Origin of the sequence: Bradyrhizobium sp. AZCC 2230, assembly GCF_036924495.1 — a bacterium.
Classification (GTDB): Bacteria; Pseudomonadota; Alphaproteobacteria; order Rhizobiales; family Xanthobacteraceae; genus Bradyrhizobium; species Bradyrhizobium rifense.
Genome location: NZ_JAZHRS010000001.1, coordinates 5,292,229 through 5,348,570, shown reverse-complemented (window position 1 = coordinate 5,348,570; position 56,342 = coordinate 5,292,229). Strand labels below are relative to the sequence as shown.

Below are 56,342 nucleotides of genomic sequence, written 5' to 3'. Positions count from 1 at the left end.
TGAGATAGACGAGGAACATCACGATCGGCGGCAACGAGCCAATGATGCCGGCCGAGGCCTTGGCCTCCATCGACATCGCCTGGATCTTTTCCTTCATCTTCTTGCGGTCGCGCAGCACCTTGGAGAGGTTGCCCAGCGCTTCGGAGAGGTTACCGCCCGACTTCTGCTGGATCGACACCACGATGCCGAAGAAATTGGCCTCCGGCAGCGGCATACGATCGTAGAGACGGGTACAGGCCTCGCCGAGCGGCATGCCGATCGCCTGCGTCTCGATGATAGCCAGGAACTCGCTGCGCAGCGGCTCCGGTGCATCTTGGGCCACGACCTTGATCGATTCGAACAGCGGCAGGCCGGCCTTGATGCCGCGGACGATGACGTCGACGGCGTCGGGCAGCGCCGCCAGGAACTTGTTTTCGCGGCGCTTCTTCAGGAAGCCGAGTGTCCAGCGCGGCAGGCCGAAGCCGCCGGCAAAGGCAAGACCGACCGCGCCGATCAGGCCGCCGCCACCGAACAGCGCGCCGAAGAAAAATACGCCTGCCACGACGGCGGATGCGATCCAGAATTTCTGCGGCGTCCAGTCGAGCCCCGCTTGTGAAATGCGGACATGGAGCGGAACGCTCTTTTCCCGCGCCCGCCTCGCTTCGAGATCCTTGAGCGAGGTCTCGACCTGCTCGCGGCGCGAGCGCTGGCTCTTTTCAGCCTGTTTGGCCGCGGGCGCATCGGAGCGCCCGATCGAAGCCCGGCGGTTCTCGGCCTTCCGTTCGCCTGACAGCAGCGGATAGAGGAAGACCCAGGCGATGCCGCCGACGGCGGCGGTGGCGAGGAAGGCGAGGGCGAGGACCTGCATATTCATGGCTGTACCGACCTGCTCACGTGTTCGGTGCCACTTCCGCGGCGTCGAGCGCAGCGCCAAGGCGTTTCTCTTCGCCGTAGTAGCGGGCGCGCTCCCAGAATTTCGGGCGGCCGATACCGGTCGAGCGGTGCTTGCCGATGATCTTGCCGTTGGCGTCCTCGCCGACCAGGTCGTAGAGGAAGATGTCCTGGGTGATGATGGTATCGCCTTCCATGCCCATCACCTCGGTGATGTGGGTGATGCGGCGCGAACCGTCGCGCAGGCGCGCAGCCTGGACGATGACGTCGATCGAAGCGCAGATCATTTCGCGAATTGTTCGCGAAGGAAGGGAAAAGCCGCCCATCGTGATCATGGATTCGCAGCGTGACAGCGCTTCGCGAGGATTATTGGCGTGCAGCGTTCCCATCGAGCCGTCATGGCCGGTGTTCATGGCCTGGAGGAGGTCGAAGGCCTCCGGGCCGCGGACTTCGCCGACGATGATGCGTTCAGGACGCATACGCAGACAGTTGCGCACCAGTTCGCGCATGGTGACCTGGCCTTCGCCCTCGATGTTGGGCGGCCGGGTTTCGAGCCGCACCACGTGGGGCTGCTGGAGCTGGAGTTCGGCGGCGTCTTCGCAGGTGATGACGCGCTCGTCGTGCTCGATGTAGTTGGTCAGACAGTTGAGCAGCGTGGTCTTGCCCGAGCCGGTACCGCCGGAGATCAGCACGTTGCAGCGGACGCGTCCGATGATCTGGAGGATTTCCGCGCCTTCCGGCGAGATCGCGCCGAACTTGACCAGCTGATCCAGCGTCAGCTTGTCTTTTTTGAACTTACGAATGGTGAGCGCGGGCCCGTCGATCGCCAGCGGCGGCACGATGGCGTTGACGCGGGAGCCGTCGGCGAGGCGCGCGTCGCAGATCGGCGAGGATTCGTCGACGCGCCGGCCGACCTGGCTGACGATGCGTTGGCAGATATTGAGGAGTTGCTGGTTGTCGCGGAAGCGGATGCCGGTTTTCTGGATCTTGCCGTTGACTTCGATGAAGACGGTGCCGGCGCCGTTCACCATGATGTCGGCGATGTCGTCGCGGGCCAGCAGCGGCTCGAGCGGACCGTAGCCGAGCACGTCGTTGCAGATGTCGTCGAGCAGCTCTTCCTGCTCGGCGATCGACATCACGATGTTCTTGATCGCGATGATCTCGTTGACGATGTCGCGGATTTCCTCGCGCGCGGACTCGGAATCGAGCTTGGCGAGCTGGGCGAGGTCGATGGCCTCGATCAGCGCGCCGAAGATGGTCGCCTTGACCTCGTAATAATTGTCCGAGCGGCGGCTTTCCATGGCCGGCGCGGGCCGGGCAGGGGCGAGCGGCGGCGAGGCGACGGCCGGCGGGGACGGCGCGCGCGACACCGTCGGCGCCGGAGCCGGGGCAGGCTCTGGCGACACGGCGCCGGGCTTGGGTGCCCGAAGGTCGGTGTCTGTTCCGCTACGCTTACCGAACACTTAACGACTCCATGCGGCGGCCTATTTTCCCCGCAACTTCTCAATCAGCGGTGAAAGCAGGGACGACTTTTGTTTCTTCGTCTCGCTGCGGCCGGTCAGGCGCTGGGCGATCTGGAGGAACATCTCGATCGACTTGTGGTTGGCGGAGATCTCCGCGATCATCTGGCCGTTGTTGGCGGCCGCCCCAAAGATCTGAGGCTCGAACGGGATCGAGACGACCGGCTGGCTCTCGATCGCCTTGGCGAATTCGGCCGCCGCGATCTCGGGCCGCTTGGGAACGCCGACCTGGTTCAGGCAGTACAGCGGCGGGCGGTCGTTGGGACGCGCGGCCTTCAGGAGATCGAACAGGTTCTTGGCGTTGCGGAGGTTGGCGAGGTCCGGCGCCGCCACGATCAGGATGTCGTCGGCGCCGATCAAGGCGCGCTTGGTCCAGCCCGACCATTGATGCGGGATGTCGAGCACGATGCAGGGCATGGTCGAGCGCAGCGTGTCGAACACCGAGTCGAAGGCGTCGCTGCCGAAATCATAGACCCGGTCGAGCGTTGCCGGCGCCGCCAGCAGGCTGAGGTGATCCGTGCATTTCGACAGCAGGCGGTCGATGAAAGCGGTATCGACGCGATCGGGCGAGAACACGGCATCCGCGATGCCCTGCGGCGGGTCCTGGTTGTAGTCGAGCCCGGCGGTACCGAAGGCGAGGTCAAGATCGGCGACCACTGCGTCCATCGCGAGGTCCCGCGCGATCGCCCAGGCGACGTTGTGGGAGATGGTGGAGGCGCCGACGCCGCCTTTGGCGCCGACCACGGCAATGATGCGGCCGACCGCCTTGGCTTCCGGTGCCGAGAACAGGTTGCAGATCGAGCGCACGACGTCGATCGCGCCAACCGGCGCGAGCACGTAGTCGCTGACGCCGCGGCGCACCAGCTCGCGATAGAGCATGACGTCGTTGATGCGGCCGATCACGACCACGCGGGTGCCGGCGTCGCAGACCGTGGCAAGCTGGTCGAGCCCGGCCAGCAAATCGTTGCGGGCGTCGCTCTCGAGCACGATCACGTTGGGAGTGGGAGCAGACCGATAAGCTTCGATCGCAGCCGCCATGCCGCCCATCTGGATCTTCAGATGGGCCTTGCCGAGACGGCGATCCTCGCCGGCCGATTGCACGGCGGCCGCAGTCTCCACGGTTTCGCAGAAGGCCTGAACCGAGACGCGCGGCGCGGGCGCAATATGCTCGTCGACCGGCGCAGGGGCTTCCGGCTGCTCTTCTTGAGTCTGGCGCGCGTAGTTGATCATTTGCCGGTGTCGCTGAGTTTGGCCTTGTCGGCCTCGGGATAGGCAACTGCCGTCGGAGTTCCCTTGCGATACTTCTCGAAGGCGGCCGTGCGGCGCGCCGTGTAGGCCGGAGTTTCAGACCGCGGCTGCTCGAGGTCCGACGGATTGTCGACCATGGCCGCCATATTGCGCTGATAGGCGCAGCCGAAATTGTAGTAGTCCTTGTTCTCGAACCAGCTCTTGTTCTTCATCGAGGGGCCGAGATCCTCCGGCCACAGGCCGCAGGGGCCCGCGACCGCGGCGATCTTGGAATAGGTCAGCCGGATCGGCGGCAGGAAGCGTTTGTCTTCCGGCTGGTAGGGACGGGCGATGATGCCGCGCGGGGGAACGCCCGCCGCCGCCAGCATAGCCTGAATCTCGTGCATCGATTCCGCCACCGGACGCGCATTCGGCGTTCCTGACGGCACGTCGATGTGGATGGCGCCGGTGCCCTCGTGCATCCAGGCCGAGGCCACGCCCATCACGTCGGCGCGCTGGGCTGCGGTCAGGCCGCCGCGGGCGTGACCGACGAACACGACGATCGAACGGTTCTGTTCCTCGATCGCGATCGGATGCCGCTGCTTGTAATCGTCGGGAATGGAAGCGGTGGCCACCTCGTCGTGCTGGCAGCCGCCGAGCGCGAGAGCGATACCGACGAGCGCGCCACCGAGGCCGGCGGCGCGGTAGCGGGTCTGGGGTCGTGCTGTGATCATACTATGTCCCCGTTCCGCCATCAGTCCGTGATGAAGCCGTAGGTGCCGCGGTAATTCTTTGCCGGCTCGGTCCGGCCCGGCACGCCATAGATGCGATTGATGTTGCCGATCAGTTCGGCCTGCGGATCCGCGGGCGCCGCGAAGCCGTCATCCGGCCGCGACAGGTCCTTCGGTGCCGCTGCGCGAACGACATAGGGCGTCACGATCACGACCAGCTCGGTCGTGTTGTTGACGAAGTCGCGGCTGCGGAACAGCGTGCCGAGGATCGGGAGCTGCATGAGCCCCGGCAATCCGCTGATCGCCTGCTTGGTCTGCTGCTGGATCAGGCCGGCCATCGCCATCGCGCCGCCGGAGGGAATTTCCAGCGAGGTCTCGGCGCGGCGGGTCTTGATCGACGGCACCGTCAGCGAGTTGACCGAGGTCGAGGTCACGGCCTGCGACAGCGTGATCGCATTTTCGTTCGACAGTTCCGAGACCTCGGTCATCACGTGCAGGCTGATCTTGCCCTCGGTCAGCACCACGGGGGTGAAGTTGAGCGAGATGCCGAACTTCTTGAAGCTGATCTGGGTGGTACAGACATGCGTGGTGGGATCGCAGGCATAGCCTGCCGGCACCGGGAATTCGCCGCCGGCGATGAAGGTCGCGGACTCGCCGGAGATCGCGGTCAGGTTCGGTTCGGCCAGCGTCCGGATCACACCTGCGGTTTCCATCGCGCGCAGGGTGGCCTGCACCGACGGCGTTGCGCCGAACTTGGTGGTCAGAGCGTTGTTGTCTACGAGATTTTTACCAAGCGCCGTGAACGGGTTGGAGTTGGAAAAGCTCACCACCGAGGTGCCGTAGTTCAGGTTCGCGGTGAGGTCGATGCCGAGCTGCTTGATGACGGTGCGCGCGACTTCGGCGACCGTCACCTTCAGCATCACCTGGTCGCGGCCGCGAACCACGATCGAATTCACTACCTTTTCGGGGCCGCCGGCGAGGCGTGCGGCGAGGTCGTTGGCCTGCTGCGCTTCGAGCGGGTTGGCCGCAGTCCCGGTCAGGACGACGCCGTCGCCGAGACCGTCGATCTGGATGTCGGCATTGGGCAGGATTTGCTTCAGCGCCGCACGCGCGCCGTTGAGGTCGCGCTTGACCGCGATGTCATAGGCGGCGATCTGCTGGCCGGCGGAATCGAAGAACACGATGTTGGTCTGGCCGACCGTGGCGCCGATGATGTAGGCGCGCTGCGACGAGCGGACCACCGCGTTGGCGATCTTGGGATCGGCAACCAGCACATCCTTGATGTCGCGCGGCAGGTCGATCACGATCGACTTGCCGACGCCGAGCGAGAGGAAACGCGCATTCATCTGGCCGTCGGCTGCAACCGGCGCCGCGGGACGGTAATCTGCCGCGATCACGGGCGTCAGCGCGGGGTTGAGCGTCAGCGCGAGAGCGGCCGAGAACGACAGGGCGCGAACCATCGAGGTCCGCATCGTCGCCAGATCTGCCCTGCATTTCATATCGACTGTCCTCATCGTGCCTTTGCCGCCTGGGTCGGAATGCCGTAGCGAATGATCGAAACGCCATCGCGCTTCTGCGCGGATTCATCGAGCGTGATCTCGCTCATCTTGACGTCGGCAATGCTGCGCAGCGCGAGCGACAGCGTTCCAGCCTGGCGGGACGAGGAAAGCAGCTGGGTTTGTGCGGAATTGAGTTCCAGCGTCACGGTCTTGCCGACCACCGCGTTCTGGCCGTCCTTCTCCTTCGGCGCCTGGTCGATGGCGAGCACGCGGACATTGACCAGAATGACCTCGGACGTGACGATATCCTGGGCGCCGGCGGTCTGGTCCGGGTTCTTGAGGCGGCGCGTCAGCAGCACATCGACGCGATCGTTCGGCAGGATGAAGCCGCCCGCGCCGGTCTCCGGCGAGATTTCGGTGGAGATGGCGCGCATGCCGCTCGGCAGGATCGCAGCCATGAAGCCGGACCCGTCAGCCTTGACCAGCTTCTGGTCGCGGATCGGCTCACCCTGGATGAAGGGGGCGCGCGCAATCGAGCCGGTGACCTGGGTCGCGCCGTCGGGGCGCTCGTTGCGGCGGATGAAGGCGGCGCTGGCGGTCGCGGTCGGCCAGGTCTGCCACTGCACGTCTTCCGGCTTTACGGTCTGCCCGAGGCCGATGTCGTTCTTGGCGACCAGCACGTCGGTGGTGGGAAGCTGCGCGACCGGAGCCGCTGGAGGCGGCGCAGAGTCCGAGCCGCTCGCCAGATACGCGGCGATGCCGCCGGCGCAGATGGCGACCGTCAGGACGACTATGCGTGCCCTATTCATACGCTTCACTTTCCACAGAACGCCGCGACGCTTCCGCCGCCGTAATCGGCAGTTGACCAGCTATTCGTCAAAGCATGGTTAATGAGGCGTATCTAAATCGGCTTAACGCCGGGTTTATCCGGAACGTTCAGCGCAGCGCGAGGTGCGCGAGGTCGATCGCTTTCACCCATTCGGTCTCGGGGTAGACCATCAACGCGCCAAGCGCGAGCGCGATGCCGTAGGGAATACCGGTCTGCTTGTCGTGGAGCCGCGCGAGCCAGGCCTGGCCGGCAAGCCCGTAAGGCAACGGCCATTGCCGGAACTGGAGCAGGAGCAGCGTCAGCGCGCCGCCGAACAGCGAAGCGTAGAGCAGGAAGTCCATCAATGGACCGAAGCCGAACCAGAGCGCCACGGAAGCTGCGACCTTGGCGTCGCCGCCGCCCATCCAGCCCATCGCAAAGCACGTGAAGGCCACGACGAGGAGCAGCGCGCCGGCGCCGACATGGCTCAGCATCTCGTAAGGTGCCATGCCACCGGCAAAGGCGAGCACGAAGAAACCTGCCACCAGCGCCAGCGAGACGCGGTTCGAGATCGTCATGGTGAAGAGATCGCTGGCGGCTGCGAACGCCATCAAGGCCGGGAAGAGCAGAAGGCGCGCGAGGTCGAGGATCATGGGCTGCGTCTTGAGGCCTGGGTCTGTCGCCCGGATCGGGGCGTCGGCGCATGCTAGGGGGCAGTGCTAAACAAACCGACAACAGCCGCAGTCTCGGAGTCGGTCATCCGGCGCCAGAAGGCTCACCACATGCTGGCGATGCGCATCGCGAGCGTGATCACGGCGAGCAGCAGCGCAAGGCAGACCCAATAGGCCGACGCCTCGCCTCGCGCCGTGTCCGCCTCGTTCGCCGCAACCGCGGCATCGGTTCTGTGCTTACGCAACGCCACTGGAACTCGCACTGTCCAAAAAAAACAAAGGCCCCGGAGGTCCGGGGCTTTTGCCATCGTCTGCCGGTCGGCTTACTTCAGCGAGGAGCTGATCGAGCCGAACTTGGCGTTCAGCGTGGTGCCGAGGCTGTTGACGACGGTGATGATGGCCAGCGCGATGCCGGCGGCGATCAGACCGTATTCGATGGCGGTGGCGCCGGATTCATCCTTCGCGAAACGCGCAATCAGGTTCATCATGAACTAAACTCCATCTGGGTGAGGTCGCCTCGATCGGCGCTGTCTTGACACGACGACCATGTGATCCGAGCTCTTTCGGTAGAGTTAATTCGATCGGTCAAACCCGCGCCTCGCGCGATGCTTTTGGCCAGAGTGAATTTCGCCTTAAGGCCGCTGTCTCGATTCATTCCAGTTGCGAACGCGCCGTCAACTTCATCCTCCCTTAAATTTCGCGGAGTAGGCGTAAGAGAGATCAGCAGAGTGGAACAGAAGCGATGATGTCGAGCCTACCCATGCAAGTCGCCCTGATGCTCGGCGACACCATTCAGAAGGTGATCCCCGTCACGCTCATGCTCGCGGTGGTTTTCACCGTGCTCGAACACTTCTGGGCCTGCAATGCCGGTCTGGCGTGGTGGCGCAAGCGCGAGATCGTGACCGACATCTGCTACTGGTTCTTCGTTCCGGTGTTCGCCCGCACCATGCGGATCGGACTCCTGATCGTCACCGCCGGCGTCGTCTTCAACATCCACGACGCCGACGAGCTGATCGCCTTCTACGACAATGGCCACGGCCCGCTGTCGCAGCTGCCGCTCTGGGTGCAGGGCGTGCTGTTCCTGGTCCTGGCCGACTTCATGCTGTACTGGCTGCACCGGCTGTTTCACGGCGGCGGGTTCTGGAAATATCATGCGATCCATCACTCCTCCGAGGAGATCAGCTGGATCTCGGCGGCCCGCTTCCATCCGGTCAATCTGATGCTCGGCACCATCGGCGTCGACGTCGTGCTGCTGATGGCCGGCATTTCGCCGAACGTGATGATCTGGGTCGGCCCGTTCACGACTTTCCATTCGGCCTTCGTGCACGCCAATTTGAACTGGACCTTCGGGCCATTCAGATATGTGCTGGCGACGCCGGTGTTCCACCGCTGGCACCACACCTCGCTCGAGGAGGGCGGCGACACCAATTTTGCCGGCACCTTCCCGATCTGGGACGTGCTGTTCGGGACCTTCCGCATGCCGAAAGGCGAGCTGCCGCAGGATTACGGCAAGGACGAAGCGACGATGCCGAAGGAGATCGGCGGCCAGCTTGCTTATCCGTTCCGCCAATAGGACTCGTCCGGCGCCGGGGCGACAAAACGCCACTCCGTTCAAACAATACCTGCCGAGTTTGCGGAACGTTCACGAATTACAGGCAGGTTAACCGGGTCGGGCGCCGGCTCCGCTTCCTGATCGATTCTGCCGGTTTGTGACGTCCCGGGGTAAGAGTATGCGTAAAGAGTTCCTGCGCCGTCATGCGCGCATCTGTCTTCTGGCTGCAGCTGCCGTGCTGGCTTCGCCGGCCATCGGCCTTGCCGAGCCCACCGCCGATACCATCGCGGTCAATGTCGACCAGGCCAAGCTCGTGCGGCTGCCCGGCAAGGTGGCAACGATCGTGGTCGGGAATCCCCTGATCGCCGACGTGACGCTGCAGCCCGGCGGAATGATCGTCGTGACCGGCAAGGGTTACGGCGCCACCAACTTCATCGCGCTCGACCGCGGCGGCGAGATCCTGGTCGATCGGCAGATCCAGGTCGAAGGCCCGAGCGACCGCCTCGTCACAGTCTATCGCGGGGTCGAGCGAGAGTCCTATAGCTGCCTGCCGATCTGCCAGCGCCGCGTCACGCTCGGCGACAGCGACGGTTACTTCAGCGCCACGATGAGTCAGGCCGGGACGCTGAGCGGCAACGCCAGCGGCAGCGGTGCTGCGGCTGCCAAGACGAACTAGCGAGATCAGCCGAAATGTCGACGGGCGGGACCATGCGGTCCCGCGCGACGCTGTCGCGTGCGCCGGGTTTTCTGTTCTCCGCGCGTCCGCGGGCCGGCGTGGTTAACCCGATCTTAACGACTCGGTCCGGCCGGTGCGGATTGTCTGAAACACTTAAACAATCAGTTTCCGGTACTGATCGGGGCAGAGATCGCTGCCGCTGGGGAATTTCACGCGATGCCATCGCCCGCACCTTCGAGGTTCACGCTCCGGACAGCGTTGCGCCGGTTTCGCGGCAATCGCCGCGGGTCCGCAGCGGTCGAGTTCGCGCTGGTTGCGCCGATCTTCTTCGGGCTGTTGTTCGCGATCATCGAGGTCGCGCTGATGTTCTTCGCGAGCCAGGTGCTCGAGACCATCACGCAGAGCTCTGCTCGCGTCGTCCTGACCGGGCAGGCGCAGTCCGGTTCAGTGACGAACTGTGCGGTGAACTCCGTGGCCACGCCGTGCACCCAGGCGACGTTCAAGACCTATGTCTGTGCGCAGATTCCGGCGCTGTTCGACTGCAACAGTCTCAGCGTCGACGTCCAGAGCTATTCGGACTTCTCGTCGGTCACGCTCGGCAACTACACCGCCTGCAACTTCGATCCCACCACGACGGGGTACAATCCCGGCAGCTCCGGGCAAGTCGTCGTGGTGCGGCTCTATTACAAATGGCCGCTGTTCGTGACCGGGCTTGGCTTCAATTTGGCCTGTAGCACCACCAACAATACACGGCTTCTCGTTGCGACGGCCGCATTCCAGAACGAGCCCTACTAGGACCATCGGATTTGAGCAGAACCATGCAGGCGATCGTGAAAATCTTGCAAGCTGGCCGAATCTCTGCAGGCAAATTCCGCGCAGACAACAACGCCCTCGCGGCGACCGAGTTCGCGGTGATCGTGCCGGTGATGCTCGTGATGTTCTTCGGCACCGTCGAGCTCTCATCCGCGGTGGCTGTCGACCGCAAGGTGACGTTGATTGCGCGAACTCTGTCCGATCTGACGTCGCAGTCTTCCGGGACGGTGACCGACACCAACCTCCAGAACACGTTCACGGCGAGCATGTCGATCATCACGCCGTACGACAATACGCTCGTGAACGGCACGATCGCCCAGATCTATATCGATGCAAACAGCATCGCCAAGATTCAATGGAGCAAGTCCGCCGTCATTGCGAGCGGAGCGACGCAGGCCAGTCTGACGGCTCCGCCGCCGACACTGACGGCCAACACCACGGTCACGTCGATGATTCCGTCGACGCTCCTGATTCCGTCGACCTATCTCATCTTCAGCCAGGTGAGCTACATTTACACGGCTCCCGTCAAATACGTCCTGAAGACGGGCGTCACGCTGAGCGATGTCTCTTATACGCGGCCGCGACAAGTCACTTGCGTTGCCTATGGTGGCGTTCCGGCGTCCTGCTGAAGCTGGATCCCGGGCGAGCTCGTCAATACCGCATAAAAAAGGCCGTGCATCCCGCACGGCCTTTTTCGTCGTTCGGTGCGCGCGCGCTGATCAGGGCGCGGCTCGAGAGCGCGCGCGCTAGAGATCAGCCTGCGTCGCGGAGGTTGTCGGCAGCCGACTTGCCGGACCGGCGATCGGCGACGATCTCGTAGGAGATCTTCTGGCCTTCGCGCAGCGAGCCGAGGCCGGCGCGCTCGACGGCGCTGATGTGAACGAATACGTCCTTGCCGCCATCGTCGGGCTGGATGAAGCCAAAGCCCTTGGTTGCGTTAAACCACTTCACGGTTCCCATGCTCACGGGGGTAGTTCCTTCTCAGATACACAATGTAAGAGCCCGCTTGCGCAGGCAGGTTAGATCGAATTTCTGGAAGGGTCGTCAGCGTGTCTGAACCGGCTGTACCGGTGGATGCTAATGTCGTCCGGCCGAAAATCGATTAGCGGATTTTATTGGAAATAAGGCACCAAAACAATCCTGACGCGCACGATTTTTTGATCCGCCGCGATTTGCGCGGCGGATCAGCATACAGGCCAGCATTTTAGTTCCGCGCTTGCGCGCGAAACTGATTAGCGGCGGCGGAACTGACCGCCGCGCTGTCCGGGACGGGGAGGTCCACCCACGCCACTGGGGCGTTCGTCCTTGTGGCGGAAAATCAGCCGGCCCTTTTCGAGGTCGTAGGGCGACATCTCCACCGTCACACGGTCTCCCGCCAGCGTCTTGATGCGGTTCTTCTTCATCTTGCCGGCGGTGTAGGCGACGATCTCGTGCCCGGCGTCGAGCTGCACGCGGTAGCGCGCGTCGGGGAGGATTTCGGTGACCAGTCCTTCGAACTGGATCAGCTCTTCCTTAGCCATGAATTTCTCCAGGTCGTGGACGGCTAGTGCGAATAGGGTTTGCGGGTCGGTTGGCCCATCGGCCGACTCTCGCGGCGCAAAAAGGCAACGCCTTGTATCCCATCAGGCTTGCCCGCGCTATGCGCGGAACGCTGCTCCGGTCGGTCGTTTGACGAAGAGTGCGACTTGCCACCAGACCTTTGGGGGCGAGATCCCTTGGAGACCTTCTGGCTATTGCCAGGCCGTCCGTCAACATGCCGACCTTCGCCGGGCCTTCCGTCGCCCTGCTTGCCGGCGCTATGCCGTCCGTCGCTGCGCCTTTCGTCACCACGTCGGCCGTCGCCGTGGCGTCCCTCACCAGGCCTTGCGCCTTGCGGGCGCTGGCCTGGGCGGCCGGGGCGACCCTGCCGTTGCTGCTGCTGCGGGGGAGCGCCCGCATCGCGGCGGCCGGCATCGGTGCGCAGATCCTCGCGCGGCAGTGCCACCTTGATCAGCCGCTCGATGTCGCGGAGATAGCTGAGCTCCTCGCCGCCGGCGACCAGCGAAATCGCGGTGCCTTCGGCGCCGGCCCGCGCGGTGCGGCCGATGCGGTGCACATAGGTCTCGGGCACGTTGGGCAGGTCGAAATTGATGACGTGGGTGATACCGTCGACATCGATACCGCGGGCAGCGATGTCGGTGGCGACCAGCGTGCGGATCTCGCCTGTGCGGAACTGGGCTAACGTCCGTTCGCGATGGTTCTGCGACTTGTTGCCGTGGATGGCGCTGGCGGCGATACCGGCCTTCTCAAGCGTCTTTACGACCTTGTCGGCGCCGTGCTTGGTGCGGGTAAAGACCAACGCGCGGTTGACCTGCTCCTGCTTCAGTAGCTTGGCGAGAAACGCCGGCTTGGCCGAGAAGTCGACCTGGATGATGCGCTGCTGGATGCGCTCCACGGTCGAAGAGACCGGGGTCACCGCGACGCGGGCGGGATCACGCAGCATGGAGTCGGCGAGCTCGGCGATGTCCTTCGGCATGGTGGCCGAGAAGAACAGCGTCTGCCGCTTGATCGGCAACTTGGCGACGATTTTGCGGATGTCGTTGATAAAGCCCATGTCGAGCATGCGGTCGGCCTCGTCGAGCACGAGGAATTCGACGCTGCCAAGCTTCAGCCCGTTGCTCTGCACGAGGTCGAGCAGGCGACCGGGGGTGGCGACCAGCACCTCGACGCCCTGCATCAATGAGCGGACCTGACGGCCCATCGGCACGCCGCCGATGGCGAGCGTCGAGGACAGGCGGATGTGGCGGCCATAGGCGTTGAAGCTGTCGAGGATCTGCCCCGAAAGCTCGCGGGTGGGCGACAGCACCAGCACACGACAGGTCTTGGGCTGCAGCTTGATGCGGTTCTCCAGCAGGCGATGCAGGATCGGCAGCGCAAAGGACGCGGTCTTGCCGGTGCCGGTCTGGGCGATGCCGACGACGTCGCGGCCGGTCAGCGCCGTGGGAATCGTCTGGGCCTGGATGGGGGTGGGGGTGACGTAATTCTCTTCTGCGAGCGCACGTGCGATGGGTTCGGCGAGGCCGAAGTCCTGAAAGGAAGTCAAAAGAGGGGCTCTTTTCATGTCAAAAGCGGGCGCCCGGCGTAATCAGCGGGGCACGCGCAAAGGGGTGTCGAGAAGACACCTGCGTGTTTGGGGTGTCGGATGGCTTGGGAGATATGGGGCAAGCCAGACGCCCGTAGAGGGCTTAAGAACACGCGGCTCGCAACGACCGCTCGATTCGCAAGCGATCTCCTGCGTCATATGGAACATTGACGCGGCGGTTTCAAGGCAGGCGTTCACCTGGCGTCGATTGCAGTGCAAAAATAGTTATGCCGGAATTTTAGCCAGTAGCGGCATTTTGCTCAAAAAATAAACTGGCTGCCGCATAAGCATACATTTTATTCGCCCAAGTTTTGAGCAATCAGACTGCGGCTAAAGTTTGATTGCGGCGAAATTGTCTAGACTGACCAATCACTTGGCAGGTGCTCAGCCCATGGCATGGTTCTTGCGATTCCGTTAATCGCAGGCGGCCGTGGGGCCGTTTCGCAGCGTTTTTCACGTCTGCGTCAGGGAGATGATACATCCATGCCTACCAAATCCATTCACGATATAGCGGCGTCATTTAGCCGCCGCGGCGTTCTCGCCGCGACCACCGGACTGATGCTCGGTCTGGCGTCCATTTCCGGTGCCAAAGCCGCGGACGACACCATCAAGGTCGGCGTCCTGCACTCCCTCTCCGGTACCATGGCCATCAGCGAAACCACGCTGAAGGACACCATCCTTTTCCTGATCGACGAGCAGAACAAGAAGGGCGGCGTGCTCGGCAAGAAGCTCGAGGCCGTCGTCGTCGACCCCGCCTCGAACTGGCCGCTGTTCGCCGAAAAGGCGCGCGAGCTGATCACCAAGGACAAGGTCTCGGTCGTGTTCGGCTGCTGGACCTCGGTGTCGCGCAAGTCCGTGCTGCCGGTGTTCAAGGAGCTCAACAACATCCTGTTCTACCCCGTTCAGTACGAGGGCGAGGAGTCCGAGCGTAACGTGTTCTACACCGGTGCGGCGCCGAACCAGCAGGCGATCCCGGCCGTCGACTATCTGATGAAGGACGAGAAGGTGAAGCGCTGGGTGCTCGCGGGCACCGACTACGTCTATCCGCGCACCACCAACAAGATCCTGGAAGCCTACCTGAAGTCCAAGGGTGTCGCCCAGGAAGACATCATGATCAACTACACGCCGTTCGGTCACTCCGACTGGCAGACGATCGTGGCCGACATCAAGAAGTTCGGCTCGGCCGGCAAGAAGACGGCGGTGGTCTCGACCATCAACGGCGATGCCAACGTCCCCTTCTACAAGGAGCTCGGCAACCAGGGCATCAAGGCGAAGGACATCCCGGTGGTCGCGTTCTCGGTGGGTGAGGAAGAACTCGCCGGCATCGACACCAAGCCGCTGGTCGGCCATCTCGCCGCCTGGAACTACTTCGAGTCGATCAAGACCCCCGCGAACGAGAAGTTCATCAAGGACTGGCAGGCCTACACCAAGAACCCGAAGCGCACGACCAACGATCCGATGGAAGCCCACGTGATCGGCTTCAACATGTGGATCAAGGCCGTCGAGAAGGTGAAGTCGACCGATCCGGACAAGGTGATCGATGCGCTTCCCGGCATCGAGGCTGCGAACCTGACCGGTGGCACCTCGAAGATGCTGCCGAACCACCACATCACCAAGCCGGTGTTCATCGGCGAGATCAAGGGCAACGGCCAGTTCGACGTGGTCTGGAAGACCCCGGGTCTCGTCGCGGGCGACGCCTGGTCGAAGGAGCTCGACGGCTCCAAGGACCTGATCGGCGATTGGGTCGGCAAGAAGTGCGGCAACTTCAACACCAAGACCAACAAGTGCCTCGGCTCCGGCTCCTGATCCGGATCTGACATTCGACTGCACAATGGGAGAAGACGGCTATTCCGCCGCCTTCTCCCCACTTCTGCCGGGATGATCCACAGTGCCAACCAATTTATCCGCTCGTCTCTGCAGCTTTGTCCTCTCGCTATTCCTGATCGCGTTCGCACTGCCGGCCTTTGCCGGTCCGTTCGAAGATGCGGTCGCCAAATTTGCCAACGACGATTACTCCGATACGGACGAAGCGATCGGCGTGGTCGCCAGCAGCGGCAACAAGCTTGCCTTTCCCATCATCAGCGCGCTCCAGGACGGCCGTCTCATGGCCGATCCGGACAGCAAGAAGGTTTACGTCACCGGCACCGACGGCAAGTCGATTGATGCCGCGACCGGCGAGCCCGTGGCCAGCGTGCCCGACAGCGCCAGCGCCGTCCGCCTCAACAACCGCCTGCGCCGCAGCGTCGATGCTGCGCTCGGCAGCCTGACGCTGCAGTCGCCCGATCTCGGCGCGCGACTCCAGGCCGCGCAGTCCGTCTTCAAGTCGCATGAGGAGACCGCGCTCGAGCCGGTTGAAGGCGCGCTCGCCAAGGAAACCAACAAATCGGTCAAGACCGCGCTCGGTGAAGCGCGCGCGGCCATTTTGCTGTTCAAGTCCGACGCCACCGAAGTGCAGAAGCTCGAGGCCGTCGCCACCATCAAGGCGCGCGGCGATCAGGAAGCGCTGGCGCTGCTGTCCGACATCGGCACCGACCAACCGCCCTCCGTCGCGAAGGCTGCTGCGAGCGCCATCAGCTCGATTCAGAGTTCGCTCGCGGTCTGGTCCTCGGTGCAGAATGCCTGGTACGGGCTGTCGCTCGGTTCGGTGCTGCTGCTCGCCGCGATCGGGCTCGCCATCACCTTCGGCGTGATGGGCGTCATCAACATGGCCCATGGCGAGATGGTGATGATCGGTGCCTACACCACCTTCGTGGTGCAGGAGGTGATCCGCACCCGCTATCCCGCTCTGTTCGACTATTCGCTGCTGATCGCCGTGCCGCTCGCCTTCCTCGTCGCCGGTGCCATCGGCGTGCTGATCGAGCGCAGCATCATCCGCTTCCTCTATGGCCGGCCGCTGGAGACGCTGCTTGCGACCTGGGGTCTGTCGCTGGTTCTGCAGCAGGCGGTGCGCACCATGTTCGGCCCGACCAACCGTGAGGTCGGCAACCCCTCCTGGATGAGCGGCGCGTTTGATCTCGGCCAGATCACCATCACCTATAACCGGCTCTGGATCCTCGTCTTCACGCTCGCGGTGTTCATGATCCTGCTCGCGATGCTGCGCTACACTGCGCTTGGGCTCGAGATGCGCGCGGTGACGCAGAACCGTCGCATGGCGGCCTCGATGGGCATCGCCACCTCGCGCGTCGACGCGCTGACCTTCGGGCTCGGCTCGGGCATCGCCGGCATCGCCGGCGTGGCGCTGTCGCAGATCGACAATGTCAGCCCCAATCTCGGCCAGAGCTACATCATCGACAGTTTCATGGTCGTGGTGTTCGGCGGGGTCGGCAATCTCTGGGGCACGCTGGTCGGCGCCTTCACGCTCGGCATCGCCAACAAATTCCTGGAGCCGGTCGCCGGCGCCGTGCTCGGCAAGATCGCGATCCTGGTTCTGATCATCCTGTTCATTCAAAAGCGGCCGCGCGGCCTGTTCGCGCTCAAGGGCCGTGCGGTGGAAGCATGACCCCTCACATGCTCACGCGATCGCTGGACCGCGGCGCAACGATATTCCTGTCGGTTGTTGCCGCGCTGGGCGTGCTGATCCCGCTGTCCAACCTGTTGCTGCCCGCCGGCTCGTTCTTTCAGGTGCCGACCTACCTCGTCGCGCTCTGGGGCAAGTATGTCTGCTACGCCATCCTCGCGCTGTCGATCGACCTGATCTGGGGCTATTGCGGCATCCTCTCGCTTGGCCACGGTGCCTTCTTCGCGCTCGGCGGCTACGCCATGGGGATGTATTTGATGCGGCAGATCGGCACCCGCGGCGTCTACGGCAATCCAATCTTGCCCGATTTCATGGTGTTCCTGAACTACTCGAAATTGCCGTGGTACTGGCACGGCTTCGACATGTTCTGGTTCGCGGCGCTGATGGTGCTGTTCGTGCCCGGCCTGCTCGCCTTCTGCTTCGGCTGGCTCGCTTTCCGCTCCCGTGTCACCGGCGTGTATCTGTCGATCATCACGCAGGCGATGACCTATGCGCTGCTGCTCGCCTTCTTCCGCAACGATTTCGGCTTCGGCGGCAACAACGGCATGACCGACTTCAAGGATATCCTTGGCTTCAACGTGCAGGCCGAAGGTACGCGCGGCGCCCTGTTCATGCTGAGCTGTCTCGGCCTGATCGTCAGCTTTCTGATCTGCCGCGCGGTCGTGTCCTCCAAGCTTGGCAAGGTGCTGATCGCGATCCGGGATGCGGAATCGCGCAGCCGCTTCCTCGGCTACCGCGTCGAATCCTACAAGCTGTTCGTGTTCACGCTGTCGGCCTGCATGGCCGGCGTCGCCGGCGCGCTCTACGTGCCGCAGGTCGGCATCATCAACCCGAGCGAATTCGCACCGGGCAATTCGATCGAGGCGGTGATCTGGGTCGCGGTCGGCGGCCGCGGCACGCTGGTCGGCGCGGCGCTCGGCGCCATCGTCGTCAACTATGCCAAGACCTTCTTCACCTCCGGCGTGCTGGCGCCGTACTGGCTGTTCATGCTGGGTGCGCTGTTCATCCTGGTGACGCTGCTGCTGCCCAAGGGCATCGTCGGCACCTTCAATGCCTGGCGGGAAGCGTCGAGAGAGAAACGCCCAGTCGCGGCGAGCGCGGCGGCCGAAGACGGCGTCACCGAACCGAAGATGGCGGAGTAGCGGTCATGAACGTCATGGATACCCGCGCGACCTCCGCGATGCTCTATCTCGACGGCGTGCACGTCTCGTTCGACGGCTTCCACGCCATCAACAATCTGTCGTTGACGCTCGCGCCCGGCGAGATGCGCGCCATCATCGGCCCGAACGGCGCCGGCAAGACCACGATGATGGACATCATCACGGGCAAGACCAAGCCGGACGAGGGCACCGTCCTGTTCGACGGCGTCACCGACCTGACGCGGCTGGACGAGACCCGCATCGCCGAGCTTGGCATCGGCCGCAAATTCCAGAAGCCGACGGTGTTCGAAAGCCAGACCGTGCACGACAACCTCCTGCTCGCGCTCAATGTCGATCACAGCGTCAAGGGCACGCTCTTCTGGCGCGGCAGCAGGGCGGAGTCGGAGCGTATCGACAAGGTGCTGGAGACGATCCGCCTCACTGACGCCCGCAACCGCCTCGCCGGCAGCCTCAGCCACGGCCAGAAGCAATGGCTCGAGATCGGCATGCTGCTGGCGCAGGATCCAAAACTGCTTCTTGTCGACGAACCCGTCGCAGGGATGACTGACGTCGAGACGCATCTCACCGCCGAGCTGCTCAAGGAGATCAACAAGACCCATACGGTCATGGTGGTCGAGCACGACATGACGTTCGTGCGCGAGCTCGGGGTCAAGGTCACCTGCCTGCACGAAGGCACGGTGCTCGCCGAAGGAACCATCGACCAGGTCTCGTCGAACGAGCGGGTCATCGAAGTGTATTTGGGACGATAGCAGGGAACCGCGAGTGGCGAATAGGGAGTAGCGAATAGGGAGAGGTCGGCCGGCCATCGCTATTCGCCACTCGCTACTCGCCAAGAGGCACCGAAGATGCTGGATGTGAAAGATATCAATCTCTACTACGGCGCGGCCCAGGCGCTGCGCGGCGTCTCGATCGCGGCCGAGCCGGGCAAGGTGACGTGCGTGCTCGGGCGTAACGGCGTCGGCAAGACCTCGCTGTTGCGCGCCATGGTCGGGCAATATCCGATCTCCTCGGGCGCGATTGTGTTCGACGGCAGCGACATCACGGGCCTCAAGCCCTATGAGCGGGCGCGCAAAGGCATCGGCTTCGTACCGCAGGGCCGCGAGATCTTTCCGCTTCTGACGGTCGAGGAGAACCTCAAGACCGGCTTCGGCCCGCTCAAGCGCGAGGACAAGCACATCCCGGACGACGTGTTCTCGTTGTTTCCGGTGCTGGAGTCCATGCTCGGCCGGCGCGGCGGCGATCTCTCCGGCGGCCAGCAGCAACAGCTGGCGATCGGGCGTGCGCTGGTGATGCGGCCGAAGCTGCTATTGCTCGACGAGCCGACCGAGGGGATCCAGCCCTCGATCATCAAGGACATCGGCCGGGCCATCTCCTACTTGCGCAACCTCGGCAACATCGCCATCGTGCTGGTCGAACAATATCTCGACTTTGCCTGCGAGCTCGGCGACAGTTTCGCGGTGATGGATCGCGGCGCGGTGAAGTTCACCTGCGACCGCTCCAATCTCGACGCCAGCGAGATCAGCCGCCAGATGGCGCTGTAAGCCGGGAAATTGTAGACTACAAAAATCCTGCCGCGGCCGGCTGGGGGAGACGGATGCGCAGCGACGCCTTGGTCACATCTTTGGCGACATCTTCGGTGTTCGAAGCCAATCGTGCCCGTGGCGCGGTGCGCTTCGACGTGCACGCCCGCGACGGCGTGACGCGGCGCGGCTCTTTGCATGAATCCGGCTCGCTCCGCGTGCGCTTCCCCTCGCCGGAGGATGACGGCCTGTCCGGCGTGTTCATCAACACGGCCGGCGGCGTCGCCGGCGGCGATCGCTTCGACATCGAGATCTCGGCCGCCGACGCTGCGCGTTTGACGCTGACCACGGCGGCCGCGGAAAAGGTCTATCGCGCGCCGGGCGCGGCAGCGCAGCTCAATATTTGCTTGAAGGTTGCGGCCGGCGCGCATCTCGGCTGGTTGCCGCAGGAGACGATCCTGTTCGATCGCGCCCGGGTTCATCGCCGCTTCGACATCGAACTCGATGATGCCGCCTCGCTCCTGCTTTGTGAAATTGTCGTATTCGGCCGCACCGCCATGGGCGAGCGCATGGAGCAGGGCGAATTCGTCGACCGCTGGCGGTTGCGCCGTGGCGGCAGGCTGGTCTTTGCCGAGACGATCAGGCTCGACGGCAATATCGGCGCAAAGCTCGCGCGATCGGCGGTTGCCAAGGCGGGTGCTGCGATCGGCACGGCCCTGATCGTGCCCGGCGACGAGGCTCTGGTCGAGCGCATTCGTGAGGCATCGGATAGTTTCGCGGGCGAGGTCGGAATCTCGGCCTGGAATGGCTTTGCAATGGCGCGGTTCTGTGCCCAAGATGCGGCGCGTTTGCGCGCCGACATGATGGCCGTGCTGGCGCGCACCGGTGCGGCCTTGCCGCGACTCTGGCTGAATTGATGGCTGGCTGAATTCAAGTGTTGAACGGAAGAGATTTCGCATGAATCTGTCTCCCCGCGAAAAGGACAAGCTTCTGATCTCGATGGCGGCGATCGTGGCCCGCCGCAGGCTCGACCGTGGAGTCAAGCTCAATCATCCCGAGGCGATCGCGATCATCTCCGATTTCATCCTCGAGGGAGCGCGCGACGGCCGCACCGTCGCCGAGCTGATGCAATCCGGCGCGCAGGTGCTGACCCGCGATCAGGTGATGCCTGGCATCCCCGAGATGATCCACGACATCCAGGTCGAGGCGACGTTCCCTGACGGCACCAAGCTCGTCACCGTGCACGAACCGATCCGATAGGGGTAAGACGCATGATCCCCGGCGAACTCTTCATCCAGGACGGCGAGATCGAGCTCAATGCCGGCCGCAAGACCGTGACGCTGACGGTGGCCAACACCGGCGACCGCCCGATCCAGGTCGGCTCGCACTACCATTTCTTCGAGACCAACCCGGCGCTGAAGTTCGACCGCAAGAAGTCCCGCGGCATGCGCCTCGACATCGCCGCCGGCACCGCCGTCCGCTTCGAACCCGGCCAGACCCGCGACGTCCAGCTCGTCGCGCTCGCCGGCAAGAAGACGATCTACGGTTTTCGTGGCGATGTGATGGGGAAGCTGTGAGGCATGCTCTCCGCCGTCCGCCTCATCTCGGAAGCTGCTGAGCTGGCTGCGCGCCGGCACAATGGCATGGCGCGCAAGGGGCGGGGGAATGAGCCTTACATCAACCATCTCGCGGAGGTCGCGAACCTGCTGGCGGCCGCGACCGATGGGGCCGACGCCGAGCTCGTCGCGGCCGGCTGGCTGCACGATGTGATCGAGGACACCGAGACCACGCGCGAAGAGCTCGCGCAAAGATTCTCCGACCGTGTCGCCTCTCTCGTCGTCGAATGCACCGACGATATGAGCTTGCCGAAGGCCGAGCGGCGACGTCTGCAGGTGGTCGATGCGCCGAAGAAATCGGCAAGCGCAAAACTGATCAAGATCGCCGACAAGGTCAGCAATATCGGCGCGCGCATTCATTCCGATCCGACCGCTGAGGAGCGCGACGACCTCGCCGACTACACCGGTTGGGCCGAGCAGGTCGTCGCCGGCTGCCGTGGCGGCAACCCATGGCTCGACACGACATTCGACAACATGGTACGAACAGCGAGGGCCTCGCTGTGAGCACTGAATTGGAATTCAAACGCAAACGGGGCTTGTGATGTCCGTCAAGATGAAGCGTTCCGTCTATGCCGACATGTTCGGTCCGACCACCGGCGACAAGGTGCGGCTGGCCGACACCGATCTGATCATCGAGGTCGAGAAGGACTTCACCATCTATGGCGAGGAGGTGAAGTTCGGCGGCGGCAAGGTGATCCGTGACGGCATGGGGCAGTCGCAGGTCACCAACAAGCAGGGCGCGGCCGATACCGTCATCACCAATGCGCTGATCGTCGACCATTGGGGCATCGTCAAGGCCGACGTCGCCATCAAGGAGGGCATGATTTCGGCGATCGGCAAGGCCGGCAATCCCGATATCCAGCCGGGCGTCACCATCATCATTGGCCCCGGCACCGACGTGATCGCGGGTGAGGGGAAAATCCTCACCGCCGGCGGCTTCGACAGCCACATCCATTTCATTTGCCCGCAGCAGATCGAGCACGCGCTGATGTCCGGCGTCACCTCGATGCTCGGCGGCGGCACTGGTCCCTCGCACGGCACCTTCGCCACGACCTGCACGCCCGGCCCCTGGCACATGGGGCGGATGATCCAGTCGTTCGACGCCTTCCCGGTCAATCTCGGCATCTCCGGCAAGGGCAATGCGTCGCGTCCAGCCGCGCTGGTCGAGATGATCAAGGCCGGCGCCTGCGCGCTGAAGCTGCACGAGGACTGGGGCACGACACCGGCCGCAATCGACAATTGCCTGTCGGTGGCCGACGACTACGACATTCAGGTCATGCTGCATTCCGACACGCTGAACGAATCCGGCTTTGTCGAGGACACCATCAAGGCGTTCAAGGGCCGCACCATCCACGCCTTCCACACCGAAGGTGCCGGCGGTGGTCACGCCCCTGACATCATCAAGATCGCCGGCTTGAAGAACGTGCTGCCGTCCTCGACCAATCCGACGCGGCCGTTCACGCGCAACACCATCGACGAGCATCTGGACATGCTGATGGTGTGCCACCACCTCGATCCCTCGATCGCGGAAGATCTGGCGTTCGCGGAAAGCCGCATCCGCAAGGAAACCATCGCCGCCGAGGACATCCTGCACGACCTCGGCGCGCTCTCGATGATGTCCTCGGACTCCCAGGCCATGGGCCGTCTCGGCGAGGTCATCATCCGGACCTGGCAGACCGCCGACAAGATGAAGAAGCAGCGCGGGTCGCTGCCGCAGGACAAGGGCAAGGACAACGACAATTTTCGCGTGAAGCGCTACATCGCCAAGTACACGATCAATCCGGCGATCGCGCATGGCGTGTCGAAGCTGATCGGTTCGGTGGAGAAGGGCAAGCTCGCTGATCTCGTGCTGTGGTCGCCGGCCTTCTTCGGCGTCAAGCCGGATTGCATCGTCAAGGGCGGCATGATCGTCGCAGCGCCCATGGGCGACCCGAACGCCTCGATTCCGACGCCGCAGCCAGTGCATTATCAGCCGATGTTCGGCGCCTTCGGCAAGGCGCGCACGGCGTCCTCGGTGGTGTTTACTTCAAAGGCAGCCATTACCGGTGGGCTGGCGCGAAAACTCGGCATCGAGAAGAAGCTCTATGCGGTCCAGAACACCCGCAGCAAGATCTCGAAGAAGAGCATGATCCATAACGACGCCACGCCCAATATCGAGGTCGATCCGGAGACCTATGAGGTGCGTGCCGACGGCGAGCTTCTGACCTGTCCGCCCGCCGAGGTGCTGCCGATGGCGCAGCGATATTTCATGTACTGAAATAGCGCCTCAACGCATGTCCCGGGCGCATCACTGCATGTCCGGGAACGGCTTTTCCGGTTTTGCGTTCGATCCCGGCTGGTCTAATGTCCCGCCCGGTATCGTACCCTGAGAAGAAAAGCCGGGAGGATTTCTCGTGATCTACGTCGTTGCCACCCTGACCATCAAGCCCGAAACGCGCGCCGAATTCATTGCGGCCGCCACCGCCTGCATCAAGGAGACGCGGAAGGAACCCGGCAATATCGCCTACGATCTGCACGAGAGCGTCACCGATCCCTCCAAGATGGTGTTCGTCGAGCAGTGGGAGAATGCCGAGGCGCTGGTGCCGCATCGCGGCCAGGAGCACATGAAGACGTTCGGCCGTGTCGCGGTGAAATGCTTCGCAGCGCCGCCGAAGATCGAGGTCATCACGCCCGAGAAGGTCGAGACGAGGTAACAGCGCATGATCCGGGCGACGCAGGTTCAGGGACAGCACCGCTTCACGGAAACGCCGGCGGATACGGTCGTGCTCGATTTCGACGATCGACACCGCCGTCGCATGGCGATGACGGGGACGCGGGGTCTCGAATTCCTGCTCGATCTGGAGAACGCCGTCGCGCTGCGCGGCGGCGATGCGCTGGTGCTGGAGGACGGAAGGCTGGTCGAAGTGGTCGCGGCACCCGAGCCGCTGCTCGAGATCCGCGGCCACGATCCGCACCATCTCATCCGCGTCGCCTGGCACCTCGGTAACCGCCATCTGCCGACGCAGCTCATGGCCAAGGCCTTGCGCATTCGCCGCGACCACGTCATCGAAGCCATGGTGAAGGGGCTTGGCGCGCGGGTGGTCGAGATCGAGGCGCCGTTCGATCCCGAAGGCGGAGCCTATGCCGAGGCCCGCCATGCGCACGGGCATGACGACCACGGACACCACGATCACGACCATCATGATCATGGTCATGGCCACGATCAGCATGATCATCACGGCCACGACCACCATTCCGATGCCGCACATGACCATGGGCACGATCACCATCATCATGACGAGCACTGCGACCATCCCGACCATCACCACGGCCACACGCATGCTCATGACCACAAATGAGCCGGTCAGTAACGGTGACCTCGCCGAGCGCGAGGCGGCGGCGCTGTACCGGCTGATGACGTGGCTGTCGCCGGCCTTTCCCGTCGGCGGCTTCTCCTATTCCAGCGGCATCGAGTGGGCGGTCGAAGCGGGGGACGTCACCGACATGGCGACGCTGGCCGATTGGCTCGATGCCATGCTCGGCGACGGCTCCGGCTTTTGCGATGCGACGTTTCTGGTCCATGCCTATCGCGCCGCCGCGGCCGGCGAAGACGCGTCCTTGAACGATATCGCCGAGCTCGCCGCGGCCTTTGTGCCGTCGCGCGAACGGCAGCTCGAGACGACCTCTCAGGGGCGCGCCTTCATCGACATCTCCCGCGCGGCGTGGGATGCCGAGGGTCTGGATGCCATGGTCGCGGCATGCCGCACGCCGCTGGTCTATCCCGTCGCCGTCGGCGTCGTCGCCGCGCTGCACGGCCTGCCGCTTGCGCCGACGCTGCACGCCTTCCTGCATGCGCTGGTCTCGAACTGGATTTCGGCGGCCAGCCGGATCATTCCGCTCGGCCAGACCGACAGCCAGCGCGTGCTGGTGAAACTGGAAGCCGCCGTCGCCGCAACCGCCAGTCGGGCGCTGAAGGCGACACTGGACGATCTCGGCAGCGCAACCTTCCGCGCCGATCTCGCCAGCCTGCGGCACGAGACACAATATACGCGGTTGTTTCGCTCGTGAGCGATACGGCCTTCAACTGATCAAGAGAGAGCAACTACATGGCAACTTCTCACGGCCCCTTGCGTGTCGGCGTCGGCGGCCCCGTCGGATCGGGCAAGACCGCGCTGATGGATCTGCTCTGCAAGACCATGCGCGAGCGCTACGACATCGCCGCGATCACCAACGACATCTACACCAAATGGGATGCGGAATTCCTGGTGCGCTCGGGCTCGCTGACGCCGGACCGCATCGCCGGCGTCGAGACCGGCGGCTGCCCGCACACCGCGATCCGCGAGGACGCTTCGATGAATCTCGCCGCGGTCGCCGACATGCGCGCCAAATTCCCCGGGCTCGATCTCGTGCTGATCGAATCGGGCGGTGACAATCTCGCTGCCACTTTTTCCCCGGAGCTCGCCGACCTCACCATCTACGTCATCGACGTTGCCGCCGGCGACAAGATCCCGTCCAAGGGCGGCCCCGGCATCACCCGTTCCGACCTTCTCGTCATCAACAAGATCGACCTCGCGCCCCATGTCGGTGCCTCCCTCGAGAAGATGGACACGGATGCCAGGCGCATGCGCGGCGAGCGCCCCTTCGTCATGACCAATCTGAAGAAGAGCGAGGGCCTCGACCGCATCGTCGGCTTCATCGAGACCAAGGGTGGATTGAAGCGGGCGGGCTGACGGGCCGCGGCGACATGGCGCAGGCATTTCCCGCCGTTAACGTCTGAGGCAAAGCCGCATCAGCGGAACAAATTTCGGACACGGCGATTATCTACCTCCGGTGCCCGGAGCAGAGCCGCTGTTGGCCAGACGATCGGCCGGGCGGATTAAGCTTTTTCGGCGACCGAAGTTGCGTACAGATGCCTCCTCCGTCATTATCTCTGCCACTGGGGTCCACCCTGTTTCGGCACATGGCCGTTCGAGCGGCGTTGATATGCTCCGTGTTTATTGCCGACCTCCTGCCTTCGCCTGAGTAGTCGCGTGGTCCGGCTGGGTTTCATCATCGGCTTCATCGCTCTGCTCGGGGCCCTGCTCTCCGGGCTTGCGGCCTATCGCGTCCACGACCAGGAGCTGGCGCTGGACCGGATTGCGCTGGCCCGCGCGATCGACGTTCACGCGAGCCTCGTCCAGGACAGATCGACCGAGCGCGAGCTGCTGGCGCGTGTCGCCTCAGGCCTGTTCCGTGCGCCGTCGGTGCTGAAGCCCAACATGCTGGAGCCGCTGCGCTCGGCGATCTACGCCTTCAAGACCGATTTCGTGGTGGCCGGCTGGGTCGCCCGGCTGCAGCCGAGCGAGCTCGCTGCCGCGCAGACCGCGATTGCGGCTGCCGGCTTCCCGAAACCGCAGATTCGTGACTACAGCGACAAGCCGATCAACCCGGCAAGCCTGACCCAGCCGATCGACGTGCTGATGGACCTCGAGCCGCGCAGCGACGAGACCAAGGCGCTGCCGGGCCGCAGCTACGATAACGAGCCGGTTCGCAACGCCATGCTGACGCGTGCCAGGGTCGAGAAGCGGTCGGTTGCCTCCGACCCCATACCGCTCTTGCGCGACAACGGGCCGATCGGCGTCATCGTGGCCGCCCCCGTCTTACCCGAGGGCGCCACCGAGCCGGCCGGCTTCGTCACCTTTTCCTACGAGCTGGCTTCGCTGATGCTGACCAATGACGATCTGTCGTTGTTCTCGGTCGCGCTGAAGGACCCGCGCAAGGAAGGTAGCGAGCTCATTGCCAACGACCAGGGCGTCGTCTCCACCCGCATGACGACGCCGGATGGGCCGACGCCGTCGGCGACGCGCACCATCAGCTTCGGCGGCCGCGACTGGCAGCTCGGCTATTACGCCAAGACCAATTCGGCACGGCGCGCCGAGCAGACCGCCATCATCGTCGCGGCGATCGGCTTCGCCATCACCGCGATGGTCTGCGGCCTGTTCGGTTACGTCGCCTACAACAACTTAAGGCTCAGCCGCGAGATCCAGGTGCGGATCGGCTTCGAGCGGCGACTGACGGCGGTCATCGACGAACTCAACCACCGGGTCAAGAACATCCTCGCGGTGATCCAGTCGATCGTGACGCGCACGCTGCGCCACGGCTCCGACATCGATATCGCGCGCGAGCTGCTGATCGGCCGCATCCACGCCATGTCGAACGTGGTCTCGCTGCTCAGCGAGAGCCAGTGGCAGGGCGTCAAGCTGAAGGGCCTGTTTGAAGCGCGCGCCATTCCGCATGCCGATCGCATCGCCGTCAGTGGCCCGGATATCGCGGTCAGCGCGCGCGCCGCCCAGAGCCTGTCGCTGCTGTTCTTCGAGCTTGCCTCGCACTCGGACGAAGGCCTGTCGCTGGTCGGCAAGCATCCGCACATCACCGCAAACTGGACGGTGACGGGCGAGGAGCCCGAGACGGTGTTTCATTTCCGCTGGGAGGAGTTCAACACCAGCGAGGCGACGCGCCGGCCGGATTCGGATTTCGGTCTGATCCTGCTCGACCGCGTCGCGCCCGAAGCGCTCGGCGGCACCGCCAAGCGCTATTTCACCGATGTCTCCTATGTCTATGAATTGATCGCGCCGATGGAGACCGTCGTGGACATGACCGAGCGCGACCGTACGGAAAAGCTGTCGCAGCCGGTGAAGCCGGTGCGCTAGCTCTTCGGCCGCAACACCAGGTCGACCAGGTTGCGTGCATAGGCCGGCGTGATCGGCGCGATGCCGAAGACGTAGCGGTAGAACAGGCTGCCATAGATGGCGTCGTAGAGATCCTCCGCCGGAGCCGCGGCCAGAATGCTGCCGTCACGCTGGCCGGTCGCGATCATCTCCACCAGCGCGTCGCGGCGGAACTGGAGGTAGCGGGCATAGAACAGCTCCGCCGAGCCGGTCTTGGAGATGCATTCGGAGATGACCGCAAGCTGCACCTTGCCGAACTCGCCCTGCAAGGCCTCGGCATAGGCGACAGCATGGCGGCGCGCGCGCGCCGCGGGCGTACCCGCACTCACCGGAGGCAGCGGCAGCATTTGCGCGGCGTGATGGAGGAAGGCATCGATCAGCAGCGCTTCCCGCGACGGCCACCATTTGTAGATCGTCATCTTGGAGACGTTGGAGTGGCGCGCGACGGCATCGATCGTGGTCGCGGCGAGGCCGGTGGTCGCCATCAGCGCATAGGCGCTTTCGAGGATGGCGTTGGTGGTCTCGATCGAGCGCGGCCGGCCGCGTCGGGGCGCGCCCTCGGCCGTATCGCTCGTGCCTTTCGCCATGACCAAGCCGGACTCTCCTCGCGCAGAGGCCGCCATTCCTTCAGGCTGCCACCTCGTCCGCATAGCGTAGCCAAGGTCTCCGGCCTAGCGAAATCGCGCGAGAGCCTTGGGAAAGCCTTGGGCCTAGGCCCGCTGCCGTACAGCCGCCGGCTCGTCCTGACGCTTCGACCAGGAGATATAATAGGCCACCGCCGTCATCGCTGCGAAACCGGCAAGGCTCACCCCGATCTGCATCACGACCAGATTGGCGCCGGTGATCAGGATGAGATGGCCGGCGAAGGACAGGAATACGCCGATGCAGAACACGGCGAGCCATTCCTCGCCGCATTTGATCACCATCTGGAGCGGCTTCCATTGCAGCCCCGGATGGTCGGCCGGGATGAGGTGGGTCGCGATGAAAGCGAGCGCGAGGAAATGGAGCACGCGATAGGGCGCGAGGTTTTCCTTGTCGGTCGGTGAGATGCCGTTGAGCACGACATCCGGCAAATAGGCGGACAATGTCGGCGAATGGCGCATCAGGGTGATGGCCATCGCCGACACCAGATAGGCGCCCGCCAGCACGCGGAGCCAGGGCAGGTTGCGGAAGGTGCGGCCTGACGCGCCGGTGACGGCGAACCAGCCGCCCAGCACCATCAGCATCTGCCAACAGAACGGATTGAACGTCCATTCCTGGTCCGGATAAGTCCGGAAACCCCACTCGAACCAGCGCGCCGCGAAATAGAACGCGGCAGAGAGCGCCAGTGTCACGTTCGGCCGCCGCAACAGCCCCCACAAGGCAAACGGGAAGAAGGCCATCAACGGGATCATCAATTGCAGCAGGTCGAGATTGAGCGGCTCTTCCTGCAGCACGAGGCCGCGGACCAGGATGCGCAGCGGATGTTCGAGAATGCCTGAGATGTTGTAGTCGCTGATGATCTCCGGTGCCATCGATTGCGAGGCCACATAGGCGATGGTGTCGATGTAGACCACGAACAGCACGACATAGGCGGCATAGAGACGCCAGACGCGGCCGAAGATGCGCGTCGCGGCGACGACATAGCCGCGCTCCAGCGCCATCCTGCCGTAGATGATGGCGACGCCATAGCCCACCACGAACACAAACAGGTCGGCAGCGCCGCTGAAGCCGAAGTTGCGCAGCGTCAGCAGGTTGACGACATTGTTCGGGATGTGATCGACGAAGACCGACCAGGTCGCAATCCCGAGCGTCAGGTAAAGACGGGCATCGGGCTGAAATGCGGAGAGGTTCGCCTTGACGGACGGCTTCATTGCGGAAATGACTTTTAGAATCAGGGGCGATGCTTTTAGCGGCAACCGCCTGCCTATCCGAGTAGCGTTTGCGTGAAGGCCCGTGGATTTACCGCGCCTGATGAAAAATTGCGCAGAGGTGGGCTCTGGATTTCCGCCAGCTTGTTCGTCCGGTTGGCAGCGCAACTTTCTTAACGCGGTCTCGTCGTCACTCCGCCGGCTCGGCTGATGCCTCATCGGCAGCGCCTGCGCGGCTTGCCATGATTCCGAGCGCGACGCCGCCGATGGCCAGGATCGGCAACAGCCGCTTGACGCCGATGGCGCGGACGATCTGCAAGCCGGTTGCGATCAGCATGGGATCGGCGAGCATGCTCGGGGCCGCCTTCGCGGCGCGCTCGGCGGCGATGCGGGCGCGCGTCCGCATCTCCCGCTTGTAGCCCCAATAGCTTCCCGCAGTGGCAAGCGTCAGCAGGAAGAAGATGCCGGCGCCCGCAAGGCAGGCCTGCACGGGACCATATTTCTCCAGCACCGCGATGAAGGCCGCCGCGCAGAGGAAGCACGTGGTGATGAACAGCGCGAACGCTGCGCCAGCCGCCAGCGAGGTCAGCCGCACGGTCGTGCCCGTCGATGCGCTGATGCCGTCGATGATGCGTTGAAGCACGGTCTTGCTCCTCAGGTCCCCACAAGCCAATTCGTCACGTGCCGGTCACGGCGCCGGAGGCCGTCGTGACCTCAAAATTCATCGTGCGCGCTAGCGGCGCCAGGCGAAGCCGATCAGGAAGCCGATGCCGAGCGCGACACCGACGGTCGCGAGCGGCCGCTGCGTGATCGCGTCCTCCAGCGTCTCCTCGATCGAGCCGTAGGCGTCCTGCGCCGCGCCCATCATGGCGCTGCCACGCTCGGAGAAGTCGTCGACCGTCGATTCCATGTTGTCGCGCGCCTGCTTGTAGCCACGCCGGGCCTGCTTGCCAGTGGCGTTGGCAAAAGTGTTGAGCGCGTCGGTGATCTGGTCGGTGAGGGCGGCGATATCGTTTTTCACGGCTGCTACATCCTTCTCGAGGCGTTCTGCGGTGGCTTTGTCGGTCCAGTCTCTCATCCTGGCTTCGCCATCGGTTATTGACATCACAGGCTCCGAACTGTTGGCGGTGAGATGGGCGGAAAACGTTTGGTTGTGGCGGAAGTTCCGTTTGCGGAGCCCGTCATGCCTGCGGCAATTGCGGCGAATTCTCCGGCAATAGATGCTCCTTGAGAATCAGCCCCACGATGAGGAGCGGAGAGGACAGGAAGGCGCCCATCGGTCCCCACAGCCAGGTCCAGAACGCCAGCGCGATGAACACGGCGAGCGCATTCAGCGCCAGTCTGCGGCCGATGATGGTCGGCGTGACGAAGTGCCCTTCCAGGAAAGTAATACCCCCGAAGGCGATCGCCGCCGCCAGCCCACCGCCGATGGTCGGGAAGGCCACGACGCCGACGACGGCTAAAATGACGAACATGGCGACGGGCCCGATGATTGGGATGAAGTTGAGCGTCGCGGCGAGCGCACCCAGGCCAGCCGGATTGGGCATACCGGTGACCGCACAGACGATACCGGCCGCAATGCCCACGCCGATATTGATGACGGTGACCGTAACCAGATAGTTGCCGAGATGGACCTCGATCTCGTTGAGGATACGGAGCGTGCGCAGCCGCGCGTCGCGATCGCTGAAATTCATGATCATGGCGCGCCGCAGATCGCGCCAGCTGGCGATGAACAGGATCAGGGTGGCGAAGAACAGCAGGAATTCGGCGAAAGTCGGTGACAGGAATTCCAGTGTCGGCTGCACCCATTCGAACTTGGGCAGTTGGAGGTTCGGTAGCCCCTCGGAGCCACCGACCATGGTTTGCAGCTCTCCCCACAGCGCCAGGGGCCGGTCGAAGACGTGCATCTTATCCTTGAGCTGCGCGCCCAGCTCCGGCAGACGCGAGCTCCATTCCATGGCAGGTGCAGCAATCAGCGCGAAGACGAAAGCGACCAGCGCGGTCACCGCGATCACGATGAGCACGGCGCCGAGGGCCCGCGGCACGTGCCGTTTTTCCAGAAAGGTCGCGGCCGGCGACAGCATGGTGCCGGCGACGACGGCCATCACGACCGGCAGGAAAAACGCCTTGGCGACATAGAGCACGGCGACGATGGCGATCAGGAGCAGGCCGGCGAGCGCAAAGGCAACGAACTCGGTGCGCCGGATCACCGGCGGCAGCTCCGTATGGCTGTCGGGAAGCGGAGTACCTTCGTCGTTGCCGGAAATCAGACGTTCACTGGGAAGGACGCGCACAATTTCTCTCCCCGCACGGAGGTGTCCGGGCGCCCGTTGGTCATCGGAAAACGCCCGACCCCTGCGACGGTTCCATCGCGGCTTCGTGAAGTTGCGCTCGCTTGACTGTGACGTTGTTGCTGCAGATGCCGGCGGAACTTGAGTCGGTTCTGCTGCGTTTGTTGTGAAGCCGCATCACTCAGGATGCAGACATCACACGGGGCAGCACATGACAAAATTCTCAGTCGTCGGTCGCAGCTTCTCGCCGCGCGTCGTCACCGCTTTTGCCTTTGCGACAGCGTTGCTGACGGTACCCTTCGCAGCACAAGCCCAAACCCTTGGCTTCGCGCCGATGCAGCCGCAGGCCTATCCGCAAGACCAGACCTATTCGCAGGGCTACACGGGCGAGGCGCCGCAGGCCGCCGACGAGGACGCGGCGCTGCCGGATCGCCTGCGCCGGCAGATCGTCAGCTTCGACCGCAACGAACCGGCCGGCACCGTCGTCATCGATACCGCCAACACCTATCTCTATTATGTGCTCGGCAACGGCCGCGCCATGCGCTACGGCGTCGGCGTCGGTCGCGAAGGTTTCACCTGGTCGGGCGTACAGAGCATCACCCGCAAGGCGGAATGGCCGGATTGGCATCCACCGGCAGAGATGATCGCGCGCCAGCCCTATCTGCCGCGCTTCGTGGCCGGTGGCCCCGGCAATCCGCTGGGGGCGCGCGCGATGTATCTCGGCTCCAGCCAATACCGCATCCATGGCACCAACGATCCGACCACGATCGGCAAGTTCGTCTCCTCCGGCTGCATCCGTCTGACCAACGAAGACGTCAGCGACCTCTTCAGCCGCGTCAATGTTGGCGCCAAGGTCGTGGTGCTGCCGAAGAATGCGCCGCTGATGGCGCGCGGCGGCGATCCCGTCCGCAAGCGGCCGGCGATGACGACGCTGCCCTCGGGGCGCCAGGCGCTGAACATCTCAGCGTCGTCGGTGGACTAAGAGCTTAAGTGAGGTCACAAGATGAGACGTTCGATCAGCAAGTCGGCTGGCGGAGCGGCCGCGTTCGTCACGATCGCTTCCTTCGGCCTTGCGCTGATGCCTTCGGCGCATGCGGAGGATTTTTTCTCGGCGCTGTTCGGCGGATTCAGGATGCGGCCGCCGCCGGAGATTCGGGTGCCGTTCCCGAACGACGACGCGCCACGCCAGCGCACGTCCTATGGTGGTGGCACGGCCTATTGCGTGCGCGGCTGTGACGGGCGTTATTTCCCGGCGCAAGGCAACGACGCCGAGAGCAAGGCGCAATCCTGCAAGAGCTTCTGCCCGGCGTCGGAGACTTCGCTGGTCTATGGCAGCAATATCGACGACGCCACGACCGACAGCGGCAAATCCTATTCCGATCTGCCGAACGCCTTTCGCTATCGCAACGAGATCGTGTCCGGGTGTACCTGCAACGGCAAGGACTCGGCCGGCCTCGCTTCGCTCAAGGCCGAGGACGATCCGACCTTGCGCAAGGGCGATATTGTTGCGGGCAGCGAGGGCCTCGTCGTCGCCAACCGCAACGCCAACGATCGCCGCGGTATCGCGATGAACTTCTCCCCATTGCCGGAAAAGATTCGCGCAAAATTCCGCCAGGTGCCGGTGGTGGCGAAGGAGTAGGGGCCGGAATCCCTTACGCCGCGCGGATCTTGCCCAGGAAGTCGCTGACCTGATCGCCGAGCTGGCGGCTCTGCGTCTCCAGCATCTGCGAGGCCTGCTTGACGTTGTCGGCGGCGCCGGCTGCGGTGTCGGCATCCGCCTTCACGCCGGTGATATTGTCGGAGACATTCTTGGTGCCCTGCGCGGCATATTGCGTGCTGCGGGTGATCTCCTGCGTCGCTGCGCCCTGCTCCTGCACGGCGGCGGCAATCGCGGTGGCGACCTCATTGACCTCGCCGATGATGCCGCCGATCGCCTGGATCGCGTTGATGGCATCGCCCGCGACCCTCTGGATGTCGGAGATCTGCTCCGAAATCTCCTCGGTCGCCTTCGCGGTCTGGCTCGCCAGCGATTTCACCTCGGAGGCGACAACCGCAAAACCGCGGCCGGCTTCGCCGGCACGGGCGGCCTCGATCGTGGCGTTGAGCGCGAGCAAATTGGTCTGCGCCGCGATGGTGTTGATCAGCCCGACGACCTCGCCGATGCGGCCGGCCGATTGCGCCAGTCCCTGCACGGTGCTGTCGGTCTCGCGGGCCTGGTTGACGGCGCGGCTGGCGATGCCCGCGGCATGGGCGGCCTGCTGGCTGATGTCGTTGATCGAGGCCGAGAGCTCCTCGGCGGCGGCCGCTACGCTCTCGACGCTGGTCGAGGCGTCGTTGGAGGCCTTGCCGGCGACCTCGACGCGCTCGTTGGTCTGGCGCGACACGGCGGAGAGATCGCCCGAAGTCTTGCGCATCTCGGCCGAAGCGTCGCTCAATTCGCCGAGCGACTTGCGCACCACGCCTTCGAATTCGCCGACATAGGTCTCCATGGCGCGCTGGCGCGCGGCGGCGCCGGCATTGCGCTCGCGCTCCTGCTCCTCGATCTTGAGCTTGTCGATCGCCTGCTGCTTGAAGGTCTCCAGCGCGCCGGCAAGGGCGCCGATCTCGTCCTGGCGATCGAGATAGCCGCTGTCGACGCCGAGATCGCCGCCGGCGACCTTGAGCATGGCATCGCGAATCCGATGCAGCGGCGTGATCACGCGGCGGCTGACGGCCAGCATTGCGGCCCCGGTCAGAACGATGGCGGCCATGAGCAGGGCGGTATTGACGATCAACCACTGGACGGCGGACGAGCGCTGTGCCGCGGAATGATCCTTGGCGGCCTGTAGCGCCGCATCGGCAAGCTTCACCGCGGTCATCATGCGGGGCACCGAATAGGGGCTCCACTGATTGGCGGTCATCGACGCCTTCTCACCCTTGGCGATGGCTGCGATAATTCCGTCGCGCGTGGCGGCATATTGCGGATCAAAATAGGTCGACTTGGCTTCAGCCATTGCCGAGCTCAACGCTAGGGGCAATTGCATGCCGGTCGCGGCGAGCTCGATCGCGTTCCAGGCGGTCTCGGTGCCGCCGACCCATTTGGTGTAGGCGAGCTGGACTTCCGGCGCGATCTTGCCGCTGCCGAGCGCATTGCCGACGATCAGCGAGGACTCGCCGGCGTTCAAGCGCAGCAGCCAGGCCATCTGCTTGATCATCAGCAACTGGTCGATCGTGGCGTCCTGGTGGTTGACGCTCGCGGCAAGAAGCGGCGACAGCTTCTCGAGCACCGACATCAATCCGTCCTCGCTGTCGGTGTATTCCTTTGCCAGCGCCGCGCGGCGCGACGCTTTCGGCTTGGCGGCTTCGGTCCAGAACTCGGTCTGCGCCGCGAGCAGCGCCTTGTTGAAGCGGTCGAGGTCGGTCGCCATCGCCTCGCGCTGGGGCATCTCGATCGAAGGCAGGATTTCGAGCGTGCGGGCCAGCGCGGGCATCAGCGCTTCGCGGATATCGCGGATGTATTTTTCGATGTCCTTGTCCATCGGGACGTCGGAGGTGAGCTGGCGGTTGCTGGTCGAGCGGTCGGCCCGGATGTTGGCCATCGCCTTGAACACTTCGGCCGACGCCGCCGAAACCCCGACGATCCGGTTGGCCTGCTGCAGCCGGCCCCATGAGCTCCATGCGCTGATCGAGAAGCCGATGACGACGACGAGCGCGGTGGAAAGAATCACCGCTTTCAGCAGCGTGGATACGGTCAAGCGGTTAAGCATCGGACACCCCGGTACGCGTTTCGAAGTTCGTGCCCCGGAACGGCAGCCCCAGGAACTTCGAAACCAAGGGATGCGCGCAATCAACGCGCCTGCATACAGCAGATGCTCAGGCGCATTTGGCCTGAAAAGGGTAAAGACTTAGACAGTGTTCTTGCCGTAAAATTACGTACTACGCCGCGCGGATCTTGCCGAGGAAGTCGCTGACCTCGTGGCCGAGCTGGTTGCTCTGGGTCTCCAGCATCTCGGAGGCGCTCTTCACGTTGTCTGCGGCCGCGGCTGCGGCGTCCGCATCGGCTTTCACGCCGGTGATGTTGTGCGAGACGTTCTTGGTGCCCTGCGCCGCATATTGGGTGCTGCGGGTGATCTCCTGCGTCGCCGCGCCCTGCTCCTGCACAGCAGCCGCAATCGCAGTTGCGACCTCGTTGACCTCGCCGATGATGCCGCCAATGGTCTGGATCGCGTTGATCGCATCGCCGGCGACCTTCTGGATGTCTGCGATCTGCTCGGAGATTTCCTCCGTCGCCTTCGCCGTCTGGCTCGCCAGCGATTTCACCTCGGAGGCGACCACCGCAAAGCCGCGGCCGGCCTCACCCGCGCGCGCGGCTTCGATCGTGGCGTTGAGCGCGAGCAGATTGGTCTGCTGCGCGATGGTGTTGATGAGGCCGACGACCTCGCCGATGCGGCCTGCGGACTTCTGCAGGCCCTGCACGGTGCCGTCGGTCTCGCGCGCCTCGGTGACGGCGCGACCGGCAATACCGGCGGCATGCGCGGCCTGCTGGCTGATGTCGTTGATCGAGGCCGAGAGCTCCTCGGCGGCGGCCGCTACGCTCTCGACGCTGGTAGAGGCGTCGTTGGAGGCCTTGCCGGCGACCTCGACGCGGTCGTTGGTCTGGCGCGAGACGGCGGAGAGATCGCCCGAGGTCTTGCGCATCCGCCCCGACGCATCATTCAGCTCGCCCAGCGTCTTGCGCACCGCGCCCTCGAACTCACCGACATAGGCTTCCACTGCGCGCTGGCGCGCGGCAGCGCCGACGTTGCGTTCGCGCTCGTGCTCTTCGATCTTGAGCTTTTCGGTGGCCTGCTGCTTGAAGGTTTCCAGTGCGCCGGCAAGGGCGCCGATCTCGTCCTGGCGATCGAGATAGCCGCTGTCGACGGCGAGATCACCGCCGGCGACCTTGAGCATGGCATCGCGGATGGTGTTGAGCGGGTTGATGACGCGGCGGCTGACCAGCATGATCGCGCCGACTGCAAGGCCGATGGCAAGCGCCAGCAGCACGAGCTGCACGATCAGCGCGCGCTGCGCAGCACCACGTTGATCGAGGGTGTGCGCCCTGGCGGCGTCGAGGGCGGCTTCAGCGACCGCAACCGCGCTCGCCATACGGCCGACCGTGATCGGGCTCCACTGGTTGGCCGTCATCTCGGCCTTCTCGCCCTTGACCAGCGTGTCCGCGAGACGGTCACGCAAGGCAAGATATTGCGGATCGAAATAGGCGGTCTTGGCTCCGGCCATGGCGGAGGCGAGCGCCGGCGGCAGCTGCATGCCCGAGGTCGACAATTCCAGCGCCTTCCACATCGCGCTCGTCCCGCCGACATATTGGGTATAGTTGTAGCGGGCTTCCGGCGTGATCTTGCCGGCGGCAAGCCCCATCGAGACGATCAGCGAACCTTCGCCCGCGGTGTTGCGCAGCAGCCAGGCGTTCTGCTTGATCGACAGCAGCTGGTCGATCTCGGCGTCCTGATGGTTGACGGTGGCGGCCAGCGTGTTCCCGAGATTATCGAGCACGTCGAGCAGGCCCTGCGTCGTCTCCATATATTCCTTGGTCAGGCCCGCGCGGCGCTGGTCCTTCGGCTTGGCGACGTTCTCCCAGAACTCCTTTTGCTCCTCGATCAGCAATTTGTTGAGGCGGGCGAGCTCCGGGACCAGCGTGCCGGATCGCGGGAAGTCCATGCTCGGCAGCAGCTCGAGCGCGCGTGCCATCGCCGGCATCTGGGCGTCGCGCAGGGCGCGAAGATATTTGTCGATCTCGGAATCCATCGGCTCGGTCGCGGCCAGCAGCCGCGAAGTGGTGGAGCGATCGGTGCGCAGATTGTGCATCGCCTTGAACAGATCGGCGGAGGCGTCGGCGATCGCTGAGATGCGGTTGGCAGTCTTGAGGCGATCCCAGGACTCGTAGGCGGTGAGCGAGAGTGCGATCACCACGCAGATCGACGTGATCGCGATCACTGCCTTCAACAGTGCGGATACGGTCAGGCGATTGAGCATCGAAGTCCCCCCAAATTCCCATTTCAAAGTTCGTCAAGGGCGCCCCGGCAAAATCGAGAAAACGGGGGGCGGTCGCATCGGCAATCGCATAACGTTCGCGGCACGCAGGCCGCACGGTTTCCGCATCTGAAACGAAAAGGGTAAAGTTTTAGGCAGGCAGCCTGCCGGTAGAATTACGCATTTACTAGAAGTTGTAATGGGTTGCGCGGATGGAACCGGCGCGCGAGACAGGCGTTAGGATCTCGTTAGCAATTTGCCTGAAGGGGGCCTTGCGATGTTGGTCGGCGTACTCGTCACCTTTCTCGTCATTATTCTCGTTCTCTATCTCATCAACATGTTGCCGATGGACGGCCGCGCCAAGCAGATCGCGCGCGTCGTGGTCATCATCATCGGCATTGTGTCGCTGCTGAAATATCTCGCGGTGTTTTAGCGGATGTTATCGCCTCAACACAAAAGCCCCGGCTTGCGCCGGGGCTTTTGATGTTCGAGCAAGCGGCCTTATCAGCCCGCCGCCTTTTTAGCCGAGCGCCTTCGCCTCGCGGCGGCGCGCGGTGAGGATGTATTCGGTGTAGCCGTTCGGCTGCTCGCGGCCTTTGAAGATGAGGTCGCTGGCTGCCTTGAAGGCGACGCCGTCGAAGGCGGGCGCCATCGGCTTGTAGATCGCATCGCCGGCGTTCTGCTTGTCCACGACCACGGCCATGCGCTTGAGCGACTCCATCACCTGTGCCTCGGTGATGACGCCCTGGTGCAGCCAGTTGGCGAGATGCTGGCTGGAGATGCGCAAGGTGGCGCGGTCTTCCATCAGGCCGACATCGTGGATGTCAGGCACCTTGGAGCAGCCGACGCCCTGGTCGATCCAGCGCACGACGTAGCCCAGAATGCCCTGGCAATTGTTGTCGATCTCCTGCTTGACGTCGTCGGGCGCCCAGTTCGACTTCGACACCGGAATGGTGAGGATGTCGGAGAGCTTTGCGCGCGGCCCGCCCTTGGTCAGCTCCTGCTGACGCACGGTCACGTTGACCTGGTGATAGTGCAGGGCGTGCAGGGTCGCGGCGGTCGGCGAGGGCACCCACGCCGTGGTGGCGCCGGCCTGCGGATGGGCAAGCTTCTGCTGCAGCATGTCCGCCATCTTGTCGGGTGCTGCCCACATGCCCTTGCCGATCTGGGCATGGCCGGGCAGGCCGTCGATCAGGCCCATGTCGACGTTCCAGTCCTCATAGGCCTTGATCCAGGCCTGCGCCTTCATCTCGTTCTTGCGGATCATCGGACCCGCTTCCATCGAGGTGTGGATCTCGTCGCCGGTACGGTCGAGAAAGCCGGTGTTGATGAACATGATGCGCTTGGAGGCGCGCTGGATGCAGGCCTTGAGGTTGACGGTGGTGCGCCGCTCCTCGTCCATGATGCCGACCTTGAGCGTGTTCTCAGGCAGGCCCAGCATCTTCTCGACGCGGTCGAAGATCTCGCAGGTGAACGAGACCTCGTCCGGGCCGTGCATCTTTGGCTTGACGATATACGCCGATCCGGTGCGGCTGTTCTTGACCTTGGAGTTGCCCTTGAGGTCGTGAATGGCGAGCAGCCCCGAGACCACGGCATCGAGCAGGCCTTCGGGCACTTCCTCGCCGGCCTCGTCGAGCACCGCGTCGGTGAACATGTGGTGACCGCAATTGCGCATCAAGAGCAGGCTGCGGCCATGCAGCTTCACTTCGCCCTTTCCGTCCGGCGTCTTGTAGCTGCGGTCGGCGTTGAGCGAACGCGTCAACGTCTTGCCGCCTTTTTCGAAGTCGGCCGACAGCGTGCCGTTCATCAGGCCGAGCGTGTTGCGATAGACCAGCACCTTGTCTTCGGCATCGACGGCGGCGACCGAGTCTTCCATGTCGAGGATGGTCGAGACCGCGGACTCCATCACCATGTCGGCGACGCCGGCCGGATCGTCCTTGCCGATCACGCTGCTGCGGTCGATCTTGACCTCGACATGCAGGCCGTTATTGGCGAGCAGCACCGCGCTCGGTGCGGCCGCATCGCCCTGGAAGCCGGCGAACTGCGCGGCGTTCTTCAGCGCGGTGGCGTTGCCGCTCTTGAGCTTCACCGCGAGCTGGCCCGCGACGACGCTATAGGCGGTGACGTCGGTGTGGCTGCCGGTCGCGAGCGGCACGGCGGCGTCGAGGAACGCCTTGGCCTTGGCGATCACCTTGTCGCCGCGTGCCTTGTTGTAACCCTTGCCGCTCTCGGCAGCATCGTGAGGGATCGCGTCGGTGCCGTAGAAGGCGTCATAGAGCGAGCCCCAGCGCGCATTCGCCGCGTTCAGCGCGTAGCGCGCATTGGTGAGCGGCACGACCAGCTGCGGGCCGCAGATCTTGCCGATCTCCTCGTCCACATTGGCGGTCTCGACCTTCTGCGTCGCGGGCTCGGGGACGAGATAGCCGATCTCTTTCAGGAAGGCGGTGTAGGCGTCGAGGTCGAACGCCTTGCCCTTGCTCGCGCGGTGCCAGTCGTCGATCTTGGCCTGCAGCGAGTCACGGAAGGCGAGCAGCGACCGGTTCTTCGGCCCCAGCTCCTTGATGATGGCGGCTACGCCTGCCCAGAACGCATCCGGCGCGATCCCGGTTTTCGGGGCGGCTTCCTCGGCTATGAAATCGAAAAGGACGGGGGCGATCTTCAATCCGTGGGCGTCGACGCGTTTCATGATGGTCTTTCTTGTTGGAAATGGCTGTTTTTGGCTGCTTTTGACCCGACAGCAGCAAAATGCGCCCACGCGGGGCGGCTTTCGGGACCTATTAGCCCCAAAATCGGGGCGGTGAGAAGACCCCCGGCGTCTGTCAAAATGTCAAGGAGAGGTGGGGGCTGCTCCGCGCGCCGTCGTCATTCCCCGCGAAGGCGGGGAATCCAGTACGCCGCAGCTTTTCCGTATCCCAACGCTGTCTCCGGAATACTGGGCGCCCGGTCCTGATGCGCAATTGCGCATAAGGCCGGGCGACGACAGCTGGGAATAGGATGCGCTCAAATATTCGCGGCGAGATCCACGACCTCGTCGAACAGCACGCCGGTCGTCTTCAGCATCTGCTCGATCTCATCCGCGGCCTCGGCAACCGTCCGCATCGAGGTGTCGATCACGAGCTCGGCGGCCTCGGGCCGCTCGTAGTCGTTGCCGATGCCTGTAAAGGAGGCAAGCGCGCCGGCGCGGGCCTTCTTGTAATGGCCCTTCGGATCGCGCTCCTCGCAGATGTCCGCAGGCGTTGCGACATGGATCTCGCGGAACGCGGTATCCGCGATGCGGCGTGCGGTGGCGCGGTCCTCGCGGGCCGGTGAGACCGCGGCGACGATGGCGATGTGACCGTTGCGGGCGAGATGGGTTGCGACCTCGGCAAGCCTGCGGATGTTCTCGCTGCGATCGACGGCGGAGAAGCCGAGATCGCTGTTGAGCCCGGCACGCACCGTGTCGCCGTCGAGCAGGATCGGCGAGCCACCATTGGTGAAGAGACGCCGCTCCAGCGCCTTCGCCAGCGTCGACTTGCCGGAAGCCGGCAGGCCGGTCAACCAGACCACCGCGCCGTTGTGCTGATAGCGCGCGGAGCGCTCGTCGGGCCGCAGCGCCGATTCCACCGGTACGATATCGACCGGCACGGCGCGTTGGCCGGCATCGACCGACAGCACGAGGCCGCCGCCGGCGATGCGCCCGGAGACCTCGATCACGAGGCGGCCGGTGCGCGGATTCTCGGTGTAGGGATCGGCAGCAATCGGGTTGGACAGGGAGATGTCGATCTCGCCGACATGGTTGCGGCCGATCGCCTTGTTCTCGCGGCTCTCGAGCTCGCCGGGATCGACCGCCTTCTCGATGGCGACGACGGTGGCGCGGCTCTCCTTCGGCCCGCAGCGGACCAGCAGCTGGTCGCCCTTGGCGAGCGGCTTGTCGTGCAGCCAGAAAATGCGCGCGCGCAGCCGACGCGTCTCGCGCGGGGCGGCGTCGGCATGGGCGATGATGTCGCCGCGCTCGATGAACAACTCGCGGTCGAGCGTGATGCCGACGGAGCGGCCGGCGCCCTGACGTCCCGCGACCGGCGTCACCGGCCAGCTCTCGACCGTCTTGATCTTGGCGATCTTGCCGGCCGGCATGATCACGATCTCGTCGCCGGCAATCAGGCTGCCGGATTCGATGCGGCCTGCGACGATGCGGCGATCGTCGAACTTGTAGATCGCCTGCACTGGCAGGCGCAGCGCCAGCGCTTCCAGCGGGCGCGCCGGCTCGAGCCGATCGAGCGCCTCGACCACGGTCGGACCCTTGTACCAGCCGATCCGGTCGGTGCGCTCGGCGACGCCGTCGCCATCGCGGGCGGAGATTGGGATCACCGCCGTGGGCGTCACGCCGAGGCCTTGCAGATGCGCGGAGATCTCGTCGCTGATCTCCTTGAAGCGCAGGTCCGAGAAATCGACGCGGTCCATCTTGTTGACGACGACCGCGACCTGCTTCACGCCGAGCAGATGCAGGAGATAGCCGTGACGGCGGGTCTGGTCGCGCACACCTTCGAGCGCGTCGATGATCAGCACCGCGCCGTCGGCCTGCGAGGCGCCGGTGATCATGTTGCGCAGGAATTCGGCATGGCCGGGCGCGTCGATCAGCACGATGTCGCGCGAATTGGTGCGGAAGCGGATCTGCGTGGTGTCGATGGTGATGCCCTGGTCGCGCTCGGTCTGCAGTGCGTCGAGCAGGAATGACCATTCGAACGGCATGCCGCGCCGCGCGCTGACAGCCTTCAGCATTTCGAGCTTGCCGTCAGGCAGGCTGCCGGTCTCGTGCAGCAGGCGGCCGACCAGCGTCGACTTGCCGTGGTCGACATGGCCGACGATGACGATGCGGACCTGCGGTCGCGTCGTGCCGTTCGGCGTGGCGGGCGAAGCGGGGGTGACGATCATGTTCATATCGCGCTCGCGTCCTTGATCAGAGATAGCCGGCGACGCGCAGGCGCTCGAAAGCGTCCTCGGTCTCATGGTCGAGCGCGCGGCCGGCGCGCTCCGGCACCTTGGTCTGCTCGAGCTCGGCCAGGATCTCGTCGATGTTCGTTGCGGTCGAAGCGACCGGATTGGTGATGTCCTGATCGCCCAGCGAGCGATAACGCTTGCCGTCCTTGGCGAGATACAGCGGGATGATCGGGATGTTCTCGCGCTTGGTGTAGGCCCAGATGTCGGCCTCGGTCCAATGCAGGATCGGGTGGATGCGCAAATGCGCGCCCTGCGGTGGAGACGCGTTGAAATGATCCCAGAACTCCGGCGGCTGGTCGCGCACGTCCCAATTGCCTTCGAGGCCGCGCGGCGAGAACACGCGCTCCTTGGCACGGGTGGCTTCCTCGTCGCGGCGGATGCCTGCGATCAGGCCGTCAAAACCGTATTTGCCGAGTGCCATCTTCAGGCCTTCGGTCTTGCGCGCGGCGGAACGGGCGGCCGGCGGCAGCGTTGGGTCGACGGCATCGATGGGCGGGCAGGGCTCGACGCGCAGATCGAGCTCCCACTCCTTGCCGTAATGATCGCGGAAGCGATACATCTCGGGAAACTTCTTGCCGGTGTCGACGTGAAGGGCCGGGAACGGCAGGCGGCCGAAGAACGCCTTGCGCGCAAGCCAGATCATCACGTTGGAGTCCTTGCCGAGCGACCACAGCAAGGCGATCTTCTTCAGACGAGCGAAAGCCTCGCGGAAGATGTAGATGCTCTGCGCTTCCAGCTGGTCGAGATGGTCCATGCTGGGGGCGGTCAGCTCGACCGGAATTTGCTGGGAAACGGGAGCCTGGGAGTCCCGTCCATCTGCACCGGAATTGTCCTTGAGAAGATGCATCTCTGCCACTTTGCGTTTGGAGGCGAAAATTCTATAGTTGCGCTGCAGAAGAGAAGAAAAAATTTTCTCTTTGCGCGTCAGAAACGACACATATATAGAAAATAATTCCAGTCAACCCCAGATGTGGGGGAAGCGAGTATCGCATGCGGTTCTTGCCGGTGTTCCTCGATCTCAAGGCCGGTCCGGTGGTCCTCATCGGCGCGGGTGAGCTTTTGCGCGCAAAACTGCGCGTGCTCACTGCTGCCGGTGCGAGCATTCGCGTGCATGCGATCGACGGCAATCAGGATCTGGGTCTGAGCTCCGATGACGCGGCGCGTATCGAGATCGTGACGGGCGATCCGCTCTCGGCCGATCTTGCAGGTGTCATCGCCATCGTCTGCGCAGGCGCGGCCGATGTCGGCGTGGCGATGTCGGCGCGGGCGAAGTCGCTCGGTCTGCCCGTCAACGTCATGGATGATCTCGAACATTCCAGCTTCATCTTCCCGGCCATCGTCGATCGCGGCGATGTCGTGATCGCAGTCGGTACCGGCGGGACCTCGCCGGTGGTGGCGCGGCGCGTGCGCGAGAAGATCGAGGCGCTGCTGCCCGCGCGCATCGGCGAGCTCGCCGAGTTCATCGGCGGCTTTCGCAAGTCCATCAACGAGCGCATTGCCGAGTTTCCGCTGCGCCGCCGCTTCTGGGAGCGCGTCATCGACGGCCCGATCGGCGCCGCCGTCTTGGCCGGCCGCAAGGGCGAGGCTGACACAGCGCTCAAGCAGATTTCCGATCCGTCCGCGTTCGCGCGCGCCGACAAGCCGGAAGGCTCGGTCGCACTGGTCGGCGCCGGCCCCGGCGATCCCGATCTCCTCACCATCAAGGCCCTGCGCGCGCTGCAGGATGCCGACATCGTCTTCCATGACGAGCTGGTTTCGCCCGAGATTCTCGATCGTATCCGTCGCGACACCACGCGCGTTCCTGTCGGTCGCCGCGTCGGCAAGCCCGGCATTGGCCAGGACGCCATCAACAAGCGCATGATCGAGGCCGCGCAAGCCGGCCAGCGCGTTGTGCGGCTGAAGGGCGGCGATCCCTTCGTGTTCGGCCGCGGCGGCGAAGAAGTCGAAGCGTTGCGCGCGGCGGGTGTCGCCTATTCCATCATTCCCGGCATCACGGCTGGCCTCGGCGGCGCCGCCGATTTCGAGGTGCCGCTCACCTACCGTCACGAAGCGACCCGCATTACCTTCCTCACCGCGCACAAGGCGCGCGACGCGGAGACGGTGGACTGGTCGACGCTGACCGATACCAAAATGACCGTCGTGGTCTACATGGGCATGACCGCTGCGCCCGCCATTCGCGCCGGCCTGTTTGCCGCCGGCCGCTCGCCGGAGACGCCGGTCGGCGTGTTCGCCCGCGTCACGCGGCCTGATGCGCAGGGCGCGATCGGCACGCTGCGCGACCTGCCCGAGCTGGTGCGGCGGACCAATGGCGGTCCCGCCATCCTCATCATCGGCGACGTGGTCCGGCATGCCGGCTCGCTTCGCCGCCAAACACCCAAACAAATCATCTCTGACCTCCTGGATGCTGCCGAATGACCTCTCCTCTCCAACAGAAACTCAAAATCAACGGTTCTTCCGTCGTGACCGCCAACCGCACCTGGGACGGCGTCGTCGTCTATCGCACCGCCGCCAAGGGGTGGTCGGTGGAACTGACCGATGCCGCGATCGTGCGAAACTCGGATGAGGCGAAAGCGTTGCTCGCCGAGGCCGTGGCCGATGACGTCGGCGCGATCGGCCCCTATATCGCGCCGGTGCAAGTCGACGAAGCCGGCAAAATCCTGCCGGGCAATCTGCGCGAGCAGATCCGCCGCGACGGCGTGACAATCGACTTGCCGGTTTAACCGCGGGTCGAGCTGTAAGGCACTTCAATCATGTATGCTTACGACGAAATCGATCGCACGCTGGTCAACGAGCGCGTCTCGGAATTCCGCGACCAGGTGCAGCGCCGTCTCTCGGGCGAGCTCACCGAAGACGAATTCAAGATGCTGCGCTTGCAGAACGGCGTCTATCTGCAACTGCACGCCTACATGTTCCGCGTCGCGATTCCCTACGGAACGCTGGCGTCGAACCAACTGCGGCAGTTGGCCCATGTCGCGCGCAAATACGACCGCGGCTACGGCCATTTCACCACGCGCCAGAACATCCAGTTCAACTGGATCAAGCTGTCGGACCTGCCGGATGCGCTCGCCGATCTCGCCGAGGTCGGCATCCATGCGATGCAGACCTCCGGCAACAACATGCGCAACGTCACCTCGGACCAGTGGGCCGGCGTCGCGCCCGGCGAGATCGAGGATCCCCGCATCTGGTCGGAGCTGATCCGTCAGCACACCACGCTGCATCCGGAATTCTCGTTCCTGCCGCGCAAGTTCAAGATCGCGATCACCGCGTCGGACCACGACCGCGCTGCGATCAAGGTGCACGACATCGGCCTGCGCCTGATCAAGAACGAGAAGGGCGAGACCGGTTTCGAGGTGCTGGTCGGCGGCGGTCTCGGCCGCACGCCGTTCATCGGCAAGACCATCAAGCACTTCGTCCATGGCCGCGATCTTCTCAGCTACATCGAGGCCATCCTGCGCGTCTACAACCAGTACGGACGCCGCGACAACATCTACAAGGCGCGCATCAAGATCCTGGTGCACGAGCTCGGCATCGAGAAATTCTCCCGCGAGGTCGAGGAGGAGTGGCAGCAGATCCGCTATTCCTCGCTCCAGATCGACGACGAGGTGATCGAGGATATCCGCTCGCGCTTCATCTATCCGGCTTATGAGAAGCTGCCGCACATGCCGGACGAACTGCGCCAGGCCGCGGCCGACCCCGATTTCGAGGCGTGGCGCAAGAACTCGGTCGCCGCGCACAAGAACCCGGGCTATTCCATCGTCACGATCTCGCTGAAGCCGATCGGCGCGCCTCCGGGCGACGCCACGGCGGAGCAGATGGATGCGCTGGCCGATCTCGCCGACAAATATTCGTTCGGCGAGATCCGCGTCGGTCACGAGCAGAACCTGGCGCTGCCGCATGTCGCCAAGCGCGACCTGCCGGCGCTGTGGAAGGCGCTCGACAAGCTTGGGCTGGCGACGCCGAACGTCAATCTGATCACCGACATCATCGCCTGTCCGGGCCTCGACTATTGCTCGCTGGCGAATGCGCGCTCGATCCCGATCGCGCAGGAGCTGACGCGGCGCTTCGCCAACCACGAGCTCGCCAATTTGATCGGGCGGCTCCACATCAACATCTCCGGCTGCATCAATGCCTGCGGTCACCACCATGTCGGCCATATCGGCATTCTCGGCGTCGAGAAGAACGGCGAGGAGGTCTACCAGATCACCATCGGCGGCCGTGCCGACGAGAGTGCTGCGCTCGGCAATCTGATCGGCCCGGGCGTCAAGTTCGACGAGGTCGCCGATGTCGTCGAGGACATCGTGGAGGCCTATCTGGCGCTGCGCGAGCGGCCGGAGGAGCTGTTCGTCGACACGGTCAAGCGCCTCGGCGTCGAACCCTTCAAGGAGCGCGTCTATGCCACTCGTTAACGGCGGAAAAATCGCCGACGACAGTTTCGCCAAGCTGGCCGTCGACACCCCGCTGCCTGAAGGTGGCGACATCCTGGTGCCGGCCGAGCGCTTCCTGGGCGAAGCCGACGCGCTGCTCAAGCGTGCTGGCAAGATCGGCGTGATCTGGCCGAACAACCGCGACATTGCCGAACTCGTGCCGTATCTCGGCAAGCTCGCCACCGTTGCGCTGGTGTTCCCGAGCTTCCGTGACGGACGCGCCTATAGTCAGGCGCGACTGCTGCGCGAGCGCTACGGCTATCGCGGCGATCTGCGCGCCACCGGCCAGGTGCTGCGTGATCAGTTCGTGTTCATGCTGCGCGCCGGCTTCGATTCCTTCGAGGTCAAGAAGCAGGCGGATGCGGAAGCCTTCATGCAGACCGCGAAGCGCTATTCGGTGTTCTACCAGCCGACCGGCGACGGCCGGATCACGGCGCTGCACCGGCGCATGCAGCTGCGTCACTCCGAGGGTGTCGGCACGTGAATGCGATGGCTACTCAATTTGCATCTCAATCCACGTCGGTGTTGCCGATCGCGGACGAGCTCGACCGTGCTTTGCGCGACGCCACTCCGGCCGAAATCATTGCTGCGGCGCTGAAGACCGTCGGCCGCGATCAGCTCGCCGTGGTGTCGTCGTTCGGGACGGAGTCGGCCGCGCTGTTGAAGGTGATGGCAGATGTCGATCCGGCGATTCCGGTGATCTTCCTCGATACCGGCTGGCTGTTCGAAGAGACGCTCGCCTATCGCGACACGCTGATCGCCGCGCTTGGCTTGAGAGATGTTCGTTCGATCAAGCCGTTGGAGCAGGATCTGAAGCAGGACGATCCCGATCAGGAGCTGTGGTTCTCCAATCCCGATGCCTGCTGCCGCATCCGCAAGGTCGAGCCGCTGGCGCGGGCGCTGAAGCCGTTTTCAGCGTGGGTCAATGGCCGCAAGCGCTTTCAGGGCGGCGTGCGCGCCGACATTCCGGTCGTCGAAGTGGATGGCGCGCGGCTGAAGTTCAATCCTTTCGCCAATGTCTCTCGCGAGGACATCAAGGACATCTACGCGCGTGCCAAATTGCCGCAGCATCCGCTTCAAGCGTCGGGTTTCATGTCGGTTGGGTGTATGCCTTGCACGAGCAGAACGACCGAGGGCGAGGACGAGCGCGCGGGTCGCTGGCGCGGCCGCGCCAAGACAGAATGCGGCATCCACACGATGAAGACTTCGTAGCACAGTCGAGCTGCGCGGCACCGAACAAGAAAATCCGGTTCCGTTGACTTAAGCCCGTTTCGCACTGAGTTATGCCCGCATGCCATCGATGACGCTGGAGTCGTCGAGGTCAATGGAGATGGACATGATCCGCCGTATCGTTCCGCTCGCGGCAGGCCTGCTCTGGGCAAGCTCGGCTCTCGCCGCTGATATCAATCTCCTGAACGTGTCGTATGACCCGACGCGCGAGCTCTATGTCGACTTCAACAAGGCGTTCGCGAACGCCTATCAGAAGGAAACCGGCAAGAGCGTCGAGATCAAGCAGTCGCATGGCGGCAGCGGCTCGCAGGCGCGCAGCGTGATCGACGGATTACAGGCCGATGTGGTGACGCTCGCGCTCGCCTACGACATCGACGCCATCGCCGGCAAGGGCCTCACCGCGGCCGATTGGCAGAAGCGCCTGCCGCAGAATTCATCACCCTACACGTCGACCATTGTGTTCCTGGTGCGCAAGGGCAATCCCAAGGGCATCAAGGACTGGGACGATCTGCTCAAGCCGGGCGTCGCCGTGATCACGCCGAACCCGAAGACCTCGGGCGGTGCGCGCTGGAATTACCTGGCGGCCTGGGGCTTTGCACAGAAGAAATATGGATCAGTCGATAAGGCCAAGGAGTTCGTCGGCAAGCTCTATCAGCAGGTGCCGGTGCTCGACACCGGCGCGCGCGGGGCGACCGTGACCTTCGTCGAGCGCGGCGTCGGCGACGTGCTGCTTGCCTGGGAGAACGAGGCGTACCTCGCGCTGAAGGAATTCGGCCCGGAGAAATTCGAGATCGTGGCGCCGCCGCTCTCGATCCTCGCCGAGCCGCCGGTCGCGATCGTCGACAAGGTTGCCGATAAAAAGGGCACGCGAAATGTCGCGGATGCCTACCTCCAGTACTGGTACACCAAGGAAGGGCAGGAGATCGCCGCGCGCAATTTCTACCGTCCGCGTGATGCCGAGATCGCCAAAAAGTATGAAAACGCCTTCGCGAAGGTCGAGCTGTTCACGATCGACGATGTGTTCGGCGGCTGGACCAAGGCGCAGAAGGAACATTTTGCCGACGGCGGCGTCTTCGATCAGATCTACAAGAACTGATCGGGCGCTGTCGGAGGGGTTTTAACAGGGGGCCTGGTGAGCGTAATCGCAGCACGACGCCGGACATTACCGGGCTTCGGTCTCACGATGGGACTGACGCTGACCTGGCTGTCCGTCATCATCCTGATTCCGCTCGCCGGGCTGTTCCTGAAGTCGCTCGAGCTAAGCCCCGAGCAATTCTGGAACATCCTGTCCAGCCGCCGTACCCTGAACGCGCTCCGCGTCTCCTTCGGGCTCGCGTTTGCCGCGGCCTGCGTCAACCTCGTGATGGGCAGCATCATCGTCTGGGCGCTGGTGCGATACCGCTTCCCGGGCAGGCGGCTGTTCGACGCGATTGTCGATATTCCCTTCGCATTGCCGACGGCCGTTGCCGGCGTCGCGCTGACTGCGCTGTTTGCCGAGAAGGGCTGGCTTGGTGCGCCGCTCGCCGCGCTCGGCATCAAGGTGGCGTTCACGCCGGTCGGCATCTTCGTCGCGATGATCTTCATCGGCATTCCCTTCGTCGTGCGCACGGTGCAGCCGGTGCTGCAGGATATCGACGCCGAGATCGAGGAAGCCGCGGGTAGCCTCGGTGCCAGCCGCTGGCAGACCGTCATCCGCGTGATCCTGCCCTCGCTTGCGCCGGCGCTGCTCACCGGTCTCGCGCTCGCCTTTGCGCGCGCGGTCGGCGAATACGGCTCGGTGATCTTCATCGCCGGCAATCTGCCCAATGTCTCCGAGATCGCGCCGCTGCTGATCGTGATCCGGCTCTCTGAATTCCGCTATGCCGACGCGACCGCCATCGCGGTCATCATGCTCGTCGTCTCCTTCGTCATCATCTTTGCGGTCAACCGGTTGCAGCGCTGGGCGCAGAACCGGATCCCGGTGCACTAGGGCGGGATGCGATGACGATGCAGATCGCCGATTCCATTTCGCTGTCCTCGCCCGAGGCGAAGGCGCGCGCGCATGCGGCCGCCGCGCGCAACAATCTCCGCACCGAGCCGAAGGCGGTGCGCATCGCCATCATCACGCTGGCGATATTGTTCCTTACTGTCTTCGTGGTGCTGCCGCTCGTCCTGGTGTTCGCGGAGGCCTTCTCGAAGGGGGTAATTGCCTATCTCTCCGCGCTCACTGACCCGGAGGCACTGTCCGCAATCAAGCTGACGCTTGTGGTCGCGGCGATCTCGGTCAGCCTCAATCTCGTGTTTGGCCTGGTCGCGTCCTGGGCGATCGCAAAATTCGAATTCACAGGCAAGACGTTCCTGATCACGCTGATCGACCTGCCGTTCTCGGTGAGCCCGGTCATCTCGGGTCTCGTGTTCGTGCTGTTGTTCGGCGCGCAAGGCTATTTCGGCGGCTGGTTGAGGGATCACGACATCCAGATCCTGTTCGCGGTGCCCGGCATCGCGCTCGCCACCACCTTCGTGACCTTCCCCTTCGTGGCGCGGGCGCTGATCCCGTTGATGCAGGAGCAGGGCACACAAGAAGAGGAAGCCGCTATCTCGCTCGGCGCCTCCGGCCTGCAAACCTTCTTCCGCGTTACGCTGCCCAACATCAAATGGGGCGTGCTCTATGGCGTTCTGCTGTGTAACGCGCGCGCGATGGGCGAGTTCGGTGCGGTCTCCGTCGTCTCCGGCCACATCCGCGGTGAGACCAACACCATGCCGCTGCTGGTCGAGATTCTCTACAACGAGTACCAGTTCGTCGCGGCGTTCGCGATCGCCTCGCTGCTCGCAATGCTGGCGCTGATCACGCTGATCGCCAAGACAATTCTCGAACGTCATCTCGACGAAGGACACGACGTCAATGACCATTGAAGTCAAAAATCTCGTCAAGAGGTTCGGCAGCTTTGCAGCGCTCGATGGTGTCGATCTCAAAGTCAATGACGGCGAGCTGCTCGCATTGCTCGGCCCCTCCGGCTCCGGCAAAACCACGCTGCTGCGGATCATTGCCGGCCTCGACTGGCCTGATTCCGGCGAGGTCGCCTTCAATGGCGAGGACGCGCTGGCGCAGGGCGCGCGCGAACGCCATGTCGGCTTCGTGTTCCAGCACTACGCGCTGTTCCGCCACATGAGCGTGTTCGAGAACGTCGCCTTCGGCCTGCGCGTGCAGCCGCGCGCGGTCCGGAAAGACGAGGCGACGATCCGCGCCCGGGTCAAGGAGCTGCTGGATCTCGTGCAACTCGACTGGCTCGCCGACCGCTATCCGAGCCAGCTCTCCGGCGGCCAGCGCCAGCGCATCGCGCTGGCCCGCGCGCTCGCAATCGAGCCGCGCATCCTGCTGCTCGACGAGCCCTTCGGCGCGCTCGATGCGAAGGTGCGGAAAGAGCTGCGCAAATGGCTGCGCTCGCTGCATCACGAGATCAACGTCACCTCGATCTTCGTCACCCACGATCAGGAAGAGGCGCTGGAAGTCGCCAACCGTGTCGTCGTGATGGACAAGGGCAGGATCGAGCAGATTGGTTCGCCCGACGACGTCTATGAAACCCCCGCGACCGCGTTCGTCCACGGCTTCATCGGCGAATCCATCGAGCTGCCGGTCCATGTCGAGGGCGGCGTCATCAGGCTCGGCGATCGCCCGCTGCGGCTTGCGGCAGACGGGCTTGCGCCCGGCGCGTCAAAACTGTTCGTACGGCGACACGACATGCTGGTCGGCCCGCCCGGCTCGGGCGCCTTCGAGGGCGCCGTGCAGCACGTCCGGAATTTCGGTCCCGTGCAGCGGGCCGAGGTCGCATTGTCCGGCGGCGAGACCATCGAGATCGACGCCCCCCGCGACCGGGAACTGCGCGCCGGCGATACGATCGGCCTGGAGCCCCGCCGCTACCGCATCTTCGCGGGCGGCTGAGGCGCCCCGTCAGGTCGAATTTTCCTCAAAATTCACCTTTCAGCCACGGTTGGTATGCAACAACGGCCCCTCATTGGGGGCTTGATTCATGCGCGCCGCGGCCGCAATTCTCTTTCTTTTGCTGCTCGCCGGCTGTGCAGGCAATGAAGCGCCGGTCCAGCAGCCGACGATGTATGCCGACATGTCGGTCCCGGGCGCCAAGCTCGATGCGCCGGCGGCCGCGATCATGATCTCGCAGTATCGCCAGAACAACGGCCTCGGCACCGTCATCGTCGACCCCGATCTGATGCGGCTCGCCGAATCCCAATCCAATGCCATGGCCGCTGCCAACAAGATGGATCATGACGTCCGCGCGCCGCTCGCCAAGCGCCTCACCGCCGGCGGCTATCCCGCGACCGTGGCGGTCGAGAACATTTCGGCCGGCTATCATACGCTGGCGGAAGCGTTTTCCGGCTGGCGCGACTCGCCCCCGCACCGCGCCAACATGCTCAAGGGCGGTGTCACAAAATTGGGCATAGCGGCGAGCTATGCTCCAGGCACCAAATACAAGGTGTTCTGGACCATGATCCTGGCGTCGACCGACCCCCGATAAGCCAGACTTGATCCTGGGATGCATTGACGCCGCGGCGAACTGTCGCCACGGTCGCTCGCCATCTGCTATTGTTCCTGAATGACAGATCATAGCCCGGAAGTCGCAACAGTCCCCGCGAAGGCGCAGCGTGTCCTGGTTCTCCAGGGCGGCGGCGCGCTCGGCTCCTATCAGGCGGGCGCCTATCAATCGCTATGCCATTTCGACTTCGAACCGGAATGGGTTGCCGGCATCTCGATCGGCGCCGTCAATGCCGCCATCATCGCCGGCAATGAGGGCCACACCCGCGTCAAGCGGCTCAAGGAATTCTGGGAGATGGTTTCCGCGCCGGTGCCGTGGAAGCCGATCGGCAAGAGCGATCACAGCCGCGAGCTGTTCAATACCACCAGCGCCGCGCTGATCGCGACCTTCGGCGTGCCCGGCTTCTTCACGCCGCGCATCCCGCCCGCGCCGCTCTGGCCGCCGGGCAGCCCGCAGGCCGAGAGCTATTACGACACCGCGCCGCTGAAGAAGACGCTGGAGCGCCTTGTCGATTTCGACCGCATCAACGACCTGAAGACCCGCCTGTCGGTCGGCGCCGTCGGCGTCACCTCCGGCAATTTCAAATATTTCGACAATTACGAGTTCAAGAAGCTCGGCAAGAAAATCGGCCCCGAGCACATCATGGCCTCCGGCGCGCTGCCGCCGGGCTTTCCCTCGGTCGTGATCGAGGGCGAGCATTATTGGGACGGCGGCATCGCCTCCAATACGCCGCTCGACTTCGTGCTCGATGCCGAGGTCGCTCGTGACATGCTGATCTTCCAGGTCGACCTGTTCAGCGCGCGCGGTGACTTGCCGACCTCGCTGCTCGAGGCCACTGAGCGCGAAAAGGACATCCGCTTCTCCAGCCGCACGCGGATGAACACCGACAAGAACAAGCAGATCCACAATGCCCGCCGGGCCGTGCGCGACCTGATTTCCAAATTGCCCGATTATCTCAAGAACGATCCGTCCGTCGAGTTCCTTGCGAAGGTCTCGCGTGAGAGCACTGTCACGGTGGTGCACCTGATCTATCGCAGCAAGAACTACGAATCCTCGTCCAAGGACTATGACTTCTCGCATGTCGCGATGGTCGAGCATTGGGAAAGCGGCGTGCGCGACGTGCATCTGTCGATGCGCCACAAGGACTGGCTCGAGAAGCCGCAGTCCGGCGAGACCATGGTGACTTACGATCTTACGGGGGACGTCACCGCGCCCCCGCCAAAAAGGAGCGAATAATATGGGTACTCTGTCAGGCAAGAACGCCGTCGTGACCGGTTCGACCAGCGGCATCGGGCTCGCCTATGCGCGCGCCTTTGCGGCTGCCGGCGCCAATGTCGTGATCAACGGCTTCGGCTCGCCGGAGGACATCGAGAAGGAGCGCGCCAAGATCGAGTCCGATTTCGGCGTGAAGGCGGTCTATTCGCCCGCCGACATGACCAAGCCGGCCGAGATCGCCGGGATGATCGCGCTCGGCGAGAAGTCGTTCGGCTCGGTCGACATCCTCGTCAACAATGCCGGCATCCAGTTCGTCTCGCCGATCGAGGAATTCCCGCCGGAGAAGTGGGACCAGATCATCGCGATCAACCTGTCCTCGGCCTTCCATGCCATTCGCGCCGCCGTCCCCGGCATGAAGAAGAAGGGCTGGGGCCGCATCATCAACACCGCGTCGGCGCACTCGCTGGTCGCTTCGCCCTTCAAGTCGGCCTACGTTTCGGCCAAGCACGGCATCGCCGGCCTGACCAAGACCGTGGCACTCGAGGTCGCGACCAACAAGATCACCTGCAACTGCATCAGCCCGGGCTATGTCTGGACGCCGCTGGTCGAGAAGCAGATCCCGGATACGATGAAGGCCCGCAACCTCACCCGCGAGCAGGTCATCAACGACGTGCTGCTCGACGCCCAGCCGACCAAGGAGTTCGTGACGTCCGAGCAGGTTGCAGCGCTGGCGCTGTTCCTGTGCAGCGACGATGCCGCGCAGATCACCGGTACCAACCTGTCGATCGATGGCGGCTGGACGGCAGAGTAACGGCGCGATGCCGTAGGGCTCGGTCCCGTAGCAACCATTAAAGCGACGTCCGATTGCCGCGAGCATGACGCCGTGCTTGCGGCCGTCAAGGCGTGGCCTGGCGGCAGCGGCGATGAGGTGAGGCCGGAGCGACGGCCAGCCTTGACGGCCGCTGCGCGCGGCGTCTTTGCGATGGCAGGTCGGGACGAAGAAACGGTGCTTCGGCCGAACAAAGAAACGGGCTCAAGTGGCGGGCAAGCCCGCAGCTTTTGACGGTTCAGCAAGCCACGGCGTTCCGCGGGCGACGACGGCGTTGATGATGACGAGCAACTTCCTGGCACAGGCGACGAGCGCGCGCTTGTGACCCTTGCCGGCGGCAATCAGGCGGCTGTACAGGGCCATGAGTTGCGGGTTCCAGCGGAACGATGCGGGCAGTGCGGCAGTATAGAGCGCCTGGCGCAAGCGTTCGCGGCCGCCGTCGATGTGACGGGCGCCGACGCGGTCGCCGCTGTCATCATCGTAAGGGGCAAGCCCGGCGAGGGCTGCGGCTTGTTCACGCGTGATTTGGCCGATCTCGGGCATCCTGACCAGGATGGCGACTGCAGTCGGCAGACCGCTGCCGCCGACGCTGTAGATCAGATCGAGCCGTGCGGCGAGATCGCGATGCTTGCGGATCGCTGCCACCAGAGCCTTGAACTCGGCTCGTTTGTGCTTGGCCAAGAGAGCAATCTGCTCCTTCCACAGCTTCTGGATACGTTCGTTGCGGCAACTCTCCAGCCGGTTCTTCAGCTTGGCGATGTCCTCCTGGATCTGGTCGATCATCGTCAGATGCTCGGCAAAGGGCTGCAGCCGAGGATCCGGAGCAGAGTGGATCTTCTTGACGGCGGCGGTGCAGGCCGCAATCAAGGCTGCATCGATCTTGTCGTTCTTGGCCCACTGCAGGAGGAACGTGGCATAAGCACGGACCTGGGCCGGCTGAAAGAGGACGACGACAAACCGCTTGCGTCGCAGTTCGGCGACCGCCGCCTGCTCATAACCACCGC

At 64.1% G+C, this 56,342-nt stretch carries 57 protein-coding genes (2 of these 57 only partly in view); 34 read left to right on the top strand and 23 right to left on the bottom strand.

Annotation, left to right across the window (positions count from 1 at the left end):
* The 9 genes from V1280_RS25705 to V1280_RS25665 form a co-directional block, all read right to left on the bottom strand.
* Positions 1–853, bottom strand: the 5' portion of a protein-coding gene (locus tag V1280_RS25705) for a type II secretion system F family protein (protein ID WP_334530570.1). It extends 125 nt beyond the left edge of the window; the window shows 853 of its 978 coding nt (coding positions 1–853); it begins with the start codon at positions 851–853; its stop codon lies off the left edge, out of view.
* Between the two features lie 16 nt (positions 854–869).
* The gene (locus V1280_RS25700; protein ID WP_334530567.1) at positions 870–2,333 is read right to left on the bottom strand and encodes a CpaF family protein; all 1,464 of its coding nucleotides are present in this window, start codon (positions 2,331–2,333) and stop codon (positions 870–872) included.
* A 21-nt stretch (positions 2,334–2,354) separates the two neighbouring features.
* On the bottom strand, positions 2,355–3,620 hold the full coding sequence (locus tag V1280_RS25695; protein WP_334530565.1) for an AAA family ATPase: 1,266 nt from the start codon (positions 3,618–3,620) through the stop codon (positions 2,355–2,357).
* On the bottom strand, positions 3,617–4,351 hold the full coding sequence (locus V1280_RS25690) for a CpaD family pilus assembly protein (RefSeq protein WP_334530562.1): 735 nt from the start codon (positions 4,349–4,351) through the stop codon (positions 3,617–3,619). The genes V1280_RS25695 and V1280_RS25690 overlap by 4 nt, the downstream gene beginning before the upstream one ends.
* 20 nt (positions 4,352–4,371) lie before the next feature.
* Positions 4,372–5,847, bottom strand: coding sequence for a type II and III secretion system protein family protein (locus tag V1280_RS25685; RefSeq protein WP_334530559.1), 1,476 nt, complete (start codon positions 5,845–5,847; stop codon positions 4,372–4,374).
* Positions 5,848–5,858: 11 nt separating this feature from the next.
* Entirely contained in the window at positions 5,859–6,656 is a 798-nt protein-coding gene (gene cpaB, locus V1280_RS25680; protein ID WP_334530556.1) for a Flp pilus assembly protein CpaB, read from the bottom strand.
* Positions 6,657–6,783: 127 nt separating this feature from the next.
* Positions 6,784–7,308, bottom strand: a complete 525-nt coding sequence (locus tag V1280_RS25675; protein WP_148776824.1) for an A24 family peptidase — start codon at positions 7,306–7,308, stop codon at positions 6,784–6,786.
* A 122-nt stretch (positions 7,309–7,430) separates the two neighbouring features.
* Positions 7,431–7,571, bottom strand: coding sequence for a hypothetical protein (locus V1280_RS25670; protein WP_334538655.1), 141 nt, complete (start codon positions 7,569–7,571; stop codon positions 7,431–7,433).
* 78 nt (positions 7,572–7,649) lie between these two features.
* A complete protein-coding gene (locus V1280_RS25665) occupies positions 7,650–7,814 on the bottom strand; it encodes a Flp family type IVb pilin (RefSeq protein WP_148776823.1) in 165 nt (54 codons plus the stop codon).
* 257 nt (positions 7,815–8,071) lie between these two features.
* Here V1280_RS25665 and V1280_RS25660 point away from each other — a divergent pair, with 257 nt between their 5' ends.
* From V1280_RS25660 to V1280_RS25645, 4 genes are all read left to right on the top strand, one after another.
* Positions 8,072–8,899 (top strand): sterol desaturase family protein, encoded by an 828-nt coding sequence (locus V1280_RS25660; protein WP_334538415.1) that lies wholly within the window; start codon positions 8,072–8,074, stop codon positions 8,897–8,899.
* 157 nt (positions 8,900–9,056) lie between these two features.
* The gene (locus V1280_RS25655) at positions 9,057–9,554 is read left to right on the top strand and encodes a pilus assembly protein N-terminal domain-containing protein (protein WP_148776821.1); all 498 of its coding nucleotides are present in this window, start codon (positions 9,057–9,059) and stop codon (positions 9,552–9,554) included.
* A gap of 216 nt (positions 9,555–9,770) precedes the next feature.
* Complete coding sequence (locus tag V1280_RS25650) at positions 9,771–10,349, top strand: TadE/TadG family type IV pilus assembly protein (RefSeq protein ID WP_334530549.1); 579 nt, start codon at positions 9,771–9,773, stop codon at positions 10,347–10,349.
* A 23-nt stretch (positions 10,350–10,372) separates the two neighbouring features.
* Complete coding sequence (locus tag V1280_RS25645; RefSeq protein WP_334538413.1) at positions 10,373–10,996, top strand: TadE/TadG family type IV pilus assembly protein; 624 nt, start codon at positions 10,373–10,375, stop codon at positions 10,994–10,996.
* A 124-nt stretch (positions 10,997–11,120) separates the two neighbouring features.
* On the opposite strand, the gene V1280_RS25640 is transcribed toward V1280_RS25645, so the two are convergent.
* The 3 genes from V1280_RS25640 to V1280_RS25630 form a co-directional block, all read right to left on the bottom strand.
* Complete coding sequence (locus tag V1280_RS25640) at positions 11,121–11,333, bottom strand: cold-shock protein (RefSeq protein ID WP_148776819.1); 213 nt, start codon at positions 11,331–11,333, stop codon at positions 11,121–11,123.
* 266 nt (positions 11,334–11,599) lie between these two features.
* Positions 11,600–11,887, bottom strand: coding sequence for a translation initiation factor IF-1 (gene infA / locus V1280_RS25635; RefSeq protein WP_008131890.1), 288 nt, complete (start codon positions 11,885–11,887; stop codon positions 11,600–11,602).
* Positions 11,888–11,910: 23 nt separating this feature from the next.
* Positions 11,911–13,467, bottom strand: coding sequence for a DEAD/DEAH box helicase (locus tag V1280_RS25630; RefSeq protein ID WP_334530543.1), 1,557 nt, complete (start codon positions 13,465–13,467; stop codon positions 11,911–11,913).
* A gap of 504 nt (positions 13,468–13,971) precedes the next feature.
* Here V1280_RS25630 and urtA point away from each other — a divergent pair.
* The 15 genes from urtA (at position 13,972) to V1280_RS25555 (ending at position 27,969) form a co-directional block, all read left to right on the top strand.
* On the top strand, positions 13,972–15,294 hold the full coding sequence (gene urtA, locus V1280_RS25625; RefSeq protein WP_334530540.1) for an urea ABC transporter substrate-binding protein: 1,323 nt from the start codon (positions 13,972–13,974) through the stop codon (positions 15,292–15,294).
* Positions 15,295–15,376: 82 nt separating this feature from the next.
* Positions 15,377–16,987 carry an urea ABC transporter permease subunit UrtB gene (gene urtB, locus V1280_RS25620; RefSeq protein WP_334530537.1) on the top strand — a complete coding sequence of 537 codons (1,611 nt, stop codon included), beginning with the start codon at positions 15,377–15,379 and terminating at the stop codon, positions 16,985–16,987.
* Positions 16,984–18,147 (top strand): urea ABC transporter permease subunit UrtC, encoded by a 1,164-nt coding sequence (gene urtC / locus V1280_RS25615; RefSeq protein ID WP_334530534.1) that lies wholly within the window; start codon positions 16,984–16,986, stop codon positions 18,145–18,147. The genes urtB and urtC overlap by 4 nt, the downstream gene beginning before the upstream one ends.
* A 5-nt stretch (positions 18,148–18,152) precedes the next feature.
* Positions 18,153–18,914 carry an urea ABC transporter ATP-binding protein UrtD gene (gene urtD, locus V1280_RS25610; protein ID WP_148776814.1) on the top strand — a complete coding sequence of 254 codons (762 nt, stop codon included), beginning with the start codon at positions 18,153–18,155 and terminating at the stop codon, positions 18,912–18,914.
* Between the two features lie 96 nt (positions 18,915–19,010).
* Positions 19,011–19,706, top strand: a complete 696-nt coding sequence (urtE, locus tag V1280_RS25605; RefSeq protein ID WP_334530530.1) for an urea ABC transporter ATP-binding subunit UrtE — start codon at positions 19,011–19,013, stop codon at positions 19,704–19,706.
* 53 nt (positions 19,707–19,759) lie between these two features.
* Complete coding sequence (locus V1280_RS25600) at positions 19,760–20,602, top strand: urease accessory protein UreD (protein ID WP_334530528.1); 843 nt, start codon at positions 19,760–19,762, stop codon at positions 20,600–20,602.
* Positions 20,603–20,642: 40 nt separating this feature from the next.
* On the top strand, positions 20,643–20,945 hold the full coding sequence (locus V1280_RS25595; protein ID WP_007605424.1) for an urease subunit gamma: 303 nt from the start codon (positions 20,643–20,645) through the stop codon (positions 20,943–20,945).
* 11 nt (positions 20,946–20,956) lie between these two features.
* The gene (locus tag V1280_RS25590; RefSeq protein ID WP_092227079.1) at positions 20,957–21,262 is read left to right on the top strand and encodes an urease subunit beta; all 306 of its coding nucleotides are present in this window, start codon (positions 20,957–20,959) and stop codon (positions 21,260–21,262) included.
* Between the two features lie 3 nt (positions 21,263–21,265).
* Positions 21,266–21,805: an HD domain-containing protein gene (locus V1280_RS25585; RefSeq protein ID WP_334530523.1), complete on the top strand. Its 540-nt coding sequence runs from the start codon at positions 21,266–21,268 to the stop codon at positions 21,803–21,805.
* Positions 21,806–21,842: 37 nt separating this feature from the next.
* Entirely contained in the window at positions 21,843–23,558 is a 1,716-nt protein-coding gene (gene ureC, locus V1280_RS25580; protein WP_334530520.1) for an urease subunit alpha, read from the top strand.
* 136 nt (positions 23,559–23,694) lie between these two features.
* A complete protein-coding gene (locus V1280_RS25575) occupies positions 23,695–23,994 on the top strand; it encodes a putative quinol monooxygenase (RefSeq protein ID WP_148776808.1) in 300 nt (99 codons plus the stop codon).
* A 6-nt stretch (positions 23,995–24,000) separates the two neighbouring features.
* Positions 24,001–24,639: an urease accessory protein UreE gene (gene ureE, locus V1280_RS25570; protein WP_334530517.1), complete on the top strand. Its 639-nt coding sequence runs from the start codon at positions 24,001–24,003 to the stop codon at positions 24,637–24,639.
* Positions 24,620–25,348 (top strand): urease accessory protein UreF, encoded by a 729-nt coding sequence (locus V1280_RS25565; RefSeq protein ID WP_334538411.1) that lies wholly within the window; start codon positions 24,620–24,622, stop codon positions 25,346–25,348. The genes ureE and V1280_RS25565 overlap by 20 nt, the downstream gene beginning before the upstream one ends.
* A 38-nt stretch (positions 25,349–25,386) precedes the next feature.
* A complete protein-coding gene (ureG, locus tag V1280_RS25560) occupies positions 25,387–26,010 on the top strand; it encodes an urease accessory protein UreG (protein WP_148776805.1) in 624 nt (207 codons plus the stop codon).
* A 300-nt stretch (positions 26,011–26,310) separates the two neighbouring features.
* Positions 26,311–27,969: a CHASE domain-containing protein gene (locus V1280_RS25555; RefSeq protein WP_334530511.1), complete on the top strand. Its 1,659-nt coding sequence runs from the start codon at positions 26,311–26,313 to the stop codon at positions 27,967–27,969.
* Here V1280_RS25555 and V1280_RS25550 read toward each other — a convergent pair.
* The 5 genes from V1280_RS25550 to V1280_RS25530 all read right to left on the bottom strand — a co-directional run bounded on the left by V1280_RS25550 (position 27,966) and on the right by V1280_RS25530 (position 32,131).
* Positions 27,966–28,574: a TetR/AcrR family transcriptional regulator gene (locus V1280_RS25550; RefSeq protein ID WP_334538410.1), complete on the bottom strand. Its 609-nt coding sequence runs from the start codon at positions 28,572–28,574 to the stop codon at positions 27,966–27,968. The genes V1280_RS25555 and V1280_RS25550 overlap by 4 nt on opposite strands.
* A 123-nt stretch (positions 28,575–28,697) precedes the next feature.
* On the bottom strand, positions 28,698–29,840 hold the full coding sequence (locus V1280_RS25545; RefSeq protein WP_334530508.1) for an OpgC domain-containing protein: 1,143 nt from the start codon (positions 29,838–29,840) through the stop codon (positions 28,698–28,700).
* A gap of 187 nt (positions 29,841–30,027) precedes the next feature.
* Positions 30,028–30,480: a hypothetical protein gene (locus V1280_RS25540; RefSeq protein WP_334530506.1), complete on the bottom strand. Its 453-nt coding sequence runs from the start codon at positions 30,478–30,480 to the stop codon at positions 30,028–30,030.
* Positions 30,481–30,570: 90 nt separating this feature from the next.
* On the bottom strand, positions 30,571–30,942 hold the full coding sequence (locus V1280_RS25535; RefSeq protein WP_334530503.1) for a DUF883 family protein: 372 nt from the start codon (positions 30,940–30,942) through the stop codon (positions 30,571–30,573).
* A 76-nt stretch (positions 30,943–31,018) separates the two neighbouring features.
* A complete protein-coding gene (locus V1280_RS25530) occupies positions 31,019–32,131 on the bottom strand; it encodes an AI-2E family transporter (protein WP_334530500.1) in 1,113 nt (370 codons plus the stop codon).
* Between the two features lie 208 nt (positions 32,132–32,339).
* Between V1280_RS25530 and V1280_RS25525 the strand changes: the two genes are divergently transcribed.
* Positions 32,340–33,110, top strand: a complete 771-nt coding sequence (locus V1280_RS25525) for a L,D-transpeptidase (RefSeq protein WP_334530497.1) — start codon at positions 32,340–32,342, stop codon at positions 33,108–33,110.
* A 21-nt stretch (positions 33,111–33,131) separates the two neighbouring features.
* Complete coding sequence (locus V1280_RS25520; protein WP_334530494.1) at positions 33,132–33,767, top strand: DUF2865 domain-containing protein; 636 nt, start codon at positions 33,132–33,134, stop codon at positions 33,765–33,767.
* Positions 33,768–33,780: 13 nt separating this feature from the next.
* Here V1280_RS25520 and V1280_RS25515 read toward each other — a convergent pair whose 3' ends face one another.
* On the bottom strand, positions 33,781–35,874 hold the full coding sequence (locus V1280_RS25515) for a methyl-accepting chemotaxis protein (RefSeq protein ID WP_334530490.1): 2,094 nt from the start codon (positions 35,872–35,874) through the stop codon (positions 33,781–33,783).
* A gap of 169 nt (positions 35,875–36,043) precedes the next feature.
* Positions 36,044–38,137, bottom strand: coding sequence for a methyl-accepting chemotaxis protein (locus V1280_RS25510; protein ID WP_334530487.1), 2,094 nt, complete (start codon positions 38,135–38,137; stop codon positions 36,044–36,046).
* 274 nt (positions 38,138–38,411) lie between these two features.
* Here V1280_RS25510 and V1280_RS25505 point away from each other — a divergent pair, with 274 nt between their 5' ends.
* On the top strand, positions 38,412–38,567 hold the full coding sequence (locus tag V1280_RS25505) for a Thivi_2564 family membrane protein (protein WP_084292245.1): 156 nt from the start codon (positions 38,412–38,414) through the stop codon (positions 38,565–38,567).
* Between the two features lie 87 nt (positions 38,568–38,654).
* On the opposite strand, the gene V1280_RS25500 is transcribed toward V1280_RS25505, so the two are convergent.
* The 3 genes from V1280_RS25500 to cysD form a co-directional block, all read right to left on the bottom strand.
* The gene (locus V1280_RS25500; protein ID WP_334530483.1) at positions 38,655–40,820 is read right to left on the bottom strand and encodes a malate synthase G; all 2,166 of its coding nucleotides are present in this window, start codon (positions 40,818–40,820) and stop codon (positions 38,655–38,657) included.
* 314 nt (positions 40,821–41,134) lie between these two features.
* A complete protein-coding gene (gene cysC, locus V1280_RS25495; RefSeq protein ID WP_334530480.1) occupies positions 41,135–43,051 on the bottom strand; it encodes an adenylyl-sulfate kinase in 1,917 nt (638 codons plus the stop codon).
* 19 nt (positions 43,052–43,070) lie between these two features.
* The gene (gene cysD, locus V1280_RS25490; RefSeq protein WP_334538409.1) at positions 43,071–43,865 is read right to left on the bottom strand and encodes a sulfate adenylyltransferase subunit CysD; all 795 of its coding nucleotides are present in this window, start codon (positions 43,863–43,865) and stop codon (positions 43,071–43,073) included.
* Between the two features lie 236 nt (positions 43,866–44,101).
* Here cysD and cysG point away from each other — a divergent pair, with 236 nt between their 5' ends.
* From cysG to V1280_RS25430, 12 genes are all read left to right on the top strand, one after another.
* A complete protein-coding gene (gene cysG / locus V1280_RS25485; protein ID WP_334530477.1) occupies positions 44,102–45,526 on the top strand; it encodes a siroheme synthase CysG in 1,425 nt (474 codons plus the stop codon).
* Positions 45,523–45,831 carry a DUF2849 domain-containing protein gene (locus V1280_RS25480; protein WP_148776791.1) on the top strand — a complete coding sequence of 103 codons (309 nt, stop codon included), beginning with the start codon at positions 45,523–45,525 and terminating at the stop codon, positions 45,829–45,831. Before cysG ends, V1280_RS25480 begins: the two co-directional genes overlap by 4 nt.
* Before the next feature lie 30 nt (positions 45,832–45,861).
* Positions 45,862–47,517, top strand: coding sequence for a nitrite/sulfite reductase (locus V1280_RS25475; protein ID WP_334530472.1), 1,656 nt, complete (start codon positions 45,862–45,864; stop codon positions 47,515–47,517).
* A complete protein-coding gene (locus tag V1280_RS25470) occupies positions 47,504–48,019 on the top strand; it encodes a DUF934 domain-containing protein (protein WP_334530469.1) in 516 nt (171 codons plus the stop codon). Before V1280_RS25475 ends, V1280_RS25470 begins: the two co-directional genes overlap by 14 nt.
* 5 nt (positions 48,020–48,024) lie before the next feature.
* Positions 48,025–48,747 (top strand): phosphoadenylyl-sulfate reductase, encoded by a 723-nt coding sequence (locus tag V1280_RS25465; protein ID WP_442895159.1) that lies wholly within the window; start codon positions 48,025–48,027, stop codon positions 48,745–48,747.
* A 112-nt stretch (positions 48,748–48,859) separates the two neighbouring features.
* A complete protein-coding gene (locus V1280_RS25460) occupies positions 48,860–49,861 on the top strand; it encodes a sulfate ABC transporter substrate-binding protein (protein ID WP_334530463.1) in 1,002 nt (333 codons plus the stop codon).
* Positions 49,862–49,897: 36 nt separating this feature from the next.
* Positions 49,898–50,734, top strand: coding sequence for a sulfate ABC transporter permease subunit CysT (gene cysT / locus V1280_RS25455; RefSeq protein ID WP_334530461.1), 837 nt, complete (start codon positions 49,898–49,900; stop codon positions 50,732–50,734).
* A gap of 11 nt (positions 50,735–50,745) precedes the next feature.
* Positions 50,746–51,657 (top strand): sulfate ABC transporter permease subunit CysW, encoded by a 912-nt coding sequence (gene cysW, locus V1280_RS25450; protein ID WP_334530458.1) that lies wholly within the window; start codon positions 50,746–50,748, stop codon positions 51,655–51,657.
* The gene (locus V1280_RS25445) at positions 51,647–52,684 is read left to right on the top strand and encodes a sulfate/molybdate ABC transporter ATP-binding protein (RefSeq protein WP_334530455.1); all 1,038 of its coding nucleotides are present in this window, start codon (positions 51,647–51,649) and stop codon (positions 52,682–52,684) included. Before cysW ends, V1280_RS25445 begins: the two co-directional genes overlap by 11 nt.
* Positions 52,685–52,772: 88 nt before the next feature.
* Positions 52,773–53,276 (top strand): CAP domain-containing protein, encoded by a 504-nt coding sequence (locus tag V1280_RS25440; protein WP_334530452.1) that lies wholly within the window; start codon positions 52,773–52,775, stop codon positions 53,274–53,276.
* A gap of 78 nt (positions 53,277–53,354) precedes the next feature.
* The gene (locus V1280_RS25435; RefSeq protein WP_334530449.1) at positions 53,355–54,530 is read left to right on the top strand and encodes a patatin-like phospholipase family protein; all 1,176 of its coding nucleotides are present in this window, start codon (positions 53,355–53,357) and stop codon (positions 54,528–54,530) included.
* Between the two features lies 1 nt (position 54,531).
* Complete coding sequence (locus V1280_RS25430) at positions 54,532–55,320, top strand: 3-hydroxybutyrate dehydrogenase (protein ID WP_200471838.1); 789 nt, start codon at positions 54,532–54,534, stop codon at positions 55,318–55,320.
* A 222-nt stretch (positions 55,321–55,542) separates the two neighbouring features.
* Here V1280_RS25430 and V1280_RS25425 read toward each other — a convergent pair whose 3' ends face one another.
* Positions 55,543–56,342: the 3' portion of an IS110 family transposase gene (locus V1280_RS25425; protein ID WP_442895158.1), read on the bottom strand. The gene runs 172 nt beyond the window's last position; 800 of the gene's 972 nt are visible here — the last part of the coding sequence; its start codon lies off the right edge, out of view; its stop codon occupies positions 55,543–55,545.

What these genes read in the sequence shown, in the direction of transcription:
- V1280_RS25655 (WP_148776821.1), top strand. Translation starts at nt 9,057, where the DNA reads ATGCGTAAAGAGTTCCTGCGCCGTCATGCGCGCATCTGTCTTCTGGCT.
- V1280_RS25430 (WP_200471838.1), top strand. Translation starts at nt 54,532, where the DNA reads ATGGGTACTCTGTCAGGCAAGAACGCCGTCGTGACCGGTTCGACCAGC.
- V1280_RS25510 (WP_334530487.1), bottom strand. Translation starts at nt 38,137, where the DNA reads ATGCTCAATCGCCTGACCGTATCCGCACTGTTGAAGGCAGTGATCGCG.
- V1280_RS25600 (WP_334530528.1), top strand. Translation starts at nt 19,760, where the DNA reads ATGCGCAGCGACGCCTTGGTCACATCTTTGGCGACATCTTCGGTGTTC.
- V1280_RS25665 (WP_148776823.1), bottom strand. Translation starts at nt 7,814, where the DNA reads ATGATGAACCTGATTGCGCGTTTCGCGAAGGATGAATCCGGCGCCACC.
- V1280_RS25480 (WP_148776791.1), top strand. Translation starts at nt 45,523, where the DNA reads ATGACCTCTCCTCTCCAACAGAAACTCAAAATCAACGGTTCTTCCGTC.
- V1280_RS25685 (WP_334530559.1), bottom strand. Translation starts at nt 5,847, where the DNA reads ATGAAATGCAGGGCAGATCTGGCGACGATGCGGACCTCGATGGTTCGC.
- V1280_RS25675 (WP_148776824.1), bottom strand. Translation starts at nt 7,308, where the DNA reads ATGATCCTCGACCTCGCGCGCCTTCTGCTCTTCCCGGCCTTGATGGCG.
- V1280_RS25445 (WP_334530455.1), top strand. Translation starts at nt 51,647, where the DNA reads ATGACCATTGAAGTCAAAAATCTCGTCAAGAGGTTCGGCAGCTTTGCA.
- ureC (WP_334530520.1), top strand. Translation starts at nt 21,843, where the DNA reads ATGTCCGTCAAGATGAAGCGTTCCGTCTATGCCGACATGTTCGGTCCG.
- urtD (WP_148776814.1), top strand. Translation starts at nt 18,153, where the DNA reads ATGAACGTCATGGATACCCGCGCGACCTCCGCGATGCTCTATCTCGAC.
- V1280_RS25645 (WP_334538413.1), top strand. Translation starts at nt 10,373, where the DNA reads ATGCAGGCGATCGTGAAAATCTTGCAAGCTGGCCGAATCTCTGCAGGC.
- V1280_RS25545 (WP_334530508.1), bottom strand. Translation starts at nt 29,840, where the DNA reads ATGAAGCCGTCCGTCAAGGCGAACCTCTCCGCATTTCAGCCCGATGCC.
- V1280_RS25585 (WP_334530523.1), top strand. Translation starts at nt 21,266, where the DNA reads ATGCTCTCCGCCGTCCGCCTCATCTCGGAAGCTGCTGAGCTGGCTGCG.
- urtE (WP_334530530.1), top strand. Translation starts at nt 19,011, where the DNA reads ATGCTGGATGTGAAAGATATCAATCTCTACTACGGCGCGGCCCAGGCG.
- cpaB (WP_334530556.1), bottom strand. Translation starts at nt 6,656, where the DNA reads ATGAATAGGGCACGCATAGTCGTCCTGACGGTCGCCATCTGCGCCGGC.
- V1280_RS25470 (WP_334530469.1), top strand. Translation starts at nt 47,504, where the DNA reads ATGCCACTCGTTAACGGCGGAAAAATCGCCGACGACAGTTTCGCCAAG.
- V1280_RS25690 (WP_334530562.1), bottom strand. Translation starts at nt 4,351, where the DNA reads ATGATCACAGCACGACCCCAGACCCGCTACCGCGCCGCCGGCCTCGGT.
- V1280_RS25525 (WP_334530497.1), top strand. Translation starts at nt 32,340, where the DNA reads ATGACAAAATTCTCAGTCGTCGGTCGCAGCTTCTCGCCGCGCGTCGTC.
- V1280_RS25650 (WP_334530549.1), top strand. Translation starts at nt 9,771, where the DNA reads ATGCCATCGCCCGCACCTTCGAGGTTCACGCTCCGGACAGCGTTGCGC.
- V1280_RS25550 (WP_334538410.1), bottom strand. Translation starts at nt 28,574, where the DNA reads ATGGCGAAAGGCACGAGCGATACGGCCGAGGGCGCGCCCCGACGCGGC.
- V1280_RS25435 (WP_334530449.1), top strand. Translation starts at nt 53,355, where the DNA reads ATGACAGATCATAGCCCGGAAGTCGCAACAGTCCCCGCGAAGGCGCAG.
- ureG (WP_148776805.1), top strand. Translation starts at nt 25,387, where the DNA reads ATGGCAACTTCTCACGGCCCCTTGCGTGTCGGCGTCGGCGGCCCCGTC.
- cysC (WP_334530480.1), bottom strand. Translation starts at nt 43,051, where the DNA reads ATGAACATGATCGTCACCCCCGCTTCGCCCGCCACGCCGAACGGCACG.
- V1280_RS25520 (WP_334530494.1), top strand. Translation starts at nt 33,132, where the DNA reads ATGAGACGTTCGATCAGCAAGTCGGCTGGCGGAGCGGCCGCGTTCGTC.
- V1280_RS25500 (WP_334530483.1), bottom strand. Translation starts at nt 40,820, where the DNA reads ATGAAACGCGTCGACGCCCACGGATTGAAGATCGCCCCCGTCCTTTTC.
- V1280_RS25515 (WP_334530490.1), bottom strand. Translation starts at nt 35,874, where the DNA reads ATGCTTAACCGCTTGACCGTATCCACGCTGCTGAAAGCGGTGATTCTT.
- cysG (WP_334530477.1), top strand. Translation starts at nt 44,102, where the DNA reads ATGCGGTTCTTGCCGGTGTTCCTCGATCTCAAGGCCGGTCCGGTGGTC.
- V1280_RS25695 (WP_334530565.1), bottom strand. Translation starts at nt 3,620, where the DNA reads ATGATCAACTACGCGCGCCAGACTCAAGAAGAGCAGCCGGAAGCCCCT.
- V1280_RS25440 (WP_334530452.1), top strand. Translation starts at nt 52,773, where the DNA reads ATGCGCGCCGCGGCCGCAATTCTCTTTCTTTTGCTGCTCGCCGGCTGT.
- V1280_RS25460 (WP_334530463.1), top strand. Translation starts at nt 48,860, where the DNA reads ATGGAGATGGACATGATCCGCCGTATCGTTCCGCTCGCGGCAGGCCTG.
- urtC (WP_334530534.1), top strand. Translation starts at nt 16,984, where the DNA reads ATGACCCCTCACATGCTCACGCGATCGCTGGACCGCGGCGCAACGATA.
- V1280_RS25535 (WP_334530503.1), bottom strand. Translation starts at nt 30,942, where the DNA reads ATGTCAATAACCGATGGCGAAGCCAGGATGAGAGACTGGACCGACAAA.
- ureE (WP_334530517.1), top strand. Translation starts at nt 24,001, where the DNA reads ATGATCCGGGCGACGCAGGTTCAGGGACAGCACCGCTTCACGGAAACG.
- V1280_RS25595 (WP_007605424.1), top strand. Translation starts at nt 20,643, where the DNA reads ATGAATCTGTCTCCCCGCGAAAAGGACAAGCTTCTGATCTCGATGGCG.
- V1280_RS25565 (WP_334538411.1), top strand. Translation starts at nt 24,620, where the DNA reads ATGCTCATGACCACAAATGAGCCGGTCAGTAACGGTGACCTCGCCGAG.
- V1280_RS25660 (WP_334538415.1), top strand. Translation starts at nt 8,072, where the DNA reads ATGTCGAGCCTACCCATGCAAGTCGCCCTGATGCTCGGCGACACCATT.
- cysW (WP_334530458.1), top strand. Translation starts at nt 50,746, where the DNA reads ATGACGATGCAGATCGCCGATTCCATTTCGCTGTCCTCGCCCGAGGCG.
- V1280_RS25505 (WP_084292245.1), top strand. Translation starts at nt 38,412, where the DNA reads ATGTTGGTCGGCGTACTCGTCACCTTTCTCGTCATTATTCTCGTTCTC.
- V1280_RS25465 (WP_442895159.1), top strand. Translation starts at nt 48,025, where the DNA reads ATGGCTACTCAATTTGCATCTCAATCCACGTCGGTGTTGCCGATCGCG.
- V1280_RS25475 (WP_334530472.1), top strand. Translation starts at nt 45,862, where the DNA reads ATGTATGCTTACGACGAAATCGATCGCACGCTGGTCAACGAGCGCGTC.
- infA (WP_008131890.1), bottom strand. Translation starts at nt 11,887, where the DNA reads ATGGCTAAGGAAGAGCTGATCCAGTTCGAAGGACTGGTCACCGAAATC.
- V1280_RS25590 (WP_092227079.1), top strand. Translation starts at nt 20,957, where the DNA reads ATGATCCCCGGCGAACTCTTCATCCAGGACGGCGAGATCGAGCTCAAT.
- cysD (WP_334538409.1), bottom strand. Translation starts at nt 43,865, where the DNA reads ATGGACCATCTCGACCAGCTGGAAGCGCAGAGCATCTACATCTTCCGC.
- urtA (WP_334530540.1), top strand. Translation starts at nt 13,972, where the DNA reads ATGCCTACCAAATCCATTCACGATATAGCGGCGTCATTTAGCCGCCGC.
- V1280_RS25630 (WP_334530543.1), bottom strand. Translation starts at nt 13,467, where the DNA reads ATGAAAAGAGCCCCTCTTTTGACTTCCTTTCAGGACTTCGGCCTCGCC.